This window comes from Sphingomonas sp. Ant H11 (genome assembly GCF_000797515.1).
In the GTDB taxonomy this organism is placed as follows: Bacteria; Pseudomonadota; Alphaproteobacteria; order Sphingomonadales; family Sphingomonadaceae; genus Sphingomonas.
On the sequence record NZ_JSBN01000062.1, the window covers coordinates 1 to 47,725 of the forward strand.

The following is a 47,725-nucleotide window of genomic DNA, read 5'->3' on the forward strand; positions in this document are numbered from 1 at the left end:
AAGGGCGCGCCGACCGCGGTCGACGCACCCTCACCCTTCCGGCCCTTCGGGCCTCCCTCCCTCTCCCAAAGGGAGAGGGAGAAATGACCTTACTTCTCTTCTTCGAACGTCACGGCGACGTCGGCGTTCGCGCTCAGGCGTACGACACCATTCTCGACATCGGCGACCAGGCCGAGCGAGATGAAGTGGTGGTGCCCTTCATGGGCGCTATGCCCTTCGTTGATCAGCGCGCCCGAATCCTTCTTGGTCAGCTTGATGCGGCCGCCCTGGACGTGGTCGACCGTGCCGACATGGACGCCGTCGGCGCCGATGACTTCGGCATGTTCCTTGATCTGCGATGCGTCGACCATTTGGGTAGCTCCTTCGTTACGGTTGCGTGTTCCAAACGCATGCCTAGCGCTTTGGATGCACGGAGGCTTGTATGATCCGATCATCACGCGCACGCACTTTTTCCATCCTCGCCGCCCCGCTGCTGCTCGCCGCCTGCGCGCATCAGGTGGCGAGTGCCGTGCAGCACACGCCCGATACGCCGGGCTTCCTGCTGGGCGTGTGGCATGGCTTCATCTTCCCGGTCGCCTGGGTGTTGTCGCTGTTTATGCCCGAGGTCGCGATCTACGCCGTGCCCAATCAGGGCGGCTGGTATGATTTCGGCTATTTCATCGGCGTGGTGTTCTTGGGCGTCGGCGCGAACCGCTCGCGCACCGTCTATATCGAGCGGCGGATCCGCCGGTGACCGCGTCGATCGCCATCATGTATGCCGTCTCGGCACTGTTCACTGCGATCGGCCTTGCGCTGCTGCTCGCGCTGCTGCGCCCGGCGAGCGAGAGCAAGGTCTATGCCTACCGCATGATCGGCACGATGGGCCTGGCGCTCGGTGCCGCGCTCGCCATGTCGGCGACCGCGATGTGGCGTTGGAGTCTGGCGGCGTGAACGCATTCCCTTTTCGAATTTCAAAGCTGTAACCCCTCAAAATCGAACGTACCGGAGTACCCCAATGTCCCTCACCGAAGCCCGCAAGCAATATAAGCCGTTCGAATACCCCTGGGCGTTCGATTTCTGGAAGCGCCAGCAGCAAATCCACTGGATGCCCGAGGAAGTGCCGTTGGGCGAGGATTGCCGCGACTGGGCGCAGAAGCTCAGCGACCATGAGCGCAACCTGCTGACGCAGATCTTCCGCTTCTTCACCCAGGCCGATGTCGAGGTGCAGGATTGCTATCACGAGAAATACGGCCGCATCTTCAAGCCGACCGAGATCAAGATGATGCTGGCGGCGTTCAGCAACATGGAGACGGTGCACATCGCCGCCTACAGCCATTTGCTCGACACGATCGGTATGCCCGAGAGCGAATATGGCGCCTTCCTCGAATATAGCGAGATGAAGGACAAGCATGATTACCTGCAGACCTTCGGCGTCGATTCGGACGAGGACATCGCCAAGACGCTCGCCATGTTCGGCGGCTTTACCGAGGGTCTACAGCTCTTCGCCAGCTTCGCCATGCTGATGAACTTCCCGCGCTTCAACAAGATGAAGGGTATGGGGCAAATCGTCACCTGGTCGATCCGCGACGAATCGCTGCATTGCGAGGGCATCATCAAGCTGTTCCACACCTTCACCAAGGAGCGCGACTGCCTGACCAAGTCGGTGCGCAGCGACATTATGGACATGTGCCAGCACACCGTGCGGCTGGAGGACAGCTTCATCGACCTCGCCTTCGAAATGGGCCCGGTCAACGGCATGACGCCCAAGGAAATCAAGAAGTACATCCGCTACATCGCCGATTGGCGGCTGGGGCAATTGGGCATGAAGCCGATCTACATGATCGACGAACACCCCCTCCCCTGGCTCGCGCCGATGCTCAACGGGGTGGAACACGCCAACTTTTTCGAACAGCGCGCCACCGAATATTCCAAGGCCGCGACGCGCGGCAATTGGAACGAAGTGTGGGACGGCTTCGACAAGCGCCAGAAGGCGAAGGTCGGGGTGGGTGCTGCCGTGGCGAATGAGGATGCGGGCGAGGGCGGGGATATGTTCTCGCGCGCTGGGGTTGCGGCGGAATAGTCTATGGCGGCGATCGAGTATGATCCGGTGAAAGACGATGAAAACCGGCGCAAACACGGTCTGCCGCTCGCCCTGGCCGAGCTCCTTTTCCACGGCCCGTTCGTCGAGGAGGTGGATGATCGCTACCCTTACGGTGAAACCCGTATCGTAGCGATCGGTCCGATCGCCGCTGCTGGCGATCGGATCTTCGTCGTAGTATATACGTGGCGTGACAACATCAGGCGGATCATCAACGTCAGGAAAGCCAATGACCGGGAAGTCCGAAAATACCGTTCGGGTATCGCATGAGGAAGCGCTCGCCGCTGCCAAAGCTTGGGCAACGCCGGAGAATTTGGCTCGGCTCGACTCGTTCACCGATTCAGACATCGCTGCTCAGATCTCGGCCAATCCCGACGCAGCCCCTGAACTAAGCGACGAATGGTTCGAGAACGCACGGCTGGTGATACCGCTTAAATCCCGCAAACACGCCGCGTAAGCGAGGAGATGCCGGGTGGCGGGTGATCGGTTCTGCAGGAGGTGCTGGCCCATCACCTGTCGATTATACACCTCTTGGCGAACACCTTCGCAGAAAGTGAGCCTCCGCGATGACGAATGAGATATCCAATGCAGATCGGGCAGCGTTTGCCTTGGCTGCCATAACCGATTTCATCGCCAAGACGGGTGTCGACACAGCGCGCGATGCCATATCAGACCTGATTGTGGACTTGCTGCACCTCGCGAGAGGAAGAGGATTAAACGCTCATACCAACCTGCATTGATCACGACCCACGCGCCCATTTGCGGCGTCCGATTGTCATGATGCGCCATGGCTGATCAACCAGCCTGTTCCAAGCCTCGCAGCAAAGGTCGATGATGTTGTCGTGGGATGTGAAGATGCGGTTGGATAGCCAGTTATCGCGCATGAACTGCCAGATATTTTCTACCGGGTTGAGTTCGGGGCATTTGGGCGGCAGCGGAACGATGCTGATATTATCAGGTACTTCCAGTTTCCCGGTCATGTGCCATCCGGCTTGATCCATCAGCAACACGCCATGGCGCCCGGCTCGATAGCAAGCGATATCTCCGCCAGATGCAGCGACATGGTCTGGGTATTGCAGAATGGGAGAACCAGGCCAGCGCCCTTGCCAAGTTCGGGGCAGATGGCACCGAAGATGTAGGCCGATTTCGTTCGTTGGTCCTTGGGTGCCGAGGGCCGCGTGCCGCGCCTGGCCCAGCGGCGGGTGATCTTGTTTTTCTGGCCGATCCGGGCTTCGTCCTGAAACCAGACCTCTATCGCCGTGCCGCGCGGAAGGGCGACCTTGATCTTTGCCAGCTCGGCTGCAAAGCCCCCTTTTTAAAGTCCTCCATCGCATATTCATTCTGCGCATGGTGACGCGGGCGCGCCGTCAGTTTGACATAGCCCAGCTTCTTCAACTCCCGTCCCACGGTCGTTTCCGTCAGGGACACCCCGAACTCATCATGGAGCCACCGCGTCAGGTCGATCAGTCTCCAACGCACAACTCCATGGATCGCCGGGATCGGACCGCTTTCAACGATCTCCGCAAGAGCCTGGCGCTGGGCATCGCTCAACAAAGGGGGCTTGCCCGGTGCCTTACCATTAAGGAGCCCGTCAGGACCTCTATCATTGAACCGCACGACCCAGTCCCGCACGATCTGCAACGTCACTCCGCCGATACGCGCCGCATCGCTGCGGCTCCCGCCATCATAAATTTCCGCCAAAGCCAGAAGCCGACGGCCCTGGTTCGCGCTCTTGGTCACGCGCGCCAGTCGCCTCAAGCTCGCGGCGTCAAAGTCGTTCCGCATTCCGATCGCTGCACCCATGGCCATGCCCTCCAATCGACAGCCATAGAGTCAGAGTTTCGCCGCTTTGGGAATCCCCCCCGTGAGTCAGTATCATCGGAGGTTGGTATTAGCCGGCCGAAGGGGTCGACGAAGGCTGTGCCATGCTGTGCATCTGCTTCATGCAATCAGCAGCGTCTGTGCTGCTCATCTTCATCATGTCGCAGTCGCAAGTCGCCACTTGCGTGGCATCAGGCACCCAGACGCGCCGCTGGGCCGGTCCCGTGGCACGCGGGCCATATTGCGGGACCGACTTCCACTCATAGTGGCCGGACTGTTGGCTGTGGTTGGGCTGGCCGGCGAATGCGGCGCCAGGTGCGGCAAGGGCTACGCCGAGCAGGGCATAGAAAACACGGTTTTTCATGACTGTAATCCTTTGGCAAAACATCGTGGTAGCCGCAGATCAGACGGGATGTTTGGGTGCGCAAAGGCGCAACGATCCTGTCAGCCTGACGGCCGGTTTCGATCAGCCAAGGAGAGTCGGTGGTTCCGGTTCGGGCGTAAGGTCACTGCCGCGTAGGACCGTGGTGGTCGGCCAGAAGGCCAAGATTGGATTCGCCTCGCGAGCCGCAAGCGCTGGCGAGTCATTGCGAACGGCCATGGGAACTACGCACCCCATCGCGGCTATGCAGGCAAGGGTCATGCCCTTGCAGGGCTTCTGCGCAGGCTGTTGTTGCTGCGCCATCATCTTCATGCAGTCCTCGGACATGCTTGAAGCGGCCATACTCGACATCGCCACCGGCGCGGACACTGCAGGCGGGCCGGACGCAAAGGCGGCTTCCTGGCCGAGCAGACCGATCAGGGCTCCAAGCAGGAGAAAGAGATGAAGCGCACATTTCACAGACGTAACCGGATACACCACTCATGATCCAGGGACAACGCGATACTCATCCGCCGTGGCGTGCAAAGATGGTTTCGCGTTCCGCGCCAAAGGCAATGACATTGAAGGGTTGGGCGGACTGTCCGGGAACTTCCATGCCGGGTGATCCGACAGGCATACCAATTACGGCGAGACCGCTCACACCACGCGGACGCAACGCAAGAACGCGCTTCATGTCCGCGATGGGGACGTGTCCCTCGAAAACCATGCCATCGACGATCGCTGTGTGACACGATGATAGCCGAGCCGGTACGCCGTGTACCCGCTGAAAGGCGGGTCGCCCCCGATCGTCGATCATGTTCACGCGTCGCCCGAATTGTTGACGGACCTGGGCCGCCCATTGCTCGCAGCAATCACAGCCGGGATCCCGGTGAACGACGATCGGCTCAGCAGCAATGCTGACGACGGAGAGTGACGCGCCGAGCGCAGCAAGTACGATTTTGAGTTTCATATCAACCTTCAATGGTTCCCGCGGGACGGGGAAAATCTCCTACTGCGCCCGCTTGCCGTGGGCTTTTAGCCAGCCCTCGAGTTCGCCGACCTCACGGGTCTGCTCGGCGACGGCTTTGTTGGCCATCATCCGAACCTTTGAATCTTTGGTCTCTCGCAAAACGATGCGCGACATCGCGATCGCGCCGCGATGATGCTCGACCATCTTGCGCACCCAGGTTTCGGTGGCATCCGCGCCCATCGCGGACGTCATCTTCTGGTGCATTTCCATCTCAGCCGACGGGTAGGGGTTAGCAGGGGTCGGCTTCATCATTTGACCCATGTCCATCTTGGAATGGTCCATGCCCTGCATTTGCGCGATACCGGGCGTGGCCAACAATCCGACGATCATGACGGCGATTATTTTCTTCATAATATTCTCCTCATCGTCCCCGCACTGTTAATACGCGCGAGCGTGCTTTTCCCCCCCGCGAAACGCAGACATTTCCAGGAATTAGGGATCAGGCTGCTATTTACGGGCCAAAATTGCCTTCATCTCGTCGATCTCGCGCCGTTGAGATACCTCGATGCCGCTGCAGAGACGAACGACTTCCGGATCTTTGAGAGATGCCTCACGACACATAAGGATCGCCCCCGAATGGTGGGGGATCATCGACCGCAAGAACGCGGTATCGCCGATCGTCGTTTGCGTCCGGATGAGCGCGAACGATCCAGCAAATATCGCGACAGAGCCGATCAAAAGGGCGGCGTTCGCGGTTTTCGATGGAAACATATGCCCCATTGCGAGGATCATCAACACCACCATGGGTGCGACCATCATCAGTGTCATGTAGACCATGTTGAGGTTATTGTAGAAGCTTCCCAGACTATCGATCATGACGAACATCACCAAATACATGATAATGCCGCCGACGAGGGTCTGCAGCGCGAGGCTGGTATAAGCGTTCTTCATCATCGGTCGTCTCCTTCGGCCCCCCGCCCAAGAATCCCCCCATGGTCGTTCAACTCTTGCGGCGCCGCTTTCGCGGCCAGCGGAAATACAAAAGAGCAGAACCCGCGATCGCGAGCGCAAGCCCCCCACCGGCAAATCCAATCAGCCAGGGCGTGTTGAAATCTTCGTGGTTCTTCCAATCCATGATGTGGAGGCCCCAGAAGAAGTCATAGAGACGCCAAGTGCCGTTCCTGACGGCAACGATCCGACCGCTATTTTGCGCAATATAGACGCGGGTCGAATCCTGATCTGGAAAGTCGATCCGCCATGCCGGAAGCACGCCCTTATATTCGGTGCTCGCGGACGTAACGGCACGGACGCTCGGCGACGCCGACTTCCCACGATATGCTCGCACCGCCACCGTGCGCGCCATGGCGGCGTTGACGGGCGGAATGGCCGACGCCGTTTCTGCGTCGTGTATCTGCACCGAGCCGTCAGCCATCTCTACCTCAGCGACCTCGCGCCCAGCGAGCATACGGTACCGCACCTCGCGGACAGGTGCGGCCACCTGGCGCAGAACGATATCGAGCGGCGCCCGGGCACGGCCCTGATCGAGCGTCGCCAGCGATGCGCGATCTACGATATGTTCACCGCGAACCCGATCGATGGGCAACACACTCATGATCAGGCCGCTCGCAAACCACAGCAATAACTGGACGCCGATGATCAGGGCCAGCCAGCGGTGCACCCGGCTAACCCCGACATGGAGGCGAAGCCGGTTGCTCCTCAGAACCAGGTCCGCACGCCAATGACAAAGCTTGTCGCCTTGACACCTTCGCCATCAGCTCGCGCATAATCCGCGGTCTTGCCCAGCTTGCGATCGTAGGAGACGCCAATATAGGGCGCAAATTCGCGTCTGACTTCGTAGCGCAGACGCAGCCCAAACTCGGCGTTCGATATACCCGCGCCGATGCGGGTTTCCGGGACGTCCTGGGCTGATAGATTCAATTCGACCCGGGGCTGAAGGATCAAACGTTGCGTAATGCGCTGATCGTAATAGCCCTCGATCCGCCCCAGGACCTCGCCCTTGTTCGACAGGAACAAGGCTGCCTCCGTTTCGAACCAGTAAGGCGCGACTCCTTCGATCCCGACTGTAGCGTAGGTGCGCGAGGGATTGGGTTTGAAATCATATCGGACACCAGCCTGCAGGTTCCAGTATGGATCGAGCGCGCGGCTGTAGAGCGCCTGAATCTCCGCAGTTTCCATAAAGGTGCCGTTACGACCGCCTAGGACGCCCTCGCCTTCTGACTTGATTGTCAACCGATCGAGATCCTTGCCGAACCACGCTTCGCCATCCCAGCGATAACCGTCCCGACCATTCCGGACCTGATATTCCGCCAGATTGAACAGGATCATCGAGGAGGTGCTGGCGCCATGCTCGTTGTGCAGCATGGACCGTGAATCGACCATCGCACCGTTCTGATAGATCCGATCGGCATAATGATCGCTTGGTGCTGCCGGTGCCGGTGCATTGCCCGGTGCAAGGCTCGTGCCCCCTGCCCCATGACCGGCCATCTGCCCGTCCATCGACATGCCGGGCATGGACGACATGTCATGCTCCATTGGCTGACCGCCTCCACCAGCAGGCATATTCATACCGGGCATATCGTGGTTCATGGCGCCACCCGCCGTGTCCGGCATTGTCATGCCAGGCATGCTCGACATGTCATGTCCTGCATGGGGATCGGGCTTCGGAGACGCCTTGCTTCCTACCGTTCCCGACATATCCATTCCGGGCATGGCGCCCATTCCCGACATGTCATGGGCGGCCGCTTTAAGTTTCGCGACGGGCGCCCCGCGCTTTGCTGAAGTTGGTTTAGCAGCCGGTTTGGCGGCCGTTTTGCGCTTAACGGGAGTCGCGGGTTTGGCTGCCGGCTTTTTCTTCGGAGGTGCTTTGGCCGCAGGCATGTTCATGCCCGGCATATTCTGCATCGATTGCGCGTTAGCCGGAGCCGCGAGGGCAAGCGGCGCTACGCTGATGAGGAGAAGCAATGCCTTCATGCTGCGTCTCCCCGAGGCCGGACAGAGACGACGCGCATCATCCCGGCATGCATGTGATAAAGCATATGGCAGTGGAAGGCCCAGTCGCCGATCGCGTTGGCGGTGACGTCAAAACTCACTTTGCCGCCCGGCGCGACGTTGACCGTATGCTTGCGCGGCGAATATTCGCCATGCCCGGTAACCAACTCGAAAAAAAATGTCCGTGAAGATGGATCGGATGCGACATCATCGTGTCGTTCACCAGCGTCACACGCACCCGTTCGTTTTCCAGGAATGGAATCGGCTCGCGCTTGTCGCTCATCTTCACGCCGTCGAACGACCACATATAGCGTTCCATATTGCCGGTCAGGTGGATTTCCATCGCCCGATCAGGCGCTCGCACGTCGGGGTTGCGATCCACCGCCATGAGGTCGCGATAGACCAGGACGCGGTGTCCGACATCTTCCAGGCCCTGCCCGGGCTCTCCGGTGCGATCCATCGGCATAGGTGAAATCGTCTGGACGCCAGGCCCCATCTTGACCTGCGGGGCTTTGCTGCCGTCGCGCATATTCATGCCGCCCATCCCGCCCATCGCCATGCCTGCCATAGCGTCGCCGGCCGGGGCGCCCATTCCAGGCATGCTCGCCATCGAGCCGCCGGGTGTCTTGTCCGTTGTCGGCATGGATGCGCCGGAGCCCATGTCCATGCCCGCCATGCCACCAGCAGCGGCGCCGCCTGTCGGCATGTCATGACCCATTGCTGCATGGTCCATGCCGGCCATCGTAGAACCGCCGGAAGCGTCCATGCCTTGCATGCCGCCCATGTCCATCTCGCCCATGCCCATATCCTTCATATCGGCAAGGGGACGTTTGCGAAGCGCGGGCACCTGGGCTGCCATGCCTTCGCGCGGGGCCAGAGTTGCGCGCGCCATGCCAGACCGATCAACAGATTCGCCGATCAGAGTGTAGGCACGGTCATCAGTCGGGGTGACGATGATGTCGTAGGTTTCCGCCACCGCAATTTGGAACTCGTCGACCTCCACCGGCCGCACGTCTAGACCATCGGCCTGAACGACCGTGAGCTTGAGTCCTGGAATCCGGACATTGAACGTCGTCATCGCCGAGGCGTTGACAAAACGTAGTCGAACTCGCTCGCCGGGCCGGAAAAGCGCTGTCCAATTGTCCTGGGGACCATGGCCGTTGACGAGATAGGTGTAGGTTGAACCTGTGACATCAGAGACGTCCGTGGGGTCCATCCGCATTTTGCCCCAGTCGAGACGATCCTTGAGCGGTTGATCTTCTTTTGCCATCAGGCCAGCCAGCGTCTGGCGCTGATAGTTGAAATAGCCCCCGCCCACCTGCTTGAGCTTTCTGAAAATCGCGTGCGGATGCATCTGGCTATGGTCGGACAGCACGATCACATGCTCGCGATCCGACTTGATCGGATCTTCGCCTGCCGGATCGATCACGATCGGCCCGTAATGGCCCATCTGCTCCTGCAAACCCGAATGGCTATGATACCAATAGGTGCCCGCCTGGACGATCGGAAACTCATAGACGAAGGTCGATTTTGGTTTGATGCCGGGGAAGCTGATTCCCGGTACGCCATCGAACTGGAACGGTACCAGTAACCCGTGCCAGTGGATCGAACTGTCTTCTTCAAGATCGTTGATCACCGACAGGCGCACCGTTTGCCCTTGGCGCAACCGGATCAAAGGCGCCGGCACGGTTCCGTTGATGCCGATCGCATGGCTTGCGCGACCATCGATCATCATCATTTGATGGGCGATCTTGAGGGAAATATCGTTGCCGGTAACGGTCGGGAGCGGCTTCACAATACCCGCCGAGACGGGTTGAGCCCATGCCGGCATCCAGGCCGACAATGCCAGGCCACCGCCGGTCAGCGCGGCACCGCGGAACAGATCGCGGCGGTTCAATACCGGGGGCATATAATCTCCTTGTTCATTGTTCAGCACCCTCTTGTCCACAGCGAGGCTCGAGCGCGGTATCTCTCTCATCCTTACGCACGAGCGCGGCGCACCCCTCAAATGTCGGCCAAGATTTCAGCAAGTCGGACGCGAGCGCGGTACAGCCGCGTCTCGACAGCCTTCCCGCTGATCGAAAGTGCCAACGCAGCTTCCGATTGGTTCAACCCTTCGACGGTGCGGAGCAGCAGAACCTCTCGCAACGAAGATGGCAAGGCAGCGATCGCAGTCGAGAGTTTTTCGAGTTCCATCTTCGAAGCTGCGCTGGCATGAGCCGAAGGTGCGTCGTCTGGGACCTGTTCAATTTCGTCGTCGGACGTGGCGGCACTGAAGATGAAGAGCTGACGCACTCTTTGGCGACGGCGCCAATCACGGCATTTGTTGATCGCGATCCGCGACAGCCAAGCGCGCAGCGGTCGGGCACCATCATATTTCCGCAAATGGCTGAACGCCGAAACGAAGCAATCCTGGGTAAGGTCAAGCGCCTCTTCCGCATTGCCTACGAGTCCGCGGACCAGCCGGAATATCGCGGATTGATGCCGGTGCATGATCTCTGCGAATGCCGCTTGCCGGCCACCGAGCGTCAGCGCGGCAAGTTCACCATCGGAGCACGACTGGAGCTCCAGACTCACCGCGCATCGTCGGTAAGCGCATGTACTACCGCCTGGTCGAAGGTCTTGGCCTGATCCGGACGTAAGATCTGGCGCATGGCGAAGATATGGCCGAGCGTCTCCTTTTGGAGCTGACCCATTGCCTGATGCGACTGATCGACGGCCGCAGCGACACCCGGACCGTTGCCATGTTCAGTTTCGATGGCATCGGCAAGCCGTGCATTGTCGGCTCTCAGTTCGAGTTCCAGCGCCCGTCGGCGCACGGCAAACCGCTGCTCAAGCAACTCGATCTGAGCCTTCTGACGATCGTCCAGGTCGAGCTTGCTGTGCAATACGTCATGCAGTTCGACGCCGCCAGCCACAGGATGTGGCAGGAAATGACGGCCCAGAAACACGCCCGCGACGGCTGCGACAAAGGCGACAATCGCGACCAGAACGAGCAGCCGCGGCTTCATCGCGGACCTGCGAGCAACGTGGAGGGAGCAAGCGGATTGGATGGCCCAAAAGGCGAGAGCGTAACGGAGGCCTCGACTGGCGTCGTAACCCCGTTGCTGGCAACACCCAGCAGCACTGCGCCAAAGGCGGCGACCGCGCCAAGCCTCAACTGGGAGCCCGCCGAAACCTGCGTCCTGGCGGCAATGCGCCTGAACACTGCCTCTTCAAGACCGGCCAGACCGGGATGCCCCGGTTCGTTGCGTAAGCGGCTCAAGAGCCCATCCAAGTCTACATTCATCTCAAATTCCTATTTCTTCAATCCATCCGACGCGCTGGCGCAAGACCCGTCTTTTCCACCTCCGCTATCAGCCCGTTCGTCAAAAGCGCCCCTCGGTTTTCGGGGGGCTGAACGACGACCTTCAAGGCACGGTGCCACATAGTTACGGCATCGTCTTTGTCATGCCAGGCATATCCTTCATCATCGCATCGTGATCTTCAGGCGCACTGGAAATCACCGCCTGATATTGCGCAGGACTCATCTTCGGCATCTGCCGCACGAAAGCCACCATGTCCCAGATCAGCTCGTCGCTATGGGTTTTGCCCCAGGCCGGCATCGCTGTGAGCTTGACCCCATGCTTGATGATCCAGAACTGCTCCTTTGCCGATCTCTGCGGCTCACGGAAAAGCTCGGGAGCCCTGGGATAGAGGCCCTGGCTGATCTCGGACTTCTCAAGGCCCGGCGCGAGATGGCAGCCGCTGCACATCTCGGTATAGAGCCCCGCTCCGCTCTGCAGACGTTTCACATCCATCAGGTTTGCCGGGACGCTGATGTCGCGAGACCTTACCGCGATCGAGCGATCACGGAATTGCTCCACGAGCCAATAGACTGGTTTGCTGTGGGGGGCATCAGCGCCAATATCGTAAGCGCCGACATACACGACGATGCCGGCGAGCGCGCCACCGGCCAGCGCCGCCGCCGCGACGAAGCCCACGCTCGGAAAATGTCTCCGGAGCCATGCTTTCCTTGAATCTTCCATCGCGTCCTCCCCAGCAGAAAGTCTTTGGACGATCGATGATTTCACACCCCATCCAATTGATCATACGCGCGGCGCGCCTTCACCCCTCAACCCTACGCCGATCCCGCGCGCCGGCCGGTTTCCATACAACCGCCGAAGAAATTTCGCGGGTTTGATGAGGGGTTGCACTCTGCGGTGCGTAAATCGCTGTGTCGGCAGTATCGCCGCCTATGGAGAAATCGATGTTTCGTAAAACAGCTTTTGCCGTCGCCATGGCGGCTTCTGTCTTTGCCGCTACCGCCGTCCAGGCTCACCCCAAACTGAGCAGTGCCACGCCAGCCGCCGACACCGTCGTCGTCGCCCCGACGAAGATCCAGCTCGTCTTTTCCGAAGCGCTTGTCGCGCAGTTCTCCGGAATCGACCTGACGATGACCGAAATGCCCGGCATGAAGATGGGGCCGATGAAAATGAACGGCGTCAAGGCAACGCTGGCTCCCGACGGCAAGACACTCGTTGCCACGCTCGCCAAGCCGCTGACAGCTGGAACGTACAAGCTCGATTATCATGTCGTCTCGACCGACACCCATCGCATCCAGGGCGGATACACGTTCAAGGTCAAGTAAGACCATGCCGGACATGGTGGCAATCGCCGTCAGGCTTGGACTCTATCTTGACCTGATGCTTCTTTTTGGGCTGCCGATGTTCGGGCTCTACACATTGCGCGGGACCGAACGGGAATCCGGCTCGGTCCTGCGCTTCCGCTCCGTACTCGCGTCCATCGCCTTGGCCGGCATAGGTCTGTCGATCCTCGGCATGATGGTTTTGGCGGCCTCGATGGGCGGCGTGTCGGTCGATCAGGTAGACCGCGCCACAATCAACATGGTGATCTCGGGCACCTCGATCGGAACGATATGGCAGGTACGAGTGGCCGCACTCTTGCTCGTCCTTTATTTTTCGATTGTCGGATGGCGTCGTCCCGCTTTTGCTCTCGGTTCACTTTCGTTCACGGCAGCGATCGCTCTTGCAACATTGGCCTGGACCGGTCACGGCGCTGCCGATGAAGGCTTGCTGGGATGGGTTCATCTTGGCGCCGATATCACCCATTTGTTGGCAGCAGGGATATGGGTCGGGGCGTTGGCTGCTCTATGCCTACTCATATTTCGCCCCGCCGACCGAATGGCTGTGGACCATATTCACCTTTCGCACCGAGCCTTGGACGGCTTCGCCAGGATCGGCTCAATCGTGGTCGGCCTCCTCATCCTCTCTGGTGTGGTCAACAGCTGGATACTGGTGGGGCCGTCCAGATTGGGATCGCTTTTCACAAGTCTCTATGGTGCGCTGCTGACAGCGAAATTGCTGCTGTTTGGCGCAATGCTCATCCTTGCAGCAGCCAATCGCTTCTTCCTCACGCCTGCGTTGGCGATGGCTGTCGAAAGCGGTGACGCACCAGCGCGATACGGTCGCTTCGCCGAAGTCTGATTGTCGAGAGCGGGTGTGCGCTTGCAATCCTTACGCTCGTTGCCTGGCTCGGACTATTGGCGCCTCCCGCCTCCGGCGTATAGACATTCGCCCATCACGGCAGCGCGCGCGATATGGCCTTGATCGCTTTCAGGCCCGAACCAAAACGGGAGATCGCTTCCTTGTGGCGTTCCAGCTCACCATAGGGAAGATAGGCGATCTCAAGATCTGCGATACGGCTGAAGGCGGGCCGTGCGAGTTGCGCCCGCACCTCGCTCTCGCGGGCATCGGGTGCGACAAGGAACAGCCCGGCGGTGGCGTGCAACTCGCTGCCGCTCAGGGCCAGGTCGAGCATCCGGACGATGCCCGAATAAATCGAAGTCGAATGCTCGACTTCGAAGGCCGCGGCGACACGATCGCTCGCCCGCTCCAGCCACAGTACATCAATAAGACGGATGGCATCGGCACCGGTCGAAGTGGAAATCGACTCCGGCAGGCACTCAAGGCATCCCTCACCAAGACGCACCCCATCATGGAGACGCCCGCGGTCGTTGGCTGCGATCCAGACATCATAGCCTAGCGCATGACCGATGTCGCGAAGCCAGGCCTGAATCTCCGAATGGGTCCGATCGCTTTCGCCCTGCTTCTGAAGGGCCTTGTTGAGACTTTGCGCCTCGGTCCTGGCCTGTTCGAGCCGCGCCGCCCAGGAACCGGCTGCCTGATCGCCCTCGTCGCGTGGTGGCGCAGGATAACGCCCCGAGCCGATATCAAACAACAGCCCCCCAATGGCGCCGAGATCGTTCGACAGCAAATCGCGGAACTGCTCGTTCAGATCAAGGACGCCCGAGCGCATCGCGAGAAAATGCTGCCAGCTGCCCAGCTTCACCTTCCCGCCCGTCAGCTTGTTATAGCCATTGACGATCGCCGTGTTGAACGGCGGGACCAGCGTGGGATGCAGGAAGTAGAGGAGATTGGCGACCGCTGGTCCCAGGCCTTTGATGTTCAGGCGATCAATGGTGTGGATTCCCGCGATAATCTCTTCAGCGGTATCACAGCACGCGCAATGATCCAGCAACCGGCCAAAAGCGCGCTGGTTCGCTGGGTTTTCATAGATGTCAGGGATGCGCAATTTTGGCTTCCAAAGAAACGCATGATCCGCACCTTTGAATATCTGCCGTTGCTCGGCGACCGAATGAACGACCGTTTCCAGCGAAGATCCGCGATAAGCGACGCCGAACCTCCCGGCTTCGATTTCAGCGACCACCTGGGCGAGGCCCCGTCGGATCGAGCGGAAATTCTTGATGCGCTCGTCCCAAAGAAACCAGCTCTGATAGGTCGCGTTCGGGTCTTCCTTCCATCGCTGGATCAGTTGCCGCGCCAGCAATTCAAAGTCTGCCAAACCCTGCTCCCCCCTTCGCCCCAATCTCCTCGGACGCTAGCACTCCATTTCGCGGACCACCAGATTTTGCGGGAGCTGCCCCGGCCTAATAAAAAGGCCTGCGATCATCGTATGTCGTCCGGAATATGCATGAACAGGTCGCGGGTATAGTCGATCAGGAGATCGCCGACGGTCGCCCCGTAGATTGCAAGAAACAGGATGAACGCCAGAAGCTTCGGGACAAAGCTTACCGTCTGTTCGTTGATCGATGTCGCGGCCTGGACCATGGAAATAACCAGCCCGACGACCAGCATCAAAATGAGCGGAGGCCCGGCGATGATCATGATGACCCAGAGTGCCTGGCCCATCGAAACCGAAAAAGGACTGTAGGTCTCCAATTCGCCTCCCGCGGTGACGGGGTCGCGGCGCCAGGACGTGCGCCTAGCGATCCTTGCGGGGCGAGGGGCGTGGAGCGCGATCATTGCTTCCGATCCGTCTTCCCCACGTCCACTTGCCCCCGCGCCACGCTGCGACCCGTGGGCACCTCATTTGTCCATCCTGTCGGTTGATGGGCTACATCTGACTTACGCATCGACGGCTCGTACCCCTCGCGCCCATCTGCATTTTCTCCAGAGAAGCGCCTGCTTTCGAGGGCACATGCCCCGTGCCGCGTAATAGCAATGTCGATCAACGTCAGCGAAAGGCATGCATGTACGACTGCATTATCATTGGCGGAGGCCCCGCAGGCCTAACGGCTGCCACCTATCTGGGCCGGTTTCTGCGAGCCACGCTGGTCGTCGATGCGGGGCCGGGCCGGGCAGCCCGCATCCCAACGACCCATAACCTCCTTGGATTTCCAGACGGAATATCTGGCGCGGATTTGCTTTTGCGTATGCGTCAACATGCAGCTCGCTACGGTGCCGAATTGGCCAACGGAGTCGTCGAGCGCGTCGAGCGCGCCGATACTGGCTTTATCGCCTATACGGGTTCCCAGGCCATTGAGGCACGAACCATATTGCTCGCCCAAGGCGTGACAAATCATCGACCGAGAATAGAGCAGGAAGCGCACGATCGAGGCGTTGCGCAAGGGTTGATACGCTATTGTCCGATCTGCGATGCCTACGAGATCCGCGGCAGGAGAGTCGCCGTGCTGGGCTGTTCCGACCACGGCGCGGCCGAAGCGATTTTCGTTCGCCACTACAGCGATACCGTCACCCTGCTCACTCAGGATGCTTCGGAACTCTCGCACGCTGACGAGGCAAATCTGGTTCGATACGCTATTAGGGTGGAGCGAGCGCCTGTCAGCGATTTGTCGGTCAACGAGAAAGACCTTCTCGCCCATTTAGCCGATGGCCGATCGCTCCAATTCGACACCCTATATGTTGCTCTTGGGACCTCCGCTCACTCGGAACTGGCGCGGATGGCTGGTGCCGAATTGGCCCCGTCAGGGTGCATCGTCGTCGATGAGCATCAGCAAACGACGATCAGCGGTATGTTCGCCGCCGGCGACATGGTCGAAGGGCTGGATCAAATCGCAGTAGCGGCGGGCCAGGCGGCCAGGGCAGCGACCTCCATTCACAATCGATTGTCTGGCTGATCCGGGGAAACGAGGGTCGCCCACGCAAAAATATATGAGAGCCGGGGTTGACCCTGACATGATGTCAGACCCCAGATTGCATTCGTCGATAAGGAGACGAGCCGTGACTGATCCGATTCCTGAGAGCAAATCTGATGCGCATAGCTGCTGCGCGGGCAAGCACGATGCCACCACGGGCTCGAAGATGGCCAAGGATCCAGTGTGCGGCATGATGGTCGATCCGGCTGTCGCCTCTCATCATGTCTCGCATGGGGGAAAGGAATATTATTTCTGTAGTGCGGGGTGCCGCGCCAAGTTCGCCTCCGACCCCGAGCGCTATTTGTCTGAGGGTAGTAACAGGCCGGCGGCGCCCCAGCCCGGCGCCATCTGGACCTGCCCCATGCACCCGCGGATCCGTCAGGATCATCCCGGGCCATGCCCGATATGTGGTATGGCCCTCGAACCGGAGGTTGTAACTGCAGACTCGGGGCCAAGCGCTGAACTGCTCGATATGTCTCGCAGGTTTTGGATCGCTTTGGCGCTTACGGTGCCCATCTTCGTGCTGGAAATGGGCGGACACCTGTTCCCAGCGCTGCACAGCCTCATTTCCGAGCGCATATCGGGCTGGCTCCAGTTCGCTTTGGCAACCCCGGTCGTGATCTGGGCGGGCTGGCCATTTTTCGAGCGCGGTTGGGCCTCTGTCCGGACCCGCAACCTCAACATGTTTACCTTGATCGCGATGGGGACGGGCGTGGCCTGGGCTTATAGTGTGGTGGCCACTGCAGCGCCGGGCATATTCCCTGCAGCTTTTCGTATGATGGACGGCACGGTCGCGATCTATTTCGAGGCGGCTGCCGTGATCACCGTCCTTGTCCTCCTGGGCCAGGTTCTTGAGTTGCGCGCTCGCGAGCGCACCTCGGGCGCGATCAAGGCTCTTCTCAATCTCGCTCCCAAGACCGCGCGCAGGATTATGGCGGACGGGAATGACGAAGAAGTCGCGATCGACCTGATCGCTGTCGGCGACCGACTGCGGGTCCGCCCCGGCGAAAAAGTACCCGTAGATGCCATCGTCGAGGAGGGCCGCTCCTCCATCGATGAATCGATGGTAACCGGCGAATCGATGCCGGTGACGAAAACGGTCGCGGCCCTTGCGTCGCAGGAACCGTGAACCAGACGGGATCGCTCATCGTGCGCGCCGACAAGATCGGCCGCGATACAATGCTGGCGCGGATCGTTCAAATGGTCGCCGATGCGCAGCGATCGCGCGCTCCGATCCAGCGCATGGCTGACAAGGTCGCTGGCTGGTTCGTACCCGCCGTGCTCGGCATCGCGCTGCTCTCCTTCGCGATTTGGGCGATCTGGGGTCCAGAGCCGCGATTGGCACACGGCCTCGTTGCGGCCGTTGCGGTATTGATTATTGCTTGCCCCTGCGCGTTGGGGCTTGCGACTCCGATGTCGATCATGGTCGGTATCGGGCGCGGCGCTGGGCTTGGTGTCCTGATCAAGAATGCCGAGGCGCTCGAGCGAATGGAGAAGGTCGATACGATCGTCGTCGACAAGACCGGCACCCTGACCGAGGGACGCCCTTCCCTGACCGCCATCGTGGCGATGGACGGCTTTTCGGAGGATGATATTCTTCGGTTGGCCGCTGGCGTCGAACGGGCATCCGAACATCCCTTGGCGCTTGCGATCGTCGCTGCGGCCAAGCTCCGCCAGCTCGACATTCCTGAAGTTTCGGATTTCGACTCGCCCACGGGCAAAGGCGCTGTCGGCACCGTCGGTGGCAAGCGCATATTCCTGGGTGCTGGAGCTTATCTAAACGAGAATGGCATCGATGTATCGACAGCAGCCACGCAGGCAGATGACATGCGGGCGGACGGCGCCACTGCGATCTTCGCGGCGGTCGATGGCCGCGTCGCAGGAATTCTGGCAATTGCAGATCCTATCAAGGCAACAACCGCTGAAGCGCTGGCGGCGCTGCGAAAGGAAGGCATCAGCGTCGTCATGCTGACCGGCGACAATCGAACGACAGCCCAGGCCGTGGCTCGTAAACTTGGTATCGACGCGGTTGAAGCGGAAGTCCTGCCCGATCAGAAAAGCGCAGTCGTGCTGCGCCTGCAACGCGAAGGCCGTGTGGTTGCAATGGCGGGCGATGGAGTGAACGATGCGCCAGCGCTGGCGGCGGCCGACGTCGGCATCGCCATGGGTTCGGGGACGGACGTCGCCATCGAGAGCGCAGGCGTGACGCTGCTCAAAGGCGATCTCAATGGGATCTTGCGCGCGCGACGGCTGAGCGAGGCGACGATGGCCAATATCCGCCAGAATCTTTTCTTTGCCTTCATCTACAATGCCGCAGGCGTCCCCATCGCTGCAGGTTTGCTCTACCCGGTGTTCGGCATTCTTCTGTCGCCCATTATCGCTGCAGCAGCGATGGCCCTCTCGTCCGTCAGCGTCGTCACCAATGCGCTGCGTCTCAACCGGGTGGCACTGTGAACATCGGCGGCGCATCAGCGGGGAGCAGCGTCTCGCAGCGGATGATCCGCCACTACGAGAAGATCGGTCTCATTCCGCCGCCGCCGCGGCGTGACGGTGGCTATCGAGACTATTCTGACGCTGACGTACATCGGCTGCGTTTCATCGCCAATGCCCGCGATCTCGGTTTTCCGATCGAAGAAATCCGAAAGCTGCTTGGTCTCTGGTCTGATCGCGATCGCGCGAGCGCGGAAGTCAAGGCGCTGGCGGAATCGCGCGCCGCGGACCTCGGCCGGAAGGCGGACGCGCTCAATGCGATGCGCGAAGCATTGCTCGACCTGGCGAAGGGCTGCCACGGCAACGAGCGGCCCGAATGTCCGATAATCACGCGCCTGGCCTCCTGAGCCTATCTGGCGGGGTCGGAAGATCGCCAGCAGGGCACGCTAGCCGCAAGGCTAGCCGATTCACTTGTGCAGGCCGCGTCCTGCCAGCTTCGCGAGCCGGCGCGGTAGGTCGGCAGCGATTTTGCGTTGCTATTGCGGCTGCGCCTTCTTCCATGTCCTGCATTCGGGTTTGGACCTGCCGCACCCTCGGCACCAGCCGGTCGAACCGTTGAACGCGCACAAGTCTATGCACGGGGACTTCACGCGTGCGCTTTCAATGGCATTCGATTGTCAGATGCTTCAACTCGTGGACGGGGACGAGCCGGTTACGGATAACACCCGCATCGATGCCCACGCCACCAACAACACCGACGATCGCGGCATGGGCGTCAGGGCCGACGCGCCAGACATGGAGATCGGAAATGCGCGCATCTCCTGGTCCTTCGACAAGATCCTGTATTTCCTCGGCAACGTGATTGTCTGTCGTATCGAGAAGGACTGCGGCGGTATCGCGCATCAAGCTCCAGGACCAGCGAGCGATCACCACTGCCCCGACGATTCCCATGACAGGGTCCATCCAGACCCAGCCCAGATAGCGGCCTGCCAGAAGAGCCGTGATCGCCAACACAGAGGTGAGAGCGTCGGCGAGGACGTGCACATAGGCTGAGCGGAGGTTATTGTCGCCGCCATGGGCATCATGGTCATGGGCGTGATCGTCATGACCGTGATGATGGTGGCTACCCGAGAGCAGGAATGCACTGACGATGTTCACGCCGAGCCCAATGACCGCAATCACCGTTGCTTCGCCAAACGCGACCTTGATGGGTTCGAACAGCCGCAGGATCGATTCGACCCCGATCCCCAAGGCGATAAGGCCTAGCACGAGCGCCGAAGCGAAGCCTGCCAAGTCGCCGACCTTCCCGGTTCCGAAGCTGAACCGTCCACTGGATGCATGCCGCTTGGCATAGGCATAGGCAATCGCTGCGACACTCAGCGCCCCGGCATGGGTCGCCATATGAAAACCGTCGGCAAGGAGCGCCATCGAGCCGGTAACATAGCCGGCGAAGATTTCGCCGATCATCATCACAGCCGTCAGCACCACAACCCACAAGGTCCTGCGGGCGTTCTCGTCGTGAGAGGCCCCAAGATACACATGGTCGTGTGTAAAGGCTTCAATGTCGCGGGACGTGGTCAATATCTCAGCCTCATTTTGCGTAGCGGCGTATGACCGCGATCAGTTCTTCCGCCCCTGCGGCGCGCTCCTCGGCCGGAAGATCGGGATGCGCCACATGGGCGCGGACATGCTCTTCGATAATCTCGTCCATGAGGCCGTTGATGGCACCGCGTGTCGCTGCAACCAGGTGCAGCGTCGTCGTGCAGTCCGTCCCTGCCGCCAGCGCTTTTTCAATCGCCGTGACCTGACCGGCGATGCGGCGCACCCGCTTCAGGAGTTCATCATTGCCTTCGGTCAAATGTCCCATAGCATACCCCCCTATCCTATAGACAGGCGCGCCGCCATAGCGATCAACTGGAAAACGGATTCACTGAATGGGGCTGGCGTCCGCACCATATATCTATAATAGCGGATATATGGAATCGGTATCTGCTATCTCGGCGCTAGGAGCGCTTGCGCAAACAACGAGGCTCGATGCCTTTCGTCTTCTGGTTCGGCACGAACCCGATGGACTCGCCGCGGGCGAGGTCGCGCGGGCGCTCGACGTGCCGCAGAACACCATGTCAGTGCATCTGGCGACCCTCGCGCGCGCTGGGCTCATTCGTTCCGAGCGACGCAGCCGGATCATCAACTACCGTGCCGACCTCGACCAGTTGAAGGCGCTCACGCTGTTCCTCGTCAAGGATTGCTGCGGCGGCAAGGCGGAGCTGTGCGAGCCGCTGATCGCCGAACTTTTCCCCTGCTGCTGATGGAGCCCATCATGTCCGATCGCGTCTTCAACATCCTCTTCCTGTGTACAGGTAACTCGGCACGCTCGATTCTCGCGGAGAGTGCGCTCACCAAGCTGGGCAACGGACGCTTCCGTGCCTTCTCCGCTGGGAGCTATCCCAAGGGTGCGGTCAATCCCGACGCCATCGCCTTGCTCGAACGGACCGAATATCCGACCGATGGCCTGCGATCGAAGAGCTGGGACGAGTTCTCCGGACCTGACGCGCCGGTGATGGATTTCGTGTTCACCGTCTGCGACGACGCGGCCGGCGAGACCTGCCCGATCTGGCCCGGCCATCCCGTCACCGCCCATTGGGGGATCGAAGATCCGAGCCACGTTCTGGGCACCCCTGTCGAACGTGAGCGCGCCTTCGGCACGGCGCTCCGCTACCTCGAGAACCGCATCAAGCTCTTCATCGCGCTCCCGTTCGAGAAACTCGAGGCTCGTGCGCTGCAAGCCCAGGTTCGCGAGATCGGCCATGGCGAAGGTGCGAGCAGCCGTCGCGGGGATGCGGCCTGATGCCAATCGACATGATCATCTACCACAACCCTGAGTGCGGCACCTCGCGTAACACGCTGGCGATGATCCGTAATGCCGGGATCGAGCCGCATGTCGTGGAGTATCTGAAGACCCCGCCGTCGCGGCCTATGCTGGTGTCGCTGATCGAACGTATGGGGATCGCACCCCGCGCTCTCCTGCGCGAGAAGGGCACGCCGTTTGCGGAACTGGGGCTTGGTGATGTGTCGCTCGGCGATGACCAATTGATCGATGCGATGATGGCGCATCCGATCCTCATCAACCGCCCGATCGTCGTATCGCCGCTCGGCGTGAAACTCTGTCGCCCTTCCGAACAGGTGCTCGACCTGCTGCCGAACGCGCAGCTTGGCGCCTTCGCCAAGGAGGACGGCGAACAGGTCATCAACGCAGCCGGCAACAGGGTCGGCGCATGACGGCCCCGATCGCGGCGCCGGCCAAGCCGGCGATCAGCACGTTCGAGCGCTATCTCAGTGCCTGGGTTGCGCTCTGCATCGTCGTCGGCATTGCCCTTGGCTACGCATTGCCAGGCTTGTTCAGGGCGATCGCATCGGCCGAAGTCGCGCGGGTCAACCTCGTGGTCGCCGTGCTGATCTGGTTGATGATCATCCCCATGCTGCTCAAGATCGATCTCGGCGCGCTGGGGTCGGTCAGGCGGCACTGGAAGGGCGTCGGCGTGACGCTCTTCATCAACTGGGCGGTGAAGCCGTTCTCCATGGCGCTGCTTGGCACGGTCTTCCTTGGCTGGCTGTTTCGGCCGCTCCTGCCGGCCGCCGACATCAGTTCCTATATCGCCGGCCTGATCCTGCTGGCGGCCGCACCCTGCACCGCGATGGTGTTCGTCTGGTCGAACCTTTGCGACGGCGACCCGACCTATACGCTGAGCCAGGTCGCGCTGAACGACGTCATCATGGTGTTTGCCTTTGCACCGCTGGTCGCCCTGCTGCTCGGCGTCGCATCGATCACGGTCCCGTGGGACACGCTGCTGATCTCGGTGGCGCTCTACATCGTGGTGCCGGTGATCGTTGCACAACTTGTCCGTCGCGCCCTGCTGTCGGCGGGCGGTCAGCCGACACTGGATCGGATGTTGGCCCGGCTGGGTCCGGTGTCACTCATGGCGCTCCTGACGACACTCGTCCTACTGTTCGGCTTTCAGGGTGAGGCAATCATCGCCCATCCATTGGTGATCGCCCTGATCGCGGTGCCGATCCTGATCCAGGTCTATTTCAACGCTGGCCTCGCCTACTGGCTCAGCCACCGGTTCGGTGTCGCCTGGTGCGTGGCCGCGCCCGCCGCGCTGATCGGCGCATCCAACTTCTTCGAGTTGGCGGTCGCCGCTGCGATAAGCCTGTTCGGGCTCAATTCGGGCGCGGCGCTTGCGACCGTGGTCGGCGTGCTGGTCGAGGTTCCGGTCATGCTGTCGGTGGTGAAGATCGTGAAGGCGACCCGGCCCTGGTATGAGGAGCGGGTGCCGGCATGATCGCGACAGCGCTCGACACCACCGTGCTATCCGATCTGGCGGCCGATCTTGCTGAAGCCGGCCTGCCGACCAGTGACCTTGCCGAACCGGGACGTCGCTTCTTCCGGTTCGAGGATGCTGCCGGTATCGTCGGATATGCTGGCATGGAGGGCGACGGGCCTGATCGGCTGCTGCGATCGCTGATCGTGAAGCCTAATCGGCGCAGCGGCAGCATGGGCACTGCCATTCTCGGCGCGATCGAGCAGGCGGCGACCGAGGAAGGCGTTGCTTCCCTCTATCTGCTGACCACCACGCCGAACCGTTCTTCCGGCGGCATGGCTATGTCATGGCCAACCCTGCCGATGCGCCCGACGCCATAACCGGATCGGCCGAGTTTCGGTCGCTGTGCCCGGCGAGCGCCGCCTTCCTCTCCAAGCGGATTGCCTGATGTCACGTCTTCGTATCCTTGCCGACCCCGATTTCACGCCGGCGCTCGATCGCGACGTGATTCGCCCTGATTTCGCGACGGGGCTCGGTTCGCTCGATCATCCGCCGCGCATCCTGCTGCTCTACGGTTCGCTCCGCGAGCGGTCGTTCAGCCGGCTTGCTGTCGAGGAAGCGGCACGGTTGTTGATCCTGTTCGGCGCCGAGGTGCGAATATTCGACCCAAGCGATTTGCCATTGCCCGATCAGGTGAAGGCCGATGACCACCCCGCCGTCCACGAATTGCGCGAGCATTCCTTGTGGTCGGAAGGTCAGGTGTGGTGCAGCCCGGAGCGGCACGGCCAGATCACCGGCATCATGAAGGCCCAGATCGACCATCTTCCACTGGAGTTCGGCGGCATGCGGCCGACACAGGGCCGAACGCTCGCTGTCATGCAGGTGTCAGGCGGATCGCAGTCGTTCAATGCCGTCAACACGCTTCGGCTGCTTGGTCGCTGGATGCGGATGTTCACGATCCCCAACCAGTCGAGCGTCGCGATGGCGTTCAAGGAGTTTGACGAAGCGGGGCGAATGAAGCCGTCCAGCTATTATGATCGCATCGTCGATGTGATGGAGGAACTGGTTCGGTTCACTGTTCTTACCCGGGGTCATGCGGATCAACTCGTCGATCGATATTCCGAGCGCAAGACGGCGGCCGCCAAGCGCGACGCCGTGAAGGACCTTGCGTCGCAGTCGGTCGGCTGACCTGATCCGGACAGCCTCCGGGTCTACCGCGCTTCTGCAGTGCAAAGCGTTTCTAGCAAGGGACAGCCCAAGGTGTCGCCGGCTTCGCAGGCGGCGACGGTGTCGCCGAGCACTTGTTCCATACGGCGAAGGTCGGCGATTTTCAGGCGGATATCCCGCAGATGCTTGCTCGCCAGATCGCGCGCCTGCGCGCACGAGGCAACGCCCCCGTCGGCAAGTGCCAACAGCGCTCGCACCGCGTCGATCGGGAAGCCCAGTTCGCGCGCACGTCGCACGAACGACAGTCGCCGAACATCCGACGGGCAATAGGCGCGGTATCGCCCGCGGCGCAGCGGTACCGGGAGGACACCGATGCGTTCATAATAGCGGATCGTCTCGATGTTGCAGCCCGTGCGCTGCGAGAGTTCGCCGATCGGGATCGTGGTACCGGACGTCGCCATCATCAAATTTCCCTTGAGTCTGTAGTAGCTACAGACACTAGGCTAGGATCGCACCGGTCTCAAGGAGTCGCCATGTCTGAACCTTCTTCCAATCCACATTCGCCGAAGGGATTGGGAACCGCGTCTCTCACTCTCGGAGGAATCGCGGCAGGTTTCGGCGTTGCAGCTTGCTGTGCCCTGCCGATGCTGCTGGCTTCAGTCGGTATCGGATCGGCATGGCTGGCCGGAATCGCCATGGCCGCGCTCCCCTATCGCGTGGCGCTCCTTGCGATCGGCGCACTATGCCTCCTTGCAGGCGCCGCACTTCTCGTTCGTCAGCAAGCGGCGGCAGCGCGCTGCGCATCGGACGCCGCATGCACCTCTCGCGTCACGCGGCTCATCACTCTTGCCGGCCTGCTGATCGGTGCCATCCTGCTCTGGCTGGGCTATGTCTATGTCTGACATCAGCCCGGAGCTAATACCAACCTGCATTGATCACGACCCACGCGCCCATTTGCGGCGTCCGATTGTCATGATGCGCCATGGCTGATCAACCAGCCTGTTCCAAGCCTCGCAGCAAAGGTCGATGATGTTGTCGTGGGATGTGAAGATGCGGTTGGATAGCCAGTTATCGCGCATGAACTGCCAGATATTTTCTACCGGGTTGAGTTCGGGGCATTTGGGCGGCAGCGGAACGATGCTGATATTATCAGGTACTTCCAGTTTCCCGGTCATGTGCCATCCGGCTTGATCCATCAGCAACACGCCATGGGCGCCCGGCTCGATAGCAAGCGATATCTCCGCCAGATGCAGCGACATGGTCTGGGTATTGCAGAATGGGAGAACCAGGCCAGCGCCCTTGCCAAGTTCGGGGCAGATGGCACCGAAGATGTAGGCCGATTTCGTTCGTTGGTCCTTGGGTGCCGAGGGCCGCGTGCCGCGCCTGGCCCAGCGGCGGGTGATCTTGTTTTTCTGGCCGATCCGGGCTTCGTCCTGAAACCAGACCTCTATCGCCGTGCCGCGCGGAAGGGCGACCTTGATCTTTGCCAGCTCGGCTGCAAAGCCCCTTTTTAAAGTCCTCCATCGCATATTCATTCTGCGCATGGTGACGCGGGCGCGCCGTCAGTTTGACATAGCCCAGCTTCTTCAACTCCCGTCCCACGGTCGTTTCCGTCAGGGACACCCCGAACTCATCATGGAGCCACCGCGTCAGGTCGATCAGTCTCCAACGCACAACTCCATGGATCGCCGGGATCGGACCGCTTTCAACGATCTCCGCAAGAGCCTGGCGCTGGGCATCGCTCAACAAAGGGGGCTTGCCCGGTGCCTTACCATTAAGGAGCCCGTCAGGACCTCTATCATTGAACCGCACGACCCAGTCCCGCACGATCTGCAACGTCACTCCGCCGATACGCGCCGCATCGCTGCGGCTCCCGCCATCATAAATTTCCGCCAAAGCCAGAAGCCGACGGCCCTGGTTCGCGCTCTTGGTCACGCGCGCCAGTCGCCTCAAGCTCGCGGCGTCAAAGTCGTTCCGCATTCCGATCGCTGCACCCATGGCCATGCCCTCCAATCGACAGCCATAGAGTCAGAGTTTCGCCGCTTTGGGAATCCCCCCGTGAGTCAGTATCATCGGAGGTTGGTATAAGTTCGACGATCACCTGTCCCGAGTGCGGCACGATGACGACCGAGCAGATGCCAACGAACGCCTGCCAGTTTTTCTACGACTGTACTGGCTGCAACGCTATGCTTCGGCCCAAGCCCGGCGATTGCTGTGTGTTCTGTTCGTATGGAACTGTTCCCTGTCCGCCGATTCAGATCGATGGCAAGGGCGCGCACTGTTGCAGCTAGTTTCCGGTGTTGTCGTGGACGAAGTATAATAGAACGAAGGATCGAAGCGAAACGGCCTGCAACAATCTGTGTCGAGGTCGCGGTCAGGTGTCCGCAACGTAAAGCGAAACTTCTCCTTCCTGTCCCAAGGTCGCGGCTAATTCGCTGGGCGATAGAAGGCGCCGAGTCGATTTCATGGGTAGGCGGTACCCCACGGTCTTGACCAGACGGGGAGCAACCTGGTCATCCCAGCTTGACCATCAGCCTTCCGGCTGCCCCCTGCTCCGCAGCCAGGTTGCGGTTGTAGGCAAGCGGCATGCGTGGAGATTTCCACCGCAGCGCGTCCATGATGCCGGCCAGATCCTCGCCGCTGGTAAACAGGTCCTGGTTGAGCCCCACGCGCGTCGAATGCGCGCTGATCCCCTTGAGCAGCCGGACCAGGTCGTCGGCGGTGAGATCGGCCAGAGCTCCACAGTCGAACGCGCGCTGGATCATCGACCGATAGATCGGGCCAACCGATGCGGGATGCAGCGCGCCCTCCCCCACATCATACTCGACCCGCGCAGGCACCGCAGATTTTGACAGTGTCTTGCGCAGATCCCAGCTTTCTCGCCCCGAGATGCTATCGATGGATCGCCCGCGCACCGCCGCCTTCGCCTTGTATCGCCGCACATTAACGCGGCGAAACACCGCCCCTTCCCCTATGCCGGCCGCCTCCAACCAAGCCGCAATCGCACGCACCGTACGCGGGCTCAGATAGGCGGTCGCCCCCTCCCCCTCCTGATCACCCTTGCTGCGCGGGATGCTGAGCAGCCGCGCGTCGGGATCGATCGCCTCGATGATGTGCTCGACCTCGATCGCGACCAGCTCCGAGGCCCGCAGGCCGGTATCGTAACCGGCCGAGAGCAGTGCGCGATCGCGCAGGCCCGGCAGATCCTCCGCGCAGCACTCAAGCAGCGCCCGCACATTCAGCCCGCGGGGTTCGTCACGTTCGACATTGCGTACCGGTCCCTTGAAGCGCAGCGGCCGCGCTTGCTTCTGCGCGGTGCCGAGACGACGACGGATCGCCTGCAACCGGAGTTTCACCAGCGACGCCGGCGTTGGATCCTTGAGATCGAGCAGCATGTGGATTTTGGCGATCGACGCTTTGTAGCGGCCGAGCGAAGCCGGCTTGCTCCCCTTCTCGGCGCGAGCGTCGAGATAGTCCGCCACGGTTTCAGGGCTCGCTGGCAACGCGACCCGGTTGTGGCGCCGGCACCAGAGATCGAATGCTTCGAGGTCGGACTTGAGGGCGCGGATGCTGTGGGGCGACGACGCGGCCTGATAGGCGGCAATCAGCGCCTCGTTGACGACGACGCGTTCTCCCGCGTGCATCTGCACGACCGCCCACGACAGATCGTCGGCCGACGCAGCTGGCGCGGGCGCTCCGCTTTCCCCCCGTCACCAGGGCGGTTTCATCGATCGGCGCAGCGCGTTCCATCGGCGCCGAGCATACGCCACCTTATAAAGAGAGGCAAATACGGACATGTGATAACTGTATTATCAGCATGTGCATATCCGATGAAGCTCATGCATAATCAACTTAACATACCTATTATTATCAAACCGCAATCGCCGCGCTAGATGGAGATGTCATCCCCGCCGTTGATGGCGCGTGACTTGGATAATTTTGAGCTCATCGGTAACTAATATCGCTCGAACGCGAGAAAGTGGTGCCGCGTTTGACAATCCTTGGATCAACCTCCACATTGAAACGATGAGCACCGTCAATCTTTTGCAGCGTGTCCGCACGCACGCGGGTCAACTCCTGACCGGCAAATAGCCCCGGACTCCCTTGCGGCTTCCCGCTCGAGTTCGGGGTCGCTACCTTTCACACACATACATACGAGTGCGGCGCAAGCATTTGCGCGCCCGTCACATGAAAGTATCATATCATGACCCGCCCCGCGGCGCGCCCCCCAATACATCTTTTGGACAGCGAAGCTGACCGCCTCTCCGACCTGGCTATGAGCATTGAAGACCGCCAGCCGGAGGTCAGTGCTTTGCTCCTGTCCGAGATTGAACGCGCCAAAATTCATCGTCCAGGAAAGCTGCCAGCCGGGATTGTGACGATGCTTTCGACGGTCGAATTCGTCGATGAAGGGAGCGACACGCGCCGAACCCTCAAGCTGGTATTTCCGCCTGACGCAGACATCGAAGCCGGACGAATATCGATACTGACGCTCGTGGGTGCAGGCCTGATCGGATTGGCAGAAGGTCAATCGATTCTCTGGCCGGATCGCGAACATCACGAGCGACGGCTTCGGATCGTCAGGGTGACCCGGGACGGCGAACTGCCGTGACGGCCGATCGCGAATATCGAGCAGCCTGATAGTGCTAAAACTCAGTGATGCGCGATCGAGCCCTGCCCGACTTCAGACCATCATAGCGCCAAGACCCTTCGCGACGCAGCGAAGGGGTTCGTCGGCGACGTGCGTTCGCAGGCCTGTCGCCTGCGTTATAGCATGCTGAAGAATCTTCACTGAGGCACTGCCACCGCTGAGGTAGATCCCGCGATCATGAATATCGCGGGATAGCTCTGGCGGTGTCTCGTTCAAAGCGTCTCGAACAACGTCTACGATAAGAGCCGCATGGCGGTCGATAACGCCGATTAATTCTTGCGCGCTGACACAAAAAGTAGCGGGGCCTCCCGACAAAAACGTTATGGCCTTTCAATTCCAGATCCGACGTATTGGATTGATCGTCAAAGAGTCGCTCAGAGATCTCCAGCTTTACGCGTTCGGCTGTTTCTTGCCCGATCAGAAACTTATGCCTGGAATGAAGATGATTGATGATAGCCTGGTTTAGGGCATGCCCGCCGATACGCACCGACCGTTGAACGCAAAGTGCACCAAGTGAGAGCACGCCGACTTCCGTCGTCCCGGCGCCACATTCTATGAGCATCGAACCTTCCGGCTCTTCCACGGGTAGTCCCGCCCCGAACGCTGCTGCGAGCGGCTCGGGCACCAGTTCAACAACGCGGACACCGGCATCGTTGGCGGTTGTTACCAAGGCGGTTCTCTCGGCATGTGTCGCATCGGCGGGCACTCCGATGATCGCGCGCGGTGATCGGAGTCGACGGCGACCGATGCTTGCATGGATCGCATGGCGCAACATTTCGCGGCCAGCTTCGATGTCGTTCAACACCCCACGGGCCAAGGGACGCGCTATGCGAAGCGGCCCCGACGTTCGACCGACGATGCGAGTGACGGCTTCACCAACAGCGAGCAACTTCGGTTCCCAGGTCTCATCGCTGAAACAGCAAAGCGAGGGTTCTTCGAACACGATTCCAGAACCGCGCACATAGATCCGCGTGTTCGCTGTTCCAAAATCGATCGCAAGGTCGGCAGCACCTCTTTTGAGGGCTGCATGCTGTGTCGTTGTCATAAGGACGCGCTAGCAGAATCTAGCTGGTTTGTATTCCTCGTGGGCATCGCGTGCGTTAACACCACGGTAGCCCGACATGCTGCCAGCGTTCAGGTCGGTTCGCTCAGCTTGTTGTGGTGCCGCCTTTCCTTAACGATAGAAACTTCACCCTCTCAGTCTTGCTATTTATATCGTAACGCGATATATAATGAGAAGCAGAAATGGAGGGGATTGCGGTCGAGCGAGTCACCGGAATCGGTGGCGAACTGACCCGTCCACATTCGATGAACATGCTTGATATCGCTTTTGAAGCAATCACGGCAGTCTTGGGCGGTCTAGCAGCCGCACTGGTGCTTACATGGCTGGGCTGGACTGCCTTCAAGGTCGTCCGCCATCCCGAATGGGGGCCGCCAGCCATGCTGGTTTTGCTCGTGGCAGTTTCTGGTGGTGCCCTCAGATCGAGCGACTTCCTGCGCATGGTGGTTCTGTTTAGCGCAATCGCGGGCATGCTCGTTTGGGCCGAAGGCGGCGACTGGCGCGAACGCCACAAATCAAAAGGACGAAACGCGAGTCCCGATGCACACCCTTCGTCTGAGAGTGGCGCATTACCATCCACGCGGGGAGCCAAATTCCTGGATCGAAATCACCTGAAAGGATGACGTAATGCCACGTACCTTGGCCATCTATCCTGCGATCGTGGCATGCATCAACGAAACGCGCTTGCCGGAGCGACAGGAGATCGAACTGGTTGCCGCTCGCGTGTGGAATGAGACCCGGGACGCAAAGACACGGCGGTCGTCGATGCTTGTCCCCGGATCAGCGGAGCACAGGAAAGTCCTTCGAGTTGCCGTAGTAGCGCTCGGTGTCAGAGGCGAAACTGCCATCACGAAAATGCTCGAACGACTGAACGACAGGCACACAAAGCTTTAGGGAACCGAATTCGCGGGGGAGCTTAAAACAAAGGACCGATATTGTGACAACCACCGGCCTAATCGTTGCGGCGGTAGCTGCTCTCGTCGTGCTCGGGTACATTGGTTGGATAACGCGACGCGCGAAGACAGGATCAGGCGCTGCTGCACCCCGTCAAAGACAGGCTGATGCATTTTGTCGATCTCATGGCCGCGAACAACCGACGTGTGCAGTTTTCTCATTGCTTTGACGGTGTTGACCATCCTCCCCCGAGGGCCAAAAAAAAGCGCAATCTGATCGCGATTGATATCGGTCTGCGCGGCTGTAACGGCTTGCTCGGCAATGATCCGACTGCGCTGGGCATCCAGCGCAACCAGACCTCCCAGCTTGCCACCCCGCCGCAAAGCGGCCGTTCGCTCGGAAACCTGTACCGCGCCACCGCGTGCCGCTTTCAAATCTTCCAGTCGCACAAGATCGGCCGCATAGTTGTTCAGTGCGCTTTCCACCTCCCGCAAGGCGCTCAGCACCGTGCCGTCAAAGGCCGCGAGATTAGCGCGTGTCTGCGCCTCGCTCTGCGAAATTCGCGCCCGAATTGCGCTTCGGTGGATGTTCCAGCTGATCAATGGGCCAATGCCAAACCGATTGGTCAACGACGATAGCAGGTCTGTCGCAGCGCCGGTGGAGCCAAGCGAAGCCCCGAGTTTGATGTCGGGATAGAGCGCGGCCGTTGCTATACCGATCCGTGCCGTCGCCGCAGCCAATCGGCGTTCGGCCGCGCGAACATCGGGTCGTCGCTTGAGCAGCCCCTGTCCGTCCCCAACCGGCATCAGCGAGCGCAGCACCAACGGCGCGTGACATCCTAGCAGGCCGTGATCGAATTCTGCAGGCACCCGTCCCATCAACGTCGCAATGCGGAATACAGCGTTCCGCTGGCCTGCTTCCATGCGGGGCAAGCGCGCCCTGGTGTTTGCCAGCAGGCTTAGCTGGCGATCCTGCTCGAACTTCGGCGCACGGCCATGCGCAATCATAAGGCGGGTGAGGCGCAGGTCTTCGTCCAGTACAGCAATTAGCTGGCGAAGGTCCGCGATCTCGTGCCCGGCGTTGCAGACATCGGCATAGGCCTGCGCTGTCTGGGCCGCGACGTTGATCCGGACCAGATCGCGGGCGGCAACCGCGGCTTCGTCCTCGGCGGTGGCTGCCTCGACACCGCGCCGGATCCCGCCAAACAGGTCAAGGTCGTAACTGATCGAAAGCCCGCCATTGTAGATCTGATGTTCCGGCGGTTGGACATGTTGCATGACCGCTTCTGCTGAAGGCTGCGCCCAGCTCGTCTCCAGATTTGCGGTGCCTCCGACCTCTCGACCGGTTCGTGCCTCGGCGAGCAGCGCGTCACTGCGCTGAAGATTGGCTTCGGCAACCCGCAGATCGGTGTTGGCGATGAGCGCTTGTTCGATCAAACGGTTCAAAACCTGGTCGTCGAATAGCTTCCACCATTGATCGGGTAGCGGATCGTTAGTGGTCCCCTGCCCGCCGGATATAAACGCGCCCTGCCCTTTTGGCGCGTTGACGAGGGCCTCGTCCGGCATCCGATAATTCGGGCCAACGGTTGCGCAGGCGGACAGGCAGAAGAGCGCGAGCGGCGCCAGCAGCCGGCGAAGGTTCACCATGGCAGGCTCCGGCGACCGGGCACATCGACAGCGCGGGCATGAACGATCACGGTCGCCGTTTGGCCCGGGATCAGCCGGACATTACTGGGCACTTTGTCGATTTTGATTCGCACAGGAATGCGCTGCGCCAATCTGACCCAGGTGAAGGACGGGTTGACGTTGGCAAGTTGTGCTTCCCCCCCGGCGCGTTCGCGATCTTCGACCCCGGCGGCGATGCTTTCGACATGACCGGTGATTTCGTCGGCGACGCCCATCAGGTAAACGCTCGCGGGATCGCCGAGATGGATAGCGGGCAATTTCGTTTCCTCGAAATACCCCTCCACCCGCAGCGACTGGCCATAGACAAGCGCGACCGCTGGCTTTCCGGCGTTCAGGTAGACGCCAGGCTGTAGCGTCATGTTCGACACCGTCCCGTCGACGGGCGCACGTACATAGGTACGATCCAGATTGAGCCGCGCCAGATTGCGCGCGGCAATGGCCTGATCCAGTCCAGTCCTAAGGGCATCGACCCGCGCCCGCCCCTGCTCGATCACCTCGGCCGCCAGCAACTCGGTCATCGAACGATTGCGACGATCCTCCCGCGCGGCCTGCGCCAGGCTCACCCGCTGGGTCGCCAGGTTCGCGTCAGCCTGATCGAGTGCCAGCTGATAGCGTGGGCGGTCGATGACCAGCAGAATCTGGCCCTTGCGCACGAATTCATCGTCACGGATGCGCACTTCGGTGACAAGCCCACTGACATCAGCGGCGACCGGCACGAGATCGGCCCGAACCTTGCCGTCACGCGTCAGCGGTTCAACCTGGTAGCGCATCCACAAGGCGTAGATTGCCGCGAGCACGATGCAGATCACCAGCGCGGTGACCGCTGTGCGCAGAAGGGAACGACGATGGATCATATCAGGATACCAGAGCACGGGAGAGGAAGTTGTCGGCAAGGAAGGTCAGAGCCCACCAAAGCGTCGCGAACAGCGCCAGCTCGAGAACGCCCGGGTGCCAAAGCAATTGGGAGAAAGGGAGGCGCTGCAGCAGATTGCGAAGACAATAAGCGAGGATTCCCGCTACAACCGCCCAGACGAGCGCGGCTGGCATATAGATGCCAAAGAGATGCAGTTCCTCGATCATCGCGCGCGCGCACTCTCGAAAGGCAGCGCTGCCGGGAACAGGTTGCACCGCATGCCGACGAGCGCCAGCAGCGCTTGATGGCGTGGCGCAAGCTGCGCGCTCGCAAGCATATCGTCGATTGCTGCATCGATCGCTTCAAGCAAAGACACCGGGGGTGACACGGCTTCACCGGCTTGTCGGCGCGCGCGAAATAAGGAGGATGTCTCAGACAGCACCATGCCGAGGGCGTGACGGACGTCATGGGGCACGGCGACCAGCGCGCGCCGGATCGGGATGATGTTCCGGCCGATACGCAGGTCGGCAAGACCATCGGTCTCGTGTAGCGCATCGCCGGCGGGCGCAACCGCCATGCGCGCCGCGATCTGTCCCAGCCGATCGACTGCCAGGCCCGTCCAGCGTTCGGCTTCGAACGGTCTGCGAATGTTAGCGAGTTGCTCGAGATCAGCCCAATTTCCCCGTACGATCCGGCGCGCCGTCCACAGCACATTGGTCGAACGAAACAACTTGGTCACGGCGAGCGTGGTCACGACACCCCCCACCTGGGCAAGCCCGGTGTTGATGAACACGGCAAAGTCCGCCTGAAAGCGCGCCAGAAAACCAAGGCCGACGATGAAACAGGAAAACATCGGTAAAGCCCGTACGGACCGCGGCGGGTCGGCTTGGATATACCCCATCCAGAGCAGCGCTGGCGCAAGAGTGACGATCAGCATTCCGTAGCCATCGACACGCGGCAAGATCGCAAACAGGTAGAGCGCCGCCAGAGGGAATGTCATCAGCGTCGCGCCAAGGTAACGGCCAATCACGGGCGCCGGGTCGTCCTGCACCGCGAACGAGCAGGTGATTAACGCGGCAAAGGCAGCCGTGGCCGATCCATTGGGCCAGGCCAGAAGAATCCACACTGCGCAATAGAGCGCGATCGCCGTGGCTGTTGCGAGCCCAGCAAGCGCCGCGACGCTATGGTCCCGCGCAAGCGGGTAGCTTTCGCTAACCGTTTCCGGCGTGACAGGCTGTGGCCCTTCGGGCGCACCCCCAATTTGCTGGACGAGCCGGCGGCTGTCATCCAGCGCTTCCAGAAACTCAGCCACGCGCTCGCAGACGCTGACGACCAAAAGCCCCTCCCAGTCGGCTGTTTGTTCATGAAGAGCTGCCAGGGATCGACACCGATCAACAAGCGCACGCTCAACAGCGCCAGGCGTGTCGATCACGCCCCCAAGCCAGAGGATGACGTCGTCAATCAGCGCCTCAAGCGGGGCGTCGAGCGGCGAAAGCTCCCGCAGAAGGTCGAGCCGGTTTGCTGCAGCCGATGCCAGTGGCAGCACCGTTGCCAGACGTTCTTGCAGGCTCAGAACCAACCGTCGCGTTGCTGGCGCCGCGCGTTGATCAAACGGAAGGTGGATGGCGATCATGCCAAGTTCGGTCACGTCGGCGGCAAGGGTCCGACGATGCTCATATTCCAGCGCCGTATGGCGGCTTCCAAGCGCCTCGGCGGTCCAGCGGGACGCATGCGCGAGAAACGCTTCCGCCTTGCTGCGGATGACCGGGGTGGCGCTCCATGGCTGGAGCAGGGCGTGCGCGATCGAAACGCAGACGATGGCCACCGTCATTTCCTCGACCCGGGATATGGTTGTGGTGAAGATATTACCCGGGTCGTCGAGATAAGGGAAACTGATCACGGCTGAGCTGAACGCTGCCATCTGGAACAGGAAGGCACGCGGCGTACGGTCGAGAACGGCAAGATAGATGCAAAAGCCTGTCCAGGCCGCCAGGCATAATATCAGAAGCTCGGGCGAATTCTGCAGGTTCGGAACCAGCGCGACCGTAACCACAGCACCCGTCACTATACCGCCGAGACGATAGAAGATCTTGGGCCTGAAGGCCCCTGCCATAGGTTGCGCGGTGACGTAGACGGTGAGAAGTGCCCACCATGGGCGCGGCAAGCTTGCGGAAAAGGCGATCGCAAGCGTAGCCGCTGCAGCAATATAACTGCTGAAGGAAAAGAGAAACTTCTGAGAGTCGATCGCGAAGAAGGGCTGCGCTGCGCCCGCGCTAGTCTGTACTGGCATGAAGATGGCTATCGCGTCGCTGTACAGACCGACGGCAAAAGCGACGGTCATTGTGAGAACATCGTCCGAAGACGAGCGCCTATTGCCTCACGGAAGCCGGTCTCCGAAGTTCAAAATATTTATGGCATAGCGCAAATATATTGCGGTACGTCTCCACGCGCATTTGGGGTGAACATCACCAGCGACCTCAGCGGAGGTGGGAAAGCGTGAACAGGAGGGTTATCGCGACACCAAAAGCAAGGATCATCACTCCAGAAATGCGCATTGCATAGCGGGCGGGATCCTCGTCGGTCAGCGGTTGCAAGCGAGCCGGCGCATGGCATTCATGGCGCAGCACTGACCACCATCGGCGCACCAGATTCTGGCGGAACGCCAGATGGAATCCCAGAACGATCAGAATTAGCCCCAGTAGATCGATGAGTATGACAGCTGTGGGCATGGCTCGCCTCCTTTCGCCTAGTGGTCGAATTCGGCGGTGAGTCGTCGCTTCAACATGCGGACAACCCAAGATCGAGCCCTGCGATCAAATCCCTTTCATCTTCCAGGCCAACCGACAGACGCAGCAGGCCATCGCTGATGCCAGCGATGCGGCGGGCCTCATCACCCATATCTGCATGGGTCATCGTCGCAGGGTGTGCGACGAGGCTTTCGACGCCTCCGAGCGATTCCGCCAGCGTGAACATACGAACATGCGATATAAAGCGACGGACCGCCTCGACACCACCGACAAGCTCGAAGCTGAGCATCGCGCCATAGCCTCTTTGCTGACGGCGGGCGATCGTGTGGCCTGGATGGGATTTGAGACCCGGGTAATGCACCCGCGCCACTGCAGCATGATGCTCGAGATGATTGGCGATCACGGTTGCGGTCAGTTGCTGCCGTTCGATGCGAGGAAACAGCGTACGCAAGCCGCGTAAGGTGAGCCAGGCGTCAAAGGGCGCGCCGATGGAGCCGACGACATTCGCCCATTTACGCAGCACCTCGACCTGTGCGGGATCAGCCGCGATGATCGCGCCACCGATAACGTCGGAGTGGCCATTCAGATATTTGGTCGTGGAATGAATGACGTAATCGGCGCCGAGCGTCAGCGGTCGCTGCAGCGCGGGCGAAAGGAAGGTGTTGTCGACAGCAACCGCGGCACCGGCACTTTTGGCCTTGGCGGCGATCGCCGCTATATCGACGATCCGCATGAGGGGGTTGCTCGGGGTTTCGATCAGAACGAGGGCCGGCACGTCCTCAAGCGCGGCATCGAGTGCCCTGTCATTCGACTGATCGACGAAGACGACCTGAAACTGGCGGCGTTCGGCGCGCGCATTCAACAGGCGATAGGTGCCGCCGTAGCAATCGTGAGGCGCGAGGACGAGATCATCGGGGCCAAATTGACCAAGAAGGAGATCGATCGCGGCCATGCCGCTCGAGGTAATGACGGCCCCCGCGCCACCCTCAAGCTTTGCAAGTGCGTCGGCGAGCAGATCGCGGCTAGGATTGCCGGATCGGCCATAATCATGAGCACGCGGTTGGTCATAGCCTTCGAACGTATAGGTGCTGGACATGTAGAGCGGCGGCGTTACCGCGCCGAAGGCCGTATCGCTCGCGACTCCATGCGAGGCAGCGATTGTTTCCAGAGCAGGGCGCCCCGGGGAAAGATTCTCAGTCATTGCGCTGGCGCCCTTCGCTCACTTCGCGGCGGGACACTCCCGAGCGAGACACCTTTGTCCCAGGATCTGGATGTGCCCTGGAGAGTCGGTTTTCGTCATTATCTGCACAACCTCAACATTGTGGCCCCCGCGCGCTCCGGTCTGCCAAAGCAGAATCCTCTCCGGGCGCGTTTATTGGGGGGCAATTCGTATGCGAACAGGTTGACGGTAACATGAGCATAAGACAAACGAGTATTATTGCCGGTTAATAGCAATATTTTGTGGATTTACCTGCGTGGAGCCACCCTAACCGAATTTGGCCAATAGATCCGCAAGGAGAGGTTTCAGCCGACGGATCTCCTCGCAATGGGTCGCAGATAAAGCAGCGAGCATCGTTTCCGCCTTAGGTGTGAGCCGAAGCATTGCCCGACGGCGGTCGACGCTTGCCTCGTGCCGGGTAACCAGCTCAAGCGCCTCCAGTCGATCAACCAGTCCGGTTGCGCTATGCGGCTTGAGGATAAGCCGCTCGGCGATAATGCCGACGGTCACCTCGGCCGGAGACGCCGCGCGGATTGCCAATAAGGCCTGATGCTGTTGGGGCGTGAGACCAACATTCGTCGCATTCGCCTCGCTGAATGCCTGGAAACGACGCAACGCATGGCGAAAGTCGGCCAGCGCAATGTAATCCTCATCCGTCAACGCAACGCTATTTGTCATGCAACCCCATCTCACCCATTATATCGCACTGCGATATAACGGATCGCCCACCCCGTATCAAAGGCGATTCATGACGTCCGCAGCAAAAGCCATATCAGAAACACATCGTCTGGCCGACCATAGCGCGAATTGGCGCATGCTCATGCTCGCCGCCATGGCGCTCGTCGTCGGCACGGGCGGCGCGCTCGGCGCCTGGATCCTGATCCGCCTGATCGCGATCGCTACCAACCTGTTCTGGTTTGGGCGGCTTTCGGCGCAATCGGTATCTATAACCGATACCACCGTCGGATTGTGGATCATCGCCATTCCGATCATCGGGAGCCTGATCGTCGGGCTGATGGCCCGCTATGGCTCCGATAAAATTCGTGGGCATGGTATCCCCGAGGCGATCGAGACGATCTTGTATGGCGAGAGCCGGTTGTCGCTCAAGGTCGCGATCCTGAAGCCGCTTTCGTCTGCGGTATCGATCGGCAGCGGCGGCCCCTTCGGCGCGGAAGGACCGATCATCATGACCGGCGGCGCGATCGGATCGCTGTTCGCGCAATGCTTTCATCTGAGCGCGGCCGAGCGCAAGACATTGCTCGTGGCCGGCGCCGCAGCCGGGATGACGGCGATCTTTGGTACGCCGCTCGCCGCGATTCTGCTGGCGATCGAGGTGCTGCTCTTCGAATGGAAACCCCGCAGCTTCGTGCCGGTCGTGGTCGGTGTTATAGTTGCGTTTGCATGGCGCCCCTGGCTGATTGGCAGCGGCGCCATGTTTCCGTTTGTCGCGCTCACCCCGACGGGCCTTTGGCCAATCGCGGCGGCGGCGGGCGTTGGTATTGTCGTGGGACTCGAGGCGGCCCTGCTCTCGACATCCCTCTACCGCGTCGAGGATCTGTTTCACCGACTGCCAGTTCACTGGATGTGGTGGCCGGCAATCGGCGCCATCGTGGTTGGTTTCGGCGGCCTGATCGATGCCCATGTGCTGGGCGCAGGTTATCAGAGCATCCAGGCCTTGCTGGACGGGTCGCTGACAACGCGGGTCGTCGTTGCGCTGCTCGTCGTCAAGGCGGTCGTCTGGCTCGTAGCGCTGGGTTCGGGGACATCGGGCGGTGTGCTGGCGCCGTTGCTGATTTTGGGCGGCGCGGCCGGGTGTCTGCTCGGACATCTCCTGCCAGGTGGCCCCGGCTTCTGGGCCATGATCGGCATGGCAGGCATCATGAGTGGTGCCATGCGGGCGCCCATTACCGGCGCCCTTTTTGCCGCTGAACTCACGGGCCATTTCGACGCTCTGCCGCTTACCGTCACGGCGGCAGCCTGCGCATATGCCGTCAGCGTCCTGTTGATGCGTCGATCGATCCTGACCGAAAAAAATTGCGCGGCGGGGTCGCCACATTCTCCAGGAATACAGCGTTGATCCACTGGACCTCGTGCAAGCCGCTCAATTGATGACACGCGATCCCGCCACGCTTCCGGGTACAATGACGATCGCTACGGCCGCAACCTTCTTTGCCGATGGTGCGGATCATCGTAGCTATCCCGTTGTCGATGACGATAATGCGCTGCTTGGCCTCGTCTCCCGAACGGATGCCTTGCGGTGGCAGGTTGGCGAGCATCCCGCCGATACCAGCCTTGCCGAAACGCTCTCCGACGCATCGCTTCTTGTCGCCTACCCCGCGACGCCGATCGGCGTGGTGGCCGACCTCATGGTCGATTCCGGGGTCGGCCGGATACCGATCGTCGAACCGGGCAGCCGCCGCGTCGTCGGCATTCTTTCCCGCCAGGATCTGTTGAAGGCACGCAGCGCGCATCGCCAATCGGAAACCGGTCGTGCCCGTTTTGTCAGTCCGTCGAGCAAAGCGCCAGAAACTGCACTGTAGAACGGCATAGAAGCCTCTCGGGAATCAGTGCTTATCAAGTTCGCGACGGATCGAGATTTGTGCGACCCGCGCGCCTTCGCCGTGCAGCGCCGTCGTCCAGACGATGTCCGCAGCGTAATAATCATCGGTGCCGAGCTGATCCTCGCGACGACCGAACACAAGGCACAGGGCCGGGGCACCCTCTCCGGCGTTCCGACTCTGGCCAAGACCTGGGTGCTGCCGCCTACGCTGACGCTGCAATATCACTTCCTGCCCGATGCCAAAATCCGGCCCTATGTCGGCGCGGGCATCAACTACACGATCTATTATTCGACCAAGGCCAGCGACGAACTGGTCAAGGCGATCGGGCCGACCAGCGTCCATATGAATGACAGCGTGGGCTATGCGCTGCAGGCCGGCACCGATATCGACATCACCAAAAAAGTGTTCTTGAACCTCGACGTCAAATATATCGGGATGAAGACCACTGCGCGGCTCAACACTGGCGGCGCGATCAACACCGCGCGGATCGATATCGATCCGTTGGTGTTCGGCGTGGGCTTGGGCTTCCGCCTCTAAATCTAAATCCCCCGCCTCCAATCCCCCCGGCCGCCAGTGCGACCCGGGGTTTTTGTTGGTCAATGCGCGAGCAGCGTCGGCACCGGGCATTCTGCCAGCATCCGCCGCGTAACCCCGCCGAACAAGGCCTCGGTCAGGCGCGCATGGCCGAACCCGCCCATCACCAGATAGTCCGCCGCTTGATTGCCGATTTCGTTCAGGATCACCGTGCTCGCGCTATTGCCGCCCGCGGCCAGCGTGCTGACCACTGGTTTGACGCCATGCCGCGACAGGTAAGTAGCGGCGTCGCCTGCGGGCAGCGCAACCGAGCCGTCGTCAATCTCGAGCAACGTTACCGATTTGGCGAGCTGCAACAGCGGGACGGCGGCGCGGAGCGCGGCTTCCGCTTCCGGAGAACCATCCCATGCGACCACCGCAGTGCCGGTGAGATCAAGGCCGGTGGCGTCTTCGGGCACCGCCAGGATTGGCCGATTGGTGCGGATCAGCAGTTCGCCCGGCAAGTTCGCCATGTCGTGCGTCGCGAAATTGGGGAGTTTTTCGCTGACTACGATGATGTCGCTGAGCCGCGCCGCCCGCACCACCTGATCACCGAGGTTGCCGGCGACGTCGATCCAGTCCCATGGCACGTCCTCATGCGCCAGGCGGGGTTCGATCCGTTTGCGGTTGCGGGCTTCGGCCGCGCGCTCGTCTTCCATCAACAGCGCAGCGCCTCCCAGCGATACGTAATCGTCCATCACCTCCGGGGCGATCGATACGTCGAGACAGGTGAGATGGCCCCGCAGGCCGCGAGTCAGGTCCAGCGCCACTTGCAGGCGCCCTTCCTGTCCCGAATCATCGTGTACCAGCAGCAGGATGCTTTTCATCGGTCGGCTCCTCGCATTGAGAGCAGGCAGGATTGGGCGATCCCGATCTTCGAACAATGCGTAGCTTTACGGACCGCTCACACCGCAGTGCTGAAACGCGCTTCACGCGCCTGCAGCGCGGTGTCGAACGCCGAAGCGACGAGACGCGCATAGGGCCGACCCACCGGGCTGATCGTTACGGTCGTGCCCCGCGTCAGGACGAGGCCGCGTTCGGCGAACTCTGCCAGCCGGTCCATGTCCCCAATTACGGCGCGACTGCTTTGGCCGTGTTCGGCGGCGACCTCCGCAACATCGACGCGACCGGTGCAGAGCAGCCGCTCAATCAACGCCCCGCGCATGCGGTCCTCGGGCGTGCGCAGCAAGCCGCGCGATCCCATCAGCAACCCGTTGGCGGCTCCCACCCGATAGCTGCCGACATGCTTCTCATTTTGCAGGAACAGCCCGTCAAACTGGCTGATCGCGGAGGCTCCAAGGCCGATCAACGTGGTTGCGCGATCGTCGGTGAAACCCTGAAAATTGCGGCGCAGCGTGCCGTCGCGCGCGGCGCGGGCGAGCGAATCTTCGGCGCGCGCGAAGTGATCGAAGCCGATCGCCTCGAACCCTGCTCCGATCAGCAAGTCATGCGCCAGTGCGCTTTGCCAGAAGCGCGCTTCGGCATCAGGAAGGAGTGTATCATCGATCCGGCGCTGTCGCGGCAGGAGCTGCGGCATATGCGCGTAACCGAACATCGCCACCCGATCGGGCGCGAGCAGAAAGGCAGCAGAGAGCGTTGCCGCGATATCGTCGAGCGTCTGGCCGGGCAGGCCGTACATCAGATCGAGGTTGAACCGGGCGATCCCTGCACGGCGCGCGTCGGCCATTGTCTGGGCAATCTGACGCCATGGCTGCAGCCGCCCGATCCTGGCCTGGACCTGGGGCGAAAAGGTCTGCGCGCCGATGCTGAGGCGCGACACCCCCGCCGCTGCATAGCTCTGCGCCGTTTCTTGTGTGAAGTGCCGGGGGTCGATCTCGACCGCCCATTCGGCATCGGCGGCGATCGCGAAATGCCGCCGCAAGGTCGCGCTGAGCGCGAGAAAGGCGGTTGGCGACATGGCATTGGGGCTGCCGCCGCCGAAATGCACAGATCCGACCGGCGCGCGGAGCATACTGCCAACGCGCGCGATCTCTCCCTCAAGCGCGGCGAGATAGCTGTCCATTCGTGCCGGGCGGCCAAGCGCACCGGTGTTGCACCCGCAATACCAGCAGATTTCATGGCAATAGGGGATGTGCAGGTAAAGCGAGACCGGTGTGTCGTCGGCGACACTGGCAAGGGCGGCAGCGTGCGCATCGGGCAGCGGCTTGAACGCCGCTGCGTCGGGTAGCTGGTATAGCGTGGGACGGTGCGTCCGGCCAGATCGGGATAATAGCGGTGCATGATGGCGGCAGCGTGCATCGGCAATGCCCTTCGGGATTTGACGGCAATCAAGGAAAGCGCCGCTTCAGCGCCGTAGATCGCGTGCTGGATCATTAAAAACGGGAGAGCGCGATGCTGTCGGACACTTGGTTTCTGGGCCTCGTGGTTGGGGCAACGGCCTGCTTCATGGCGGTGATGCTGTTCGCTTCGGTCAGCGATCGCGATCCGAACCCGCCCCCCGGCACCGAATAGTCATTCGACCCTCCCTCCTGGCCGCTGCGGTACCCCTGCCGCAGCGGCCTTTTTGGTCAGGCGTCGCCATCGTCGGGCAAGTGGAATTCATGCCACAAGCCATTGAGGATGCCGAAGCCGACAGCGAGGCCGAGGCCGAGAACCCAAGTGAAATACCACATCGATCGCGGTCCTTTTCTTAGTAGAAGTCATGGCTGGCGGCGATCGCGCGCTCGCTCACCCGGCCGAACATCACGCGGTACGCCCACGCGGTGTAGGCGAGCACGATCGGCAGGAAGACGACCGTCACGATCACCATCAGGAACAGCGTCGATTCGCTCGATGAGGCGTTCCACACCGTCAGGCTCGAATGCGCGTCGATGCTCGATGGCAGGATGAAGGGAAACATCGACAATCCGACCGTCGCGATGATACCTGCGGCCGACAGTGTGGATCCGGCAAAGGCCGCAGGCTCGCTCTTGGCGCGAATGCCGACCAGCGCCAGCGCCGCGCCGACAAAGCCCAGCACAGGTGCCACCAGCATCCACGGATGCGCCGCATAATTGTTAAGCCACGCGCCGCCGGACGCGACCGAGGTTGAGCGCAGCGGGTTGGAAGGGCCGCTCGGATCGACTGCGGAGGTCAGCTCGAAACCCATGCCGCCGCGCGCGACGAACAGTCCGCCAAGCGCGAACAGCACGATCGAGGCGATAGCGGCACCCGTGCCATACAGGCGAGCCCGGTCTTGCACGGCACCGCGCTCGACCTTCATCGCCAGCCATGCGCTGCCATGCAGCACCAGCATTGCCACCGACAACAACCCGCAAAGAAGCGTGAACGGCGTGAACAGGCCGAGCAAACCGCCTTCATAGCTGGCGCGCATGTCGCTATCGATGCGGAACGGCGCGCCTTGCAGGACATTGCCGACCGCGACGCCGAACACCAGAGCAGGAACGAAGCCGCCAACGAACAACGCCCAGTCCCAGCCGCTGCGCCAGGCGCGCCCTGGCCGTTTCGACCGATATTTGAACCCCACCGGGCGCAGGATCAGCGCGGCCAGCACCAGAAACATCGCAAGGTAAAAGCCCGAGAAGCTGATCGCATAGACATACGGCCAGGCGGCGAAGATCGCCCCGCCGCCGAGGATGAACCACACTTGGTTGCCTTCCCAGGTCGGCGCGACGGTGTTGATCGTCAGGCGACGTTCGCCATCGGTTCGCGCGACGAAGGGCAGCAATGCGGCAACGCCAAGGTCGAACCCGTCGGTCAGCGCAAAGCCGATTAGCAACACCCCTAGCAGCGCCCACCAGATCAGGCGCAAGGTTTCATAGTCGAACAATAGATGCATCATCATGCTCCTCAGGCAGCGGGGGCCAGGGCGGGCGCGTCGGTGGGGTGCGGCGCGGCTTCGAGCGGATCTTCGACCGGCCCGTGCGCGATGGTCGCCAGGATCAGGCGTACCTCGATCACCGCCAGCGTTCCGTACAGCGCGGTGAAACCGATGATCGTCGTCCACAGCATCGCCGGGGTCAGCGTGGAATTGGCGAGGAAGGTCGGCAGGACACCGTCAATCGCCCAGGGCTGACGGCCGAGCTCGGCGGTCACCCAGCCCAGTTCGATCGCAATCCAGGGCAGCGGGATCGCCCAGAGCGCGATGCGCTGGAACCAGCGCGCCTTCATGTGCAGGCGCAGGCTCGCGAGGAGGAAGGCGGTGGCGAACAGCGCGATCATCAGGAAGCCGATTCCGGCCATGATACGGAACGTCCAGAACATCACCGGCACGCTTGGCACGACGTCCCACGCGGTCGATGCGATCAGCGCGGGGCTGGCTTTGCCGGGATCCGCGATATGCGCCTTCAACAACAAGGCGTAGCCAAGGTTGTTGCGGTGTGCCTCGAACACGGTGCGCGCCGCGCGATCGGTCGGGTTGCGCTTCAGCACGTCGAGCGCGCGATAGGCGATCACCCCCGATTCGATCCGCTCCTGCGCCTTCAGCACCAGCTCGGACATGCCGGTGACTTCCTTGTCGACGCTGCGGGTCGCGATCAGACCGAGCACCCACGGGACCTTGACGGCATAGCGCGTGGTGCGGGTGGCGATGTCGGGCAAGCCGAACAGTGTGATCCCTGCCGGTGCCGGCTCGGTGTGCCATTCCGCCTCGATCGCGGCGAGCTTCATCTTCTGGTTGTCGGTGAGCGTGTAGCCGCTCTCGTCGCCAAGCACGACCACCGACAGCGACGACGCCAGTCCGAACGCCGCCGCGACGACGAAGGAGCGCCGCGCGACGGCGGTCCACTTCCCGCGCAGAAGATAAAAAGACGATACGCCCAGCACGACGAGCGAGGCGGCGACATAGCCGGCGCTCACGGTGTGGACGAACTTTGCCTGGGCTACGGGGTTGAACAGCACTGCGCCAAAGTCGGTCACTTCCATCCGCATCGTATCGGGGTTGAAGGCCGAGCCCACCGGATTTTGCATCCAGCCATTGGCGACGAGAATCCACAGCGCGGAGAGATTGGTCCCAACCGCGACCATGAAGGTCACCGCCAGATGCCCCAGTTTCGACAAACGATCCCAGCCAAAGAACATCAATCCGACGAAGGTTGCTTCAAGGAAGAAGGCCATCAGTCCTTCGATCGCGAGCGGCGCGCCGAAAAATGTCGCCGACATAATGCGAGAAATACGACCAGTTAGTGCCGAATTCGAACTCCATGGTCAGTCCGGTAGCGACGCCGAGAACGAAGTTGATCCCGAAGATCTTTCCCCAGAACCGCGTGATTTCGCGCCAGATCGCGCGGCCCGTCATCACATAGATCGCTTCCATGATGACGAGCATGAAGCTCATGCCGAGCGTCAGCGGCACGAACAGAAAATGATACAGGGCGGTTAGCGCGAATTGCAGCCGCGACAGATCGACGACACCAATATCCATGCGTGTAACTCCATCATCGCCGGTCGACGGCGCAGCCTCCCGGCACCGACGCCGGGCCTTCAACCGGAATGATGTTTAGCAGAGTATTGGGATTAGTACGTATTCGAGACGCTACTGCCGGGCGTATAGGCGGCGTTATGGCCGCACCTATCGTACAAGCCCGCGCTGGAGCGCGACGCGTATTGCCGGGCCCCGCTTTGGCCGCTGCGGCAGGCAACCGTGCCCGCGGATCGAGCGTGTGTCTGCTGGGGGACGCCGTTGCGGCGATTTTGTTTGCCGCCGGAGTCGCAGGGGGTGTCGCCGCAGTTGCGCGCGGTCTGCCGGCATGGCCCTGGGCGCTGCTGATGGGGCTGGCAGGTTTCGCCCGCGCGGCGTGTCTGTGGGGATCGCTTAGGCTGGGGAGCGGCGCGGCGGCGATTGCCAAATCCACGCTGCGGCGGACCGCTGCGCGGGCGGCGCTGCGTCGACCGGCTGGAAGTGGGTCGGTAGGCGCGCTGCTCGGTGCGGTGGTCGATGAGGTCGAGGCGATTGACGGCTACATCGCCCGTTTCCTGCCTGCGCGGCGCGCGGCGGCGATCGCACCGATGATCGTGCTGGGGGCAATCGCGTTCGCCAGTCCGGTAGCGGCACTGATCCTGCTTGGCACGCTGATACCTTTCATCGGGGCGATGATCCTTGCAGGCGGGGCGGCAGCGGACCAGTCGCGGCGACAATTCGATGCGCTGTCGCGCCTGTCTGGCCTGTTCGCCGATCGAGTCCGCGGCTTGCCGGTGATTCTCGCCTTTCACGGCGAATCCCGCGAGGCCGAGCGCCTCGGATATGTCGCACGGGAGGTTGCGGCGCGGACGATGCGGGTGCTTCGCGTCGCCTTCCTGTCCTCGGCGTCGCTGGAATTTTCGCCGCGCTGTCGGTGGCGTTGGTCGCGGTCTATGCCGGGTTTGCTTTGCTTGGGCAGTTGCCCTTTCATGCTCCCGAACGGCTCGATTTGGTGCGCGCATTCTTCGTGCTGGCGCTGGCCCCGGAATTTTACGCGCCGATGCGCCGCCTCGCTGCTGCCTATCACGACCGACAGGCGGCCGAGACCGCCAGTGCACGGCTGGCCGCGCTCGATGCGGCGGCCATGCCGCCTGTAAGGGAAGGTCTTGCGGTGGTGGCGGCCCCGGCGATCGCGTTCGACCACATCACCATCCGTTACCCGGGGGAGGAACGCGATGCGGTCGGCGACTTGTCGATCGATATTCGGCCGGGCGAGATCGTCGCGCTGGTCGGGCCCTCGGGAAGCGGCAAAAGCAGTTTGCTGCACCTGTTGCTTGGGCTGGTTCCGGCGCAGGAGGGTCAGGTTACCATCGATGGCAAGCCGCTTCTGGAGATCGGCAGCGTCGCCCCTTTCGCGGCCTGGGCGGGGCAGGCTCCGCTCATGCTCGCGGGGTCGATTGCCGACAATATCCGGCTGGGACGCGCGGATGCGGCACCCGCCGAGGTCG

The 47,725-nt window shown here is 61.3% G+C and carries 51 protein-coding genes and 7 pseudogenes; 23 read left to right on the forward strand and 35 right to left on the reverse strand.

The features are described from left to right. Window positions 1–89: 89 nt before the first annotated feature. Complete coding sequence (locus tag NW75_RS12335) at window positions 90–350, reverse strand: DUF2171 domain-containing protein (RefSeq protein WP_010407407.1); 261 nt, start codon at window positions 348–350, stop codon at window positions 90–92. A 71-nt stretch (window positions 351–421) separates the two neighbouring features. Here NW75_RS12335 and NW75_RS12340 point away from each other — a divergent pair, with 71 nt between their 5' ends. From NW75_RS12340 to NW75_RS12355, 4 genes are all read left to right on the forward strand, one after another. Continuing rightward, entirely contained in the window at window positions 422–733 is a 312-nt protein-coding gene (locus tag NW75_RS12340; protein ID WP_033965526.1) for a hypothetical protein, read from the forward strand. Next, on the forward strand, window positions 730–930 hold the full coding sequence (locus NW75_RS12345; protein ID WP_033965527.1) for a hypothetical protein: 201 nt from the start codon (window positions 730–732) through the stop codon (window positions 928–930). Before NW75_RS12340 ends, NW75_RS12345 begins: the two co-directional genes overlap by 4 nt. A gap of 64 nt (window positions 931–994) precedes the next feature. Continuing rightward, window positions 995–2,059, forward strand: coding sequence for a ribonucleotide-diphosphate reductase subunit beta (locus tag NW75_RS12350; RefSeq protein WP_033965528.1), 1,065 nt, complete (start codon window positions 995–997; stop codon window positions 2,057–2,059). Between the two features lie 3 nt (window positions 2,060–2,062). After that, a complete protein-coding gene (locus NW75_RS12355; protein ID WP_033965529.1) occupies window positions 2,063–2,347 on the forward strand; it encodes a BrnT family toxin in 285 nt (94 codons plus the stop codon). Between the two features lie 470 nt (window positions 2,348–2,817). Here NW75_RS12355 and NW75_RS23800 read toward each other — a convergent pair. From NW75_RS23800 to NW75_RS12420, 12 genes and pseudogenes are all read right to left on the reverse strand, one after another. Continuing rightward, window positions 2,818–3,880, reverse strand: a pseudogene (locus NW75_RS23800) (IS630 family transposase). A gap of 88 nt (window positions 3,881–3,968) precedes the next feature. After that, a complete protein-coding gene (locus NW75_RS12370; RefSeq protein ID WP_033965547.1) occupies window positions 3,969–4,262 on the reverse strand; it encodes a hypothetical protein in 294 nt (97 codons plus the stop codon). 523 nt (window positions 4,263–4,785) lie between these two features. Further along, entirely contained in the window at window positions 4,786–5,229 is a 444-nt protein-coding gene (locus NW75_RS23805) for a DUF411 domain-containing protein (RefSeq protein ID WP_081988751.1), read from the reverse strand. A gap of 39 nt (window positions 5,230–5,268) precedes the next feature. Further along, window positions 5,269–5,640 carry a DUF305 domain-containing protein gene (locus NW75_RS12380; protein WP_010405520.1) on the reverse strand — a complete coding sequence of 124 codons (372 nt, stop codon included), beginning with the start codon at window positions 5,638–5,640 and terminating at the stop codon, window positions 5,269–5,271. 96 nt (window positions 5,641–5,736) lie between these two features. Next, window positions 5,737–6,183: a DUF305 domain-containing protein gene (locus NW75_RS12385; protein ID WP_081988752.1), complete on the reverse strand. Its 447-nt coding sequence runs from the start codon at window positions 6,181–6,183 to the stop codon at window positions 5,737–5,739. Window positions 6,184–6,229: 46 nt separating this feature from the next. Then, window positions 6,230–6,907 carry a PepSY domain-containing protein gene (locus NW75_RS12390; protein WP_171010615.1) on the reverse strand — a complete coding sequence of 226 codons (678 nt, stop codon included), beginning with the start codon at window positions 6,905–6,907 and terminating at the stop codon, window positions 6,230–6,232. A gap of 38 nt (window positions 6,908–6,945) precedes the next feature. After that, window positions 6,946–8,220, reverse strand: coding sequence for a copper resistance protein B (locus NW75_RS12395; protein WP_033965532.1), 1,275 nt, complete (start codon window positions 8,218–8,220; stop codon window positions 6,946–6,948). After that, window positions 8,217–10,147: pseudogene (locus NW75_RS12400) on the reverse strand (copper resistance system multicopper oxidase). Before NW75_RS12400 ends, NW75_RS12395 begins: the two are co-directional and overlap by 4 nt. A 95-nt stretch (window positions 10,148–10,242) precedes the next feature. After that, window positions 10,243–10,815, reverse strand: a complete 573-nt coding sequence (locus NW75_RS12405; protein WP_010405508.1) for an RNA polymerase sigma factor — start codon at window positions 10,813–10,815, stop codon at window positions 10,243–10,245. Continuing rightward, a complete protein-coding gene (locus NW75_RS12410; protein WP_010405505.1) occupies window positions 10,812–11,249 on the reverse strand; it encodes a periplasmic heavy metal sensor in 438 nt (145 codons plus the stop codon). Before NW75_RS12410 ends, NW75_RS12405 begins: the two co-directional genes overlap by 4 nt. After that, entirely contained in the window at window positions 11,246–11,503 is a 258-nt protein-coding gene (locus NW75_RS12415; RefSeq protein ID WP_231565178.1) for a hypothetical protein, read from the reverse strand. The genes NW75_RS12410 and NW75_RS12415 overlap by 4 nt, the downstream gene beginning before the upstream one ends. A 166-nt stretch (window positions 11,504–11,669) precedes the next feature. Beyond that, window positions 11,670–12,221, reverse strand: a complete 552-nt coding sequence (locus tag NW75_RS12420; protein WP_010405503.1) for a c-type cytochrome — start codon at window positions 12,219–12,221, stop codon at window positions 11,670–11,672. A gap of 266 nt (window positions 12,222–12,487) precedes the next feature. Here NW75_RS12420 and copC point away from each other — a divergent pair, with 266 nt between their 5' ends. Together copC and copD are read left to right on the forward strand one after the other, a co-directional pair. Beyond that, entirely contained in the window at window positions 12,488–12,868 is a 381-nt protein-coding gene (copC, locus tag NW75_RS12425; RefSeq protein ID WP_010405500.1) for a copper homeostasis periplasmic binding protein CopC, read from the forward strand. A gap of 13 nt (window positions 12,869–12,881) precedes the next feature. Further along, window positions 12,882–13,724 (forward strand): copper homeostasis membrane protein CopD, encoded by an 843-nt coding sequence (copD, locus tag NW75_RS12430; protein ID WP_231565179.1) that lies wholly within the window; start codon window positions 12,882–12,884, stop codon window positions 13,722–13,724. 94 nt (window positions 13,725–13,818) lie between these two features. Here the strand turns inward: copD and NW75_RS12435 are convergent, their stop codons facing one another. Both NW75_RS12435 and NW75_RS12440 read right to left on the reverse strand, forming a co-directional pair. Further along, the gene (locus tag NW75_RS12435; protein WP_231565180.1) at window positions 13,819–15,087 is read right to left on the reverse strand and encodes a type II restriction endonuclease; all 1,269 of its coding nucleotides are present in this window, start codon (window positions 15,085–15,087) and stop codon (window positions 13,819–13,821) included. Between the two features lie 119 nt (window positions 15,088–15,206). Then, the gene (locus NW75_RS12440) at window positions 15,207–15,563 is read right to left on the reverse strand and encodes a flagellar biosynthetic protein FliQ (RefSeq protein WP_010405494.1); all 357 of its coding nucleotides are present in this window, start codon (window positions 15,561–15,563) and stop codon (window positions 15,207–15,209) included. Between the two features lie 227 nt (window positions 15,564–15,790). Here NW75_RS12440 and NW75_RS12445 point away from each other — a divergent pair, with 227 nt between their 5' ends. From NW75_RS12445 to cueR, 3 genes and pseudogenes are all read left to right on the forward strand, one after another. Next, the gene (locus NW75_RS12445; RefSeq protein WP_010405493.1) at window positions 15,791–16,678 is read left to right on the forward strand and encodes an NAD(P)/FAD-dependent oxidoreductase; all 888 of its coding nucleotides are present in this window, start codon (window positions 15,791–15,793) and stop codon (window positions 16,676–16,678) included. Window positions 16,679–16,793: 115 nt separating this feature from the next. Further along, window positions 16,794–19,150 (forward strand): annotated as a pseudogene (locus tag NW75_RS12450) (heavy metal translocating P-type ATPase). Continuing rightward, on the forward strand, window positions 19,147–19,533 hold the full coding sequence (cueR, locus tag NW75_RS12455) for a Cu(I)-responsive transcriptional regulator (protein ID WP_010405488.1): 387 nt from the start codon (window positions 19,147–19,149) through the stop codon (window positions 19,531–19,533). Before NW75_RS12450 ends, cueR begins: the two are co-directional and overlap by 4 nt. Before the next feature lie 129 nt (window positions 19,534–19,662). Here cueR and NW75_RS23810 read toward each other — a convergent pair whose 3' ends face one another. The 3 genes from NW75_RS23810 to NW75_RS12465 are packed head-to-tail and all read right to left on the reverse strand — an operon-like array spanning window position 19,663 to window position 20,993. Then, complete coding sequence (locus tag NW75_RS23810; protein WP_081988753.1) at window positions 19,663–19,776, reverse strand: DUF1289 domain-containing protein; 114 nt, start codon at window positions 19,774–19,776, stop codon at window positions 19,663–19,665. Between the two features lie 10 nt (window positions 19,777–19,786). Beyond that, entirely contained in the window at window positions 19,787–20,707 is a 921-nt protein-coding gene (gene dmeF, locus NW75_RS12460; protein ID WP_029622632.1) for a CDF family Co(II)/Ni(II) efflux transporter DmeF, read from the reverse strand. 10 nt (window positions 20,708–20,717) lie between these two features. After that, window positions 20,718–20,993, reverse strand: a complete 276-nt coding sequence (locus NW75_RS12465; protein ID WP_010405486.1) for a metal/formaldehyde-sensitive transcriptional repressor — start codon at window positions 20,991–20,993, stop codon at window positions 20,718–20,720. A 109-nt stretch (window positions 20,994–21,102) separates the two neighbouring features. Between NW75_RS12465 and NW75_RS12470 the strand changes: the two genes are divergently transcribed. The 6 genes from NW75_RS12470 to arsH all read left to right on the forward strand — a co-directional run bounded on the left by NW75_RS12470 (window position 21,103) and on the right by arsH (window position 24,636). Further along, window positions 21,103–21,435 carry an ArsR/SmtB family transcription factor gene (locus tag NW75_RS12470; RefSeq protein ID WP_029622631.1) on the forward strand — a complete coding sequence of 111 codons (333 nt, stop codon included), beginning with the start codon at window positions 21,103–21,105 and terminating at the stop codon, window positions 21,433–21,435. 11 nt (window positions 21,436–21,446) lie between these two features. Beyond that, window positions 21,447–21,974, forward strand: coding sequence for an arsenate reductase ArsC (locus NW75_RS12475; RefSeq protein ID WP_010405484.1), 528 nt, complete (start codon window positions 21,447–21,449; stop codon window positions 21,972–21,974). Beyond that, window positions 21,974–22,405: an arsenate reductase (glutaredoxin) gene (arsC, locus tag NW75_RS12480; protein ID WP_010405483.1), complete on the forward strand. Its 432-nt coding sequence runs from the start codon at window positions 21,974–21,976 to the stop codon at window positions 22,403–22,405. The genes NW75_RS12475 and arsC overlap by 1 nt, the downstream gene beginning before the upstream one ends. Beyond that, window positions 22,402–23,469 carry an ACR3 family arsenite efflux transporter gene (gene arsB, locus NW75_RS12485; RefSeq protein ID WP_010405482.1) on the forward strand — a complete coding sequence of 356 codons (1,068 nt, stop codon included), beginning with the start codon at window positions 22,402–22,404 and terminating at the stop codon, window positions 23,467–23,469. Before arsC ends, arsB begins: the two co-directional genes overlap by 4 nt. Continuing rightward, complete coding sequence (locus NW75_RS12490) at window positions 23,466–23,828, forward strand: GNAT family N-acetyltransferase (RefSeq protein ID WP_231565181.1); 363 nt, start codon at window positions 23,466–23,468, stop codon at window positions 23,826–23,828. Before arsB ends, NW75_RS12490 begins: the two co-directional genes overlap by 4 nt. Before the next feature lie 67 nt (window positions 23,829–23,895). Further along, window positions 23,896–24,636 (forward strand): arsenical resistance protein ArsH, encoded by a 741-nt coding sequence (gene arsH, locus NW75_RS12495; RefSeq protein ID WP_010405480.1) that lies wholly within the window; start codon window positions 23,896–23,898, stop codon window positions 24,634–24,636. A 23-nt stretch (window positions 24,637–24,659) separates the two neighbouring features. Here the strand turns inward: arsH and NW75_RS12500 are convergent, their stop codons facing one another. Next, on the reverse strand, window positions 24,660–25,076 hold the full coding sequence (locus NW75_RS12500; protein ID WP_010405478.1) for a MerR family transcriptional regulator: 417 nt from the start codon (window positions 25,074–25,076) through the stop codon (window positions 24,660–24,662). A 183-nt stretch (window positions 25,077–25,259) separates the two neighbouring features. Here NW75_RS12500 and NW75_RS12505 point away from each other — a divergent pair, with 183 nt between their 5' ends. After that, entirely contained in the window at window positions 25,260–25,517 is a 258-nt protein-coding gene (locus NW75_RS12505) for a hypothetical protein (protein ID WP_010405476.1), read from the forward strand. Window positions 25,518–25,550: 33 nt separating this feature from the next. Here NW75_RS12505 and NW75_RS23815 read toward each other — a convergent pair. Continuing rightward, window positions 25,551–26,613 (reverse strand): IS630 family transposase gene (locus NW75_RS23815; RefSeq protein ID WP_137902488.1). Its coding sequence is split into 2 segments (ribosomal slippage): window positions 25,551–26,120 and window positions 26,122–26,613, totalling 1,062 coding nucleotides; the frame shifts between segments, so codons are not numbered across the junction. 98 nt (window positions 26,614–26,711) lie between these two features. Between NW75_RS23815 and NW75_RS27375 the strand changes: the two genes are divergently transcribed. Next, window positions 26,712–26,906 (forward strand): GDCCVxC domain-containing (seleno)protein, encoded by a 195-nt coding sequence (locus tag NW75_RS27375; RefSeq protein ID WP_269430326.1) that lies wholly within the window; start codon window positions 26,712–26,714, stop codon window positions 26,904–26,906. Between the two features lie 222 nt (window positions 26,907–27,128). On the opposite strand, the gene NW75_RS12520 is transcribed toward NW75_RS27375, so the two are convergent. Beyond that, window positions 27,129–28,259: a site-specific integrase gene (locus NW75_RS12520; protein ID WP_052192383.1), complete on the reverse strand. Its 1,131-nt coding sequence runs from the start codon at window positions 28,257–28,259 to the stop codon at window positions 27,129–27,131. Window positions 28,260–28,819: 560 nt separating this feature from the next. Between NW75_RS12520 and rnk the strand changes: the two genes are divergently transcribed. Further along, window positions 28,820–29,227 (forward strand): nucleoside diphosphate kinase regulator, encoded by a 408-nt coding sequence (rnk, locus tag NW75_RS12525; RefSeq protein ID WP_033965536.1) that lies wholly within the window; start codon window positions 28,820–28,822, stop codon window positions 29,225–29,227. A 72-nt stretch (window positions 29,228–29,299) separates the two neighbouring features. On the opposite strand, the gene NW75_RS26530 is transcribed toward rnk, so the two are convergent. Together NW75_RS26530 and NW75_RS23820 are read right to left on the reverse strand one after the other, a co-directional pair. After that, entirely contained in the window at window positions 29,300–29,482 is a 183-nt protein-coding gene (locus NW75_RS26530; RefSeq protein WP_443024465.1) for a rod shape-determining protein, read from the reverse strand. After that, the gene (locus NW75_RS23820) at window positions 29,442–30,311 is read right to left on the reverse strand and encodes a rod shape-determining protein (protein WP_231565182.1); all 870 of its coding nucleotides are present in this window, start codon (window positions 30,309–30,311) and stop codon (window positions 29,442–29,444) included. Before NW75_RS23820 ends, NW75_RS26530 begins: the two co-directional genes overlap by 41 nt. 200 nt (window positions 30,312–30,511) lie before the next feature. Between NW75_RS23820 and NW75_RS12530 the strand changes: the two genes are divergently transcribed. Beyond that, window positions 30,512–30,949: a hypothetical protein gene (locus NW75_RS12530; RefSeq protein ID WP_033965537.1), complete on the forward strand. Its 438-nt coding sequence runs from the start codon at window positions 30,512–30,514 to the stop codon at window positions 30,947–30,949. Window positions 30,950–31,216: 267 nt separating this feature from the next. On the opposite strand, the gene NW75_RS12540 is transcribed toward NW75_RS12530, so the two are convergent. The 7 genes from NW75_RS12540 to NW75_RS12570 form a co-directional block, all read right to left on the reverse strand. Then, window positions 31,217–32,866: an efflux transporter outer membrane subunit gene (locus tag NW75_RS12540; RefSeq protein WP_231565183.1), complete on the reverse strand. Its 1,650-nt coding sequence runs from the start codon at window positions 32,864–32,866 to the stop codon at window positions 31,217–31,219. Then, window positions 32,860–33,759, reverse strand: a complete 900-nt coding sequence (locus NW75_RS12545; protein ID WP_033965539.1) for an efflux RND transporter periplasmic adaptor subunit — start codon at window positions 33,757–33,759, stop codon at window positions 32,860–32,862. Before NW75_RS12545 ends, NW75_RS12540 begins: the two co-directional genes overlap by 7 nt. 1 nt (window position 33,760) lies before the next feature. Continuing rightward, window positions 33,761–33,985, reverse strand: a complete 225-nt coding sequence (locus tag NW75_RS12550; protein ID WP_033965540.1) for a DUF1656 domain-containing protein — start codon at window positions 33,983–33,985, stop codon at window positions 33,761–33,763. Then, window positions 33,982–36,048: an FUSC family protein gene (locus NW75_RS12555; protein WP_033965552.1), complete on the reverse strand. Its 2,067-nt coding sequence runs from the start codon at window positions 36,046–36,048 to the stop codon at window positions 33,982–33,984. The genes NW75_RS12550 and NW75_RS12555 overlap by 4 nt, the downstream gene beginning before the upstream one ends. Before the next feature lie 187 nt (window positions 36,049–36,235). Beyond that, window positions 36,236–36,487 carry a hypothetical protein gene (locus NW75_RS12560; RefSeq protein ID WP_033965541.1) on the reverse strand — a complete coding sequence of 84 codons (252 nt, stop codon included), beginning with the start codon at window positions 36,485–36,487 and terminating at the stop codon, window positions 36,236–36,238. Window positions 36,488–36,536: 49 nt separating this feature from the next. Next, window positions 36,537–37,706, reverse strand: a complete 1,170-nt coding sequence (gene metB / locus NW75_RS12565) for a cystathionine gamma-synthase (RefSeq protein ID WP_033965542.1) — start codon at window positions 37,704–37,706, stop codon at window positions 36,537–36,539. A gap of 285 nt (window positions 37,707–37,991) precedes the next feature. Further along, window positions 37,992–38,402: a MarR family winged helix-turn-helix transcriptional regulator gene (locus tag NW75_RS12570; RefSeq protein WP_033965543.1), complete on the reverse strand. Its 411-nt coding sequence runs from the start codon at window positions 38,400–38,402 to the stop codon at window positions 37,992–37,994. A 70-nt stretch (window positions 38,403–38,472) separates the two neighbouring features. Between NW75_RS12570 and NW75_RS12575 the strand changes: the two are divergent. After that, window positions 38,473–40,264 (forward strand): annotated as a pseudogene (locus NW75_RS12575) (chloride channel protein). Between the two features lie 123 nt (window positions 40,265–40,387). Continuing rightward, a pseudogene (locus tag NW75_RS12580) lies at window positions 40,388–40,822 on the forward strand (OmpW/AlkL family protein); the annotation flags it as partial. 59 nt (window positions 40,823–40,881) lie between these two features. Here NW75_RS12580 and NW75_RS12585 read toward each other — a convergent pair. The 5 genes and pseudogenes from NW75_RS12585 to NW75_RS12605 form a co-directional block, all read right to left on the reverse strand. Next, the gene (locus tag NW75_RS12585; RefSeq protein ID WP_033965544.1) at window positions 40,882–41,685 is read right to left on the reverse strand and encodes a universal stress protein; all 804 of its coding nucleotides are present in this window, start codon (window positions 41,683–41,685) and stop codon (window positions 40,882–40,884) included. A 77-nt stretch (window positions 41,686–41,762) separates the two neighbouring features. Further along, window positions 41,763–43,136 carry an oxygen-independent coproporphyrinogen III oxidase gene (gene hemN, locus NW75_RS12590; RefSeq protein WP_331386146.1) on the reverse strand — a complete coding sequence of 458 codons (1,374 nt, stop codon included), beginning with the start codon at window positions 43,134–43,136 and terminating at the stop codon, window positions 41,763–41,765. 250 nt (window positions 43,137–43,386) lie between these two features. Beyond that, complete coding sequence (gene cydX / locus NW75_RS23825) at window positions 43,387–43,491, reverse strand: cytochrome bd-I oxidase subunit CydX (protein ID WP_010405986.1); 105 nt, start codon at window positions 43,489–43,491, stop codon at window positions 43,387–43,389. 17 nt (window positions 43,492–43,508) lie between these two features. Beyond that, the gene (gene cydB, locus NW75_RS12600) at window positions 43,509–44,657 is read right to left on the reverse strand and encodes a cytochrome d ubiquinol oxidase subunit II (protein WP_033965554.1); all 1,149 of its coding nucleotides are present in this window, start codon (window positions 44,655–44,657) and stop codon (window positions 43,509–43,511) included. Window positions 44,658–44,668: 11 nt separating this feature from the next. Further along, window positions 44,669–46,241, reverse strand: a pseudogene (locus tag NW75_RS12605) (cytochrome ubiquinol oxidase subunit I). Between the two features lie 344 nt (window positions 46,242–46,585). On the opposite strand from NW75_RS12605, the pseudogene NW75_RS26535 reads away from it, so the two are divergent. Both NW75_RS26535 and NW75_RS26540 read left to right on the forward strand, forming a co-directional pair. Beyond that, window positions 46,586–47,083: pseudogene (locus NW75_RS26535) on the forward strand (ABC transporter transmembrane domain-containing protein); the annotation flags it as partial. Between the two features lie 68 nt (window positions 47,084–47,151). Beyond that, window positions 47,152–47,725 (forward strand): ATP-binding cassette domain-containing protein (locus tag NW75_RS26540; protein WP_231565184.1); only part of this gene is annotated, 574 nt, incomplete at its 3' end.

Bases quoted from the DNA above. Each gene is read 5' to 3' on its own strand.
- NW75_RS12570 (WP_033965543.1), bottom strand. From the start codon at position 38,402: ATGACAAATAGCGTTGCGTTGACGGATGAGGATTACATTGCGCTGGCC.
- NW75_RS12555 (WP_033965552.1), bottom strand. From the start codon at position 36,048: ATGCCAGTACAGACTAGCGCGGGCGCAGCGCAGCCCTTCTTCGCGATC.
- NW75_RS12350 (WP_033965528.1), top strand. From the start codon at position 995: ATGTCCCTCACCGAAGCCCGCAAGCAATATAAGCCGTTCGAATACCCC.
- NW75_RS12395 (WP_033965532.1), bottom strand. From the start codon at position 8,220: ATGAAGGCATTGCTTCTCCTCATCAGCGTAGCGCCGCTTGCCCTCGCG.
- NW75_RS12530 (WP_033965537.1), top strand. From the start codon at position 30,512: ATGGAGGGGATTGCGGTCGAGCGAGTCACCGGAATCGGTGGCGAACTG.
- NW75_RS12545 (WP_033965539.1), bottom strand. From the start codon at position 33,759: ATGATCCATCGTCGTTCCCTTCTGCGCACAGCGGTCACCGCGCTGGTG.
- metB (WP_033965542.1), bottom strand. From the start codon at position 37,706: ATGACTGAGAATCTTTCCCCGGGGCGCCCTGCTCTGGAAACAATCGCT.
- NW75_RS12440 (WP_010405494.1), bottom strand. From the start codon at position 15,563: ATGATCGCGCTCCACGCCCCTCGCCCCGCAAGGATCGCTAGGCGCACG.
- arsC (WP_010405483.1), top strand. From the start codon at position 21,974: ATGCCAATCGACATGATCATCTACCACAACCCTGAGTGCGGCACCTCG.
- NW75_RS12355 (WP_033965529.1), top strand. From the start codon at position 2,063: ATGGCGGCGATCGAGTATGATCCGGTGAAAGACGATGAAAACCGGCGC.
- NW75_RS12490 (WP_231565181.1), top strand. From the start codon at position 23,466: ATGATCGCGACAGCGCTCGACACCACCGTGCTATCCGATCTGGCGGCC.
- NW75_RS12560 (WP_033965541.1), bottom strand. From the start codon at position 36,487: ATGCCCACAGCTGTCATACTCATCGATCTACTGGGGCTAATTCTGATC.
- NW75_RS23805 (WP_081988751.1), bottom strand. From the start codon at position 5,229: ATGAAACTCAAAATCGTACTTGCTGCGCTCGGCGCGTCACTCTCCGTC.
- rnk (WP_033965536.1), top strand. From the start codon at position 28,820: ATGACCCGCCCCGCGGCGCGCCCCCCAATACATCTTTTGGACAGCGAA.
- NW75_RS12505 (WP_010405476.1), top strand. From the start codon at position 25,260: ATGCTGCTGGCTTCAGTCGGTATCGGATCGGCATGGCTGGCCGGAATC.
- NW75_RS12445 (WP_010405493.1), top strand. From the start codon at position 15,791: ATGTACGACTGCATTATCATTGGCGGAGGCCCCGCAGGCCTAACGGCT.
- NW75_RS12340 (WP_033965526.1), top strand. From the start codon at position 422: ATGATCCGATCATCACGCGCACGCACTTTTTCCATCCTCGCCGCCCCG.
- NW75_RS23820 (WP_231565182.1), bottom strand. From the start codon at position 30,311: ATGACAACGACACAGCATGCAGCCCTCAAAAGAGGTGCTGCCGACCTT.
- NW75_RS12585 (WP_033965544.1), bottom strand. From the start codon at position 41,685: ATGAAAAGCATCCTGCTGCTGGTACACGATGATTCGGGACAGGAAGGG.
- NW75_RS12500 (WP_010405478.1), bottom strand. From the start codon at position 25,076: ATGGCGACGTCCGGTACCACGATCCCGATCGGCGAACTCTCGCAGCGC.
- copC (WP_010405500.1), top strand. From the start codon at position 12,488: ATGTTTCGTAAAACAGCTTTTGCCGTCGCCATGGCGGCTTCTGTCTTT.
- NW75_RS12470 (WP_029622631.1), top strand. From the start codon at position 21,103: ATGGAATCGGTATCTGCTATCTCGGCGCTAGGAGCGCTTGCGCAAACA.
- NW75_RS12465 (WP_010405486.1), bottom strand. From the start codon at position 20,993: ATGGGACATTTGACCGAAGGCAATGATGAACTCCTGAAGCGGGTGCGC.
- arsB (WP_010405482.1), top strand. From the start codon at position 22,402: ATGACGGCCCCGATCGCGGCGCCGGCCAAGCCGGCGATCAGCACGTTC.
- NW75_RS12410 (WP_010405505.1), bottom strand. From the start codon at position 11,249: ATGAAGCCGCGGCTGCTCGTTCTGGTCGCGATTGTCGCCTTTGTCGCA.
- arsH (WP_010405480.1), top strand. From the start codon at position 23,896: ATGTCACGTCTTCGTATCCTTGCCGACCCCGATTTCACGCCGGCGCTC.
- NW75_RS12370 (WP_033965547.1), bottom strand. From the start codon at position 4,262: ATGAAAAACCGTGTTTTCTATGCCCTGCTCGGCGTAGCCCTTGCCGCA.
- copD (WP_231565179.1), top strand. From the start codon at position 12,882: ATGGTGGCAATCGCCGTCAGGCTTGGACTCTATCTTGACCTGATGCTT.
- NW75_RS12475 (WP_010405484.1), top strand. From the start codon at position 21,447: ATGTCCGATCGCGTCTTCAACATCCTCTTCCTGTGTACAGGTAACTCG.
- cydX (WP_010405986.1), bottom strand. From the start codon at position 43,491: ATGTGGTATTTCACTTGGGTTCTCGGCCTCGGCCTCGCTGTCGGCTTC.
- NW75_RS12540 (WP_231565183.1), bottom strand. From the start codon at position 32,866: ATGGTGAACCTTCGCCGGCTGCTGGCGCCGCTCGCGCTCTTCTGCCTG.
- NW75_RS12335 (WP_010407407.1), bottom strand. From the start codon at position 350: ATGGTCGACGCATCGCAGATCAAGGAACATGCCGAAGTCATCGGCGCC.
- NW75_RS12550 (WP_033965540.1), bottom strand. From the start codon at position 33,985: ATGATCGAGGAACTGCATCTCTTTGGCATCTATATGCCAGCCGCGCTC.
- cydB (WP_033965554.1), bottom strand. From the start codon at position 44,657: ATGCATCTATTGTTCGACTATGAAACCTTGCGCCTGATCTGGTGGGCG.
- NW75_RS12380 (WP_010405520.1), bottom strand. From the start codon at position 5,640: ATGAAGAAAATAATCGCCGTCATGATCGTCGGATTGTTGGCCACGCCC.
- NW75_RS12385 (WP_081988752.1), bottom strand. From the start codon at position 6,183: ATGATGAAGAACGCTTATACCAGCCTCGCGCTGCAGACCCTCGTCGGC.
- NW75_RS12520 (WP_052192383.1), bottom strand. From the start codon at position 28,259: ATGCACGCGGGAGAACGCGTCGTCGTCAACGAGGCGCTGATTGCCGCC.